Source organism: Flavobacterium odoriferum (genome assembly GCF_025499515.1).
GTDB lineage: Bacteria > Bacteroidota > Bacteroidia > Flavobacteriales > Flavobacteriaceae > Flavobacterium > Flavobacterium odoriferum.
Window position 1 is genome coordinate 57672 of record NZ_JAMKFA010000007.1, and the last position, 56321, is coordinate 113992.

Sequence of the window (56321 nt, forward strand, 5' to 3'; positions counted from 1 at the left end):
GATACATGACTAAAGCTCCCGTTGTAAACTCGGCCGCCATGGCTTGTACCGCAAAATACATGGAATTAAAAGGATTCTGATTAAACCAACGATGTTTTACGGTTACTTCACAAACTTCTGGTGAAATTGACTTAATGCGCACGCCACTCCAAAAAGCAGAAGGCAGTTTAAAAAAGGTAAAAAGATTCAGTTTTGCAGGTGTAAACTCCATAATTCATTGATTTATTTTGTAAAAATACAAAAAATACTATGCATTCCTACTATTTTTTTAAATGTTAATTTTATGTTAAATATAGGTACTATGCGTAACAAGATACCTTCTTTTAGACTTATCTTTGTATAAGAAATTAATAGGTAATCTAATTTCAATCATCAAATCAATCAATTGCGCAAGCAAAACAAATCAAAAAATGAACAGTCTAATTAAAAAAAACAAGGGGAATTATGAACATTGAAAACACTAAAGCACAAATGCGAAAAGGTGTTTTGGAATTCTGTATCTTATCGGTCTTAAAAGAAAAAGATGCATATACTTCTGAAATATTGGATACGCTAAAAAATGCTAAATTACTAGTTGTGGAAGGCACCGTTTACCCACTACTAACAAGGCTAAAAAACGATGGATTACTAAATTATCGTTGGGAAGAATCAACATCGGGACCACCAAGAAAATATTACGGTTTAACCGATGAAGGCAAAGAATTTTTACAAGAATTAAATGGCACCTGGAAAGAATTAGCAGATGCAGTAAACATAATAACAAGTCAAAACTAAAGGTCATGAACAAAACAATAAGTATAAATTTAGGAGGTTTTTTCTTTCACATCGACGAAGATGCCTATCAAAAATTATCGCGTTATTTTGATGCGGTGAAGCGTTCTCTTGCTCCTGATGGAAGAGATGAAATCATGAAAGACATTGAAAGCAGAATTGCTGAATTGTTTCAAGAGCGCATACAAAACGAAAAACAAGTTATTGGCTTAGTAGAAATTGACGCGGTAATTGGAATCATGGGGCAACCAGAAGATTACAAAATAGATGAAGATGCAACAAAAAGTTCAAACTTTAGCTCAACAAATAAAACATATACAAGAGCAAAAAGATTGTATAGAGATAAAGATAATTCACTTTTAGGTGGTGTTGCTGCTGGTTTTGGTCATTATTTAAACATTGATCCATTATGGGTAAGAATCTTGTTTATTATCTCTCCATTTATCAGTTTTGGAACATCAATTATTATTTATTTGATTTTATGGATATTAATTCCTGAAGCAATAACCACTTCTCAAAAATTAGAAATGAAAGGCGAACCTATCAATATTTCTAACATTGAGCGAAAAGTAAAAGAAGGAATTGATGAAATTTCTGATAAAATTGGAAATATTGATCATCAAAAAATTGCAGATAATGCAAAATACGGTGCTGAAAAAGTAGGGAGTACAATTTCGGATATTTTTGGAACAATTTTTAAAATATTTGCAAAATTCATTGGTGCAATAATCGTAATAACAGCTTCATTTGCTTTATTAGGATTCATAATTGCAGGAATTGTAATGATGTTTTCATCATCAATGCCAGACAACTATATTTTAAATAATATTCAAACACCGATTGGATTAGAAACTCCTCTTTGGGTTCAAGGAATATTACTCATTTTAGTATTTGGAATTCCATTCTTTTTCTTACTTTTATTAGGTTTAAAATTATTGGTAAACAATTTAAAATCAATTGGAAATGTGGCAACCTATACCTTAATTGCAACATGGGTAATTGCTTCCGGAATTGCAATTTCATTAGGAATAAACGAAGCAACTCAAATGGCATTTGAAGGAAAAGTGGTTCAAAAAGAAGAAATTATTTTAACACCAACAGACACCCTGTACATCAAATTTAAAAACAATGATTTCTATTCAAAAAATGCTCATCACGATACAGATTTTAGATTGACGCAAGATGAAAACAACAAAGACATCATCTACTCTAATAATATTTCAATAGAAATTATGGAAACTGATGAAGCGGTTCCTTTCATCCAAATTGAAAAATTAGCCAACGGAAAATCAGCTTCTGAAGCCAAGAAAAGAGCAGAAAAAATTAAATATGCTTACAAAATCGAAGGAAATACATTAATTTTAGATAATTATTTAATTTCTGCCGTTGAAAACAAATTTAGAGGGCAAGAAGTAGAATTGTACTTGTATTTACCAAAAGGAACATTATTTAAAACAGACAAAAATTTCAAACATTTTGATTATACAAATAATAACTTTTTTGATTTAAATTATGATTTTTCTGATGGCGTTTACAGAGTGGATACAGATAATATTACTTGTTTAAATTGCCCAACTTCAGTTAATAATTATGACGATAACGAAATTGTAAACGACTCTACTTCAACAATTATTTATGATGCTAACGGAGTTTTGATAAAAAAAGAAATCAAAGAAATTCAAAATGAAGTAAATCAAGAAGTACAAAACGTAAAAATTGAAATCGATACCAAAAAAGAAACCACAACTAAAACTAAATAAACATGAAAACAACCTTTAAATTAGTTGCTTTTTTACTTACAATAACATTATTATCGTGTAATGCCAATCTGAACTTAAACGATGGTGTTGAAGGAAGTGGTAATGTAATCACAGAAAAAAGAACCATCAACGAAAGCTTTGATAAAATCTCGGCAAGCACTGGTGTAACAGTAATTGTTGAACAAGGCTCACCAACCGATGTTGAAGTTGAAACAGACGACAACTTAATGCAATATGTAATTACAAAGGTTGAAAATGGAACATTAATTGTTAAAATTGATGGCAATATTAATACTATGTCATCAATTGATGTTAGAGTTCGAATGAGTTCAATTGTGGGATTAGAAAGCACAAGTGGCTCAAGAATTAGTTCAAAAAACACATTAAAAGGAAGTACTATCGCAGTAAAATCTAGTAGTGGAAGTGAAATCGATGCGGTTTTAGAATATGAAAATGTAAGTTGCGAATCGTCAAGCGGAAGTAACATTACCGTTGCCGGAAAAGCGTTAAAATTAGAAACAGCTTCGTCAAGCGGAAGCGAAATTGATGCAGACGAATTAGCAGCAAATGATGTTTTTTCACAATCGTCGAGCGGAAGTTCAACAACAGTGAAACCAATTGTAAAATTAGACGCAAAAGCTTCAAGCGGAAGTTCTATCGATTATGTACAGGCTCCTAAAACAATAACAAAAGAAGAAACTTCTGGCGGAAGCGTTGATAAAGAGTAACTGATTACAAATCAGAATATTTTAACAAATAATTAGTACATTTTTAAAATCAACTAATTACTTTTACACGAACAACTAAACAAACTAAATTCAACTCTCATGATAAAGTTAGTTATCCAAATTATCGAATTTGTATTTACTTTTATCGCAAATATGATAGAATCAATACTATAAAAACAAAATTAAAACATCAGTACTTTTGCTGGTGTTTTTTTTATTTATTCAAAAAATAAGTTTGGAATAAATTTTGTGTATGTTTGTGATAATAAAATTTTACAAAATGGCTAAAAAAATATCCTTCTTTATTACGTTGTTATTCTTAACTACTTTTTCTTTTGCTCAAAAGAAAGAAAAAATTAAAGGTTCTAAAATCGTAACTGTAGCACTTAAAGAAATCAACAGTTTTGAAAATATTGAAGTTAGTGATAACTTTGAAGTCTTATTAGTAAAAGGAAATCAGCCCTCTTTAGAAATTGAAGCTGATGATAATTTACACGATATCATCAATTTTGAAGTTGCAGGAAATACGCTTAGAATTAACGCATTAAAAGACGCAAGTAGTTTCAAAAAATTTACAATTAGAATCAATTATTCAGAAAATTTAAAACTAATTATTGCTCGTAACGAAACTACCATCAAAGCTTTAGCCGATTTAGAATTAGACAACATAACCATAAAAAATTATGATGATTCTAAATCTTTCTTAAATGTGAAATCTAATTATTTTTCACTTATTTTAGATGATAAATCGGAGGCAGAAATTAATGTCAAAGCAGAAAACACTAACCTTGAACTAAGCAAAAATAGTGAACTGAAAGCTTTAGTAGCTTCTCCTGAAGTTAAAATTGATATGTACCAAAAAAGTGAGGCTACAATTGAAGGAAATACAGCTAATGCAAAAATTCGTTTAGATAACACAAGTAACTTAGTAGCACAAAAATTTGTAATAGGAAATTTAGAAATTGATACCGAAAATTATTCAAAATGCGAAGTAAGTGTGAGTAATTCAATACAAATAACTGCTGCCGGTAAATCACAAATTGAATTATTTGGTGAACCAAAAATTACCATTGAAAAATTCACAAATAATGCAACTCTTTATAAAAAGGAAAAAAAGTAAATCATTACAAATAAAAAATCCGACCATATAGTCGGATTTTTTATTACAATATTTCAACTACTCTTTCGCTGCCAAATAACGCTCTGCATCCAAAGCCGCCATACAACCTGTTCCCGCAGCCGTAATAGCCTGACGATATACATGATCTGCAGCATCACCTGCTACAAATACACCTGCTACATTTGTTTTAGAACTTCCGGGAACATTTACGATGTAACCTGTTTCGTCTAACGTAATATAATCTGCAAAAATATCAGTATTTGGTTTGTGACCAATCGCTACGAAAAATCCAGTTGCTGGAATTTCAACAACTTCTCCTGTTGCTCTATTTTTTGCTTTAACTCCAGTAACCACTTGTCCATCACCTAAAACTTCTTCTGTTTCAGTGTGCATTAAAATTTCGATGTTTTCAGTTTTTTGAACACGTTCAGCCATAATTTTAGAAGCTCTAAATTTATCACTACGAACTAACATCGTTACTTTTTTACATAATTTAGATAAGTAATGTGCTTCTTCACACGCACTATCTCCTGCTCCTACGATTACTACTTCCTGATTTCTATAGAAAAATCCGTCACAAACCGCACAAGCTGAAACACCACCACCTAATTTTAAATAGTGTTGTTCCGATTCTAATCCTAAATATTTAGCAGAAGCTCCTGTAGAAATAATTACAGTTTCTGCATGAATTTCTATGGTATCATTAATCCAAACTTTATGAATATCTCCAGAGAAATCTACTTTTGTAGCCCATCCATCACGAATATCTGAACCAAAACGCTTTGCTTGTTCTTGCAACTGAACCATCATTTCAGGTCCGGTTACACCTTCAGGATATCCTGGAAAATTTTCAACTTCATTGGTTGTAGTTAACTGACCACCTGGTTGTTGTCCTTGATATAAAACAGGATTCATATTAGCTCTAGCCGCATAAATAGCCGCAGTATAACCCGCTGGACCAGAACCTATAATTAAACATTTTACTTTTTCAATTGTATCTGACATAACTTTATTCTTTTAAGAGTAGCAAATGTAAGTTTTTAATTAAAATTATTTCTTAAAAATAGATTAGAATTCACTATTTCATAATAAACGAAATTTATTTTTAAAAAACGTTTTGAAAATAATAATATAGTTCTATATTTGCACTCACAAATTCGGGGTGTAGCGTAGCCCGGTTATCGCGCCTGCTTTGGGAGCAGGAGGCCGCAGGTTCGAATCCTGCCACCCCGACAAAAGACCTTCAATTGAGGGTCTTTTTTCATTTACAAAAATCCGTTTTCAATCTGCGATGCAAAGCATCTGTGTTATCTGCGTTCCAAAACCTATATTTTTTTAGCATTTATTCCCAAAACTTTCTCATCAAAACAAAAAACACATAGAATATTATTTCTATTTTTGCTAAAACAATCAACCTAAGAATCTTTATGCTAATTATTGGAATCGCCGGCGGAACCGGAAGCGGAAAAACAACAGTTGTACATCAGATTATGAATGAGTTACCTGCGACAGAAGTAGGTATTATTTCTCAGGATTCTTATTACAAAGAAACGCATCATTTAAGTTATGAAGAACGTACTAAAATCAATTTCGATCATCCAAGAGCGATTGATTTTGAATTATTAGTAGCCCATCTTAAAGATTTAAAAGCTGGAAAAACTATTGAACAACCAGTTTATTCTTTCGTTACTCACGATAGAACCGACGATAAAATCATCACACATCCAAGAAAAGTAATGATTGTAGAAGGTATCTTAATTCTAACCAATCCAGAATTAAGAGATATGTTTGACATAAAAGTTTACGTTCATGCAGATTCTGACGAAAGATTAATTCGCCGTTTAAAACGTGATATTGCAGAACGTGGTCGTGACATGGAAGAAGTTTTGAATCGCTATCAAAACACTTTAAAACCAATGCACGAACAATTCATCGAACCTACAAAAGCTTTTGCTGATATCATTATTCCAAATGACAAATACAACACGGTTGCTATTGATGTAGTAAGAGCTGTTATCAATCAAAGATTAGTATAATGAAAAAAATAAAGAATTTAATTGCCAATTATCCGTTCCTAAAGTTTTTAGCGAACCGATATGTTTTGGTATTACTTTTCTTTATTGTTTGGATGTTATTTTTCGACAATTATTCCTATTTAGAACACCGTGTTTTAGATAAGGAAATCGAGGAAATTGAAGACAATATTCAATACTACAAAACCGAAATCAAAAAAGACAGCGCCAATATAAAACACCTTAAAAATGATGACCGTGTAGAAAAATACGCTCGCGAAAAATATTATATGAAACGCGAAAACGAAGACATTTACATCATAGAATTTGAAGGCGAAAAGAAAGCTGAAACTGAGAAAACAACTAGTAACAATTAAACATATAATTCGTGGCTAACAACAATTTATTTTCCGATTTTGAAGCCGTTTCTTCTAAACAATGGAAGCAACAAATTCAATACGAACTAAAAGGTGCTGATTACAACGAAACTTTAGTTTGGGAAAGTCCAGAAGGCATTAAAGTAAAACCGTTTTATCATAATGATGAAACAGCAATAAATCTTGACGCCATTGTTCCAACAAAACCTTTTGCAATCGTTCAAAATATTTTTGTTCATGATTTTCAAAAATCAAACGCTCGTGCGCTAGAAACGTTACAAAGAGGAGCTGAAAGTGTTCGTTTTACATTAGAAAATGATGCAGTTTCAATTGAAGAATTGATGCAAAATCTTCCGTTAGAAAACGTGAATTATTATTTCAATTTGCCTTTTCTTTCTGTTGAATTTACGAATAAAATCAATGATTTTGTTTCAAAAAATAAAGTCAATATTTGCATCCAAATTGATCCAATCGGACAATTATTAAAAGACGGCAATTGGTTTGACAACCTTGAAAAAGATTTTGAAAAATTAAACGCAATTGCTTCTAAGTCAACTGTTCCATTTTTAACTATTTCAAGTGGAATCTACCAAAATGCAGGAGCAAATATCGTGCAGCAATTAGCTTACACTTTAGCACAAGCAAACGAATATTTCAATAGAATTCCAGCCATCAACCAACCGATTACGATTGAAGTTACTGTTGGAACGAATTACTTTTTTGAAATAGCGAAACTAAGAGCCTTACGTCTTTTATTCAACACTTTAGCAGCAGAGTACAATCACAATTTCGATTGTCATATCATAGCAACTCCAACAAAACGTAACAAAACATTATACGATTACAACGTAAATATGCTTCGTACGACTACTGAATGTATGTCAGCAATATTAGGAGGAGCCGATGCGGTTGCGAATTTAGCTTACGATGCGATTTATCACAAAGACAACGAGTTTGGCGATAGAATTTCGAGAAACCAATTGTTAGTTTTAAAACACGAAAGTTATTTTGATAAAGTGAATAATCCTGCTGATGGCGCTTATTATATCGAAACTTTAACTGAGCAATTAGCAGAAAAAGCATTAGAATTATTCAAAGATATCGAGAAAAATGGCGGTTTGATTTCGCAATTAATCGATGGAACAATCCAAAGAAAAATCAACGAAAGCGCACAAAAAGAACAAGAGCTTTTCGATTCTGGAAAAGAAGTTTTATTGGGAACCAATAAGTATCCGAACAAAAACGACCAAATGAAAAGCGATTTGGAATTGTATCCTTTCGTAAAACAAAACGCCAGAAAAACGTTAATCACACCAATTATCGAAAAACGTTTGGCTGAAAAATTAGAACAAGAACGATTGAATAATGAGGTAATTTAGCCAATTAGTCAATGTGCCAATTCTATTAATTTGAAAAATTCTCTAAAGATGAGAAAAGATATACAACATTTAAAGTTAGAAGTTAGAAGTCAGAAGTTAGAAGTTTCTCCAAACTCTAAACTCCAAACTCCAAACTCATTTACAACTGCCGAAAACATCGAGTTAAAACCAACTTACACTAAAAAAGATATTTCCGATTTAGAACACCTTGGTTTTGGAGCTGGTTTTGCACCCAATGTACGTGGACCTTATGCAACTATGTACGTTCGCCGACCTTGGACGATTCGTCAATATGCAGGATTTTCTACTGCTGAGGAAAGTAATGCTTTTTACAGAAGAAACTTAGCGGCTGGACAAAAAGGTTTATCAGTTGCCTTTGATTTAGCAACACACAGAGGTTACGATTCTGACCACGAACGAGTGGTGGGTGACGTTGGAAAAGCGGGAGTTGCTATCGATTCAGTGGAAGATATGAAAGTGCTTTTCGACCAAATTCCGTTAGGGGAAATGTCGGTTTCGATGACAATGAATGGTGCGGTTTTACCTATTATGGCATTCTATATTGTGGCAGCGGAAGAACAAGGCGTTACTCCTAACCTACTATCAGGAACGATTCAGAATGATATTTTGAAGGAATTCATGGTGCGAAATACCTACATTTATCCACCAACGCCTTCGATGAAAATTATTGCGGATATTTTCGAATATACGAGTAAAAACATGCCGAAATTCAACTCGATTTCCATTTCGGGTTACCACATGCAAGAAGCGGGAGCTACTGCAGATATTGAATTAGCATACACTTTAGCAGATGGTTTAGAATACATTCGCACAGGTTTAGCCGCTGGGATGGATATTGATACGTTCGCTCCTCGCCTTTCGTTTTTTTGGGCGATTGGAATGAATCATTTTATGGAAATTGCAAAAATGCGTGCTGGTCGAATGCTTTGGGCAAAACTATTGAAACAATTCAACTCAAAAGACGAAAAATCATTGGCTTTAAGAACGCATTGCCAAACTTCGGGTTGGAGTTTAACGGAGCAAGATCCTTTTAATAATGTGGCTCGAACTGCGATTGAAGCAGCAGCAGCAGCCTTTGGAGGAACACAATCGTTGCATACGAATGCTTTAGACGAAGCCATTGCTTTACCAACTGATTTCTCAGCGCGAATTGCTCGTAATACCCAAATCTTTTTACAAGAAGAAACTAAAATTTGCAAAACGGTGGATCCTTGGGCAGGAAGTTATTATGTAGAAAGTTTAACGGCTGAAATTGCTGAAAAAGCTTGGGCTTTAATTGAAGAAGTAGAAGAATTAGGTGGCATGACAAAAGCCATTGAAGCTGGAATTCCAAAACTACGAATTGAAGAAGCTGCCGCGCGCAAACAAGCTCGTATCGACAGCAGTCAAGATATTATTGTTGGGGTGAACAAATACCGTTTGGAAAAAGAAGATCCGTTACATATTTTGGATGTAGATAACCAAATGGTGCGCAAACAACAAATTGAACGTTTAGAACAAATCAAAGCCACTCGCGACAACGCTAAAGTTGCCGAATGTTTAGCAAAATTAACCGAAAGCGCTAAAAATGGTGGTGAAAATTTACTATCTTTAGCAGTAGAAGCAGCACGAAATAGAGCTACATTAGGCGAAATTAGTGATGCTTTAGAAGTAGTTTTCGGAAGATATAAAGCACAAATTAGAAGTTTTAGCGGCGTGTATAGTAAAGAAATTAAAAACGACGAAAGTTTTGAAAAAGCAAAACAATTAGCCGATGCTTTCGCGAAGAAAGAAGGTCGTCGTCCTCGTATTATGATTGCGAAAATGGGACAAGACGGTCACGATCGTGGTGCCAAAGTAGTAGCAACAGGTTATGCCGACGTAGGTTTTGACGTGGACATTGGTCCTTTATTCCAAACACCACAAGAAGCTGCGAAACAAGCGGTGGAAAACGACGTACATATTTTAGGCGTTTCTTCTTTAGCAGCAGGACACAAAACCTTAGTACCACAAGTTATTGAAGAACTAAAAAAATACGGAAGAGAAGATATTATGGTAATTGTTGGTGGAGTAATCCCAGCACAAGACTACCAATTCTTATTCGACGCCGGAGCTGTAGCGGTTTTTGGTCCTGGAACTAAAATTAGCGAAGCAGCGATTACGATTTTGGAAGTTTTATTGGAGGAGTAAAGTTCTTATGGTTATAATTTAAACCTGACAGGTTTCAGAAACCTGTCAGGTTTTCTTTTGGCAAAATAATATTTTTACATACATTTGTAATTATATAAAAGCCAAACAATTATGATTCAAGCCTTACAACATGGTAACTATTACCACATTTACAATCGTGGAATAAATAGTGCAACGCTATTTAAAGAAAAAGAAAACTACGAACATTTCCTTAAACTTTTCGAATTACACTTTGAACCAATTGCAGAAACTTTTGCATAGATTGATTCAGATAAAAAATCTATCACAAGCTTTTTATAATTTTTAGTTTTTATTATATTTTTGTATGTGAAATCGCCATTAACAATAAGTTTGTGTAAACAAACACCTATGATTAAAAAAGGCGACCCGAAAACGAAGTTGAACAGGCGAAGCATACCATATGTTACCGCTAAAAAATAAAATTTAAACATATGAAAAAAAATCTCTTCCCTATTTTATGCTTACTACTAACATTAAGTAGTTTTGCCCAAATGAATGGTTTACAAAATACTTCAAAAAAACACGAACTCAATGGAAAAGTAAAAACCATGAGTTATCACATTACACCTAAAAACGAAGTTCCTTCAGAAGCTAACATGAGCTGGAAATATTTTTTTGATGAAAAAGGACGATTAACCCATACCTATTTCAAAAATCAACATTTTGGTCAAGACGTTTACAGTTATGGCAGTAACGATTCTATAGCAAAATATGAAAAATTTGACAAATCCAATAAGAAAGTTAGAGAAGTACAATTTTATTTCAATGACAAAAACCTAAGAGACAAAGAAGTGCATTTTGAAGCAGATACTTTAGAGATGACCTATAAGCTTCAATACAACAACAAAAACCAAAAAATAGAAATGATAAAATATCTTAAAGACACTATTTTTTTACTAAAATATGTTTATGAGTACAATTCAAATGGATTACTTACAAAAACTTCTTTGTTTGATAGAAAAAATAAACTTCAAACCATAACAACCTATAAATACAATTCTAAAGGAAGATGCATTGAAAGTAGAGAAAATGATTTTGAAGATATCGATACCAAATACCTATATACTTATGATGCCAATGGAATGCAAAATTCCTTTTTAGTGCTTGGTAAAGACAATAAAATGATAATGCGCAATGATTATGTTTTCGATGCAAATGGAAATGTAACCAGAGAAACCTCCAAAATATCTGAGATTAACTTTCAATCAGTTACTAACAATACCCATGTTTATGACAGTCAAAAAAACTGGATTATCAAAACCAACTCTTCTAAAACAGGAACTAAAATAGTAAAAAGGGTTATTGAATATTATTAATTTTAGCTAAAAATTTAAAAAAGACGTTGATAAATTTCTCTAAACTTCTCAAAATCTTAAATCATTTATAAAGCCTAACAGGTTTCAAAAACCTCACTGCTGGTTTTTTCATTTATTGTATCCACCGCCTTCACACCCTCCAAAAAATCAATATTTTTCACTTCTTCAAAAAAGTCGATTTCAGTTTCGTGAGGTAAAAAATCGGAGATAATGCGCACGATAAAATCTTGTGGTTTTTTCAAATATTTAAACGTGTAATCTTCCATATTTACAACCGTTTTTTCGGCTAAATCGGTTGTTCTTACAAACTTATCGGAAGTTAAGGAAGACAAACAAGGTAAATTTAGCTTTGGTTTTTCGGTGATAATGGGTTTTCCGTTTTCAAACAAGCCGCCTTCGTAACCGTATAGCGAAGCATTGGTAATTTCGATTGGTTTTCCTAAATGCAAATAATCGGGTAAATGGGCTTCTTTTCCTACTACAGCGGCAAAACCCATCAATACACAAATATCATGTGGTGGCATTTGCATCATCGCCTTAGCCGTACTTTCACGACCAATTCCAGAAACGATTACTTCGTAGGTATGATTCAAATTGGAAATTCGATCTAAAGCGTTAAGTACTTTTTCTCGTTCAATTTCCATTGGGGTTAGGATAATTATCTTCAATGTGCAATTTTTTGAAATACAAAGTAAAAGAAATCTATCTTAGTTTCCTAAATTTGTAACATGTCAAAACTACCTAACATCACTACCAGCATTTTCTCTGTAATGTCGCAATTAGCGAACGAGCACGGAGCTATTAATTTATCACAAGGATTTCCAAATTTCCCTGAAGATGAACGTTTGTTGCAAATTTCGGAACGTATTGTTCGAGAGAATATTCACCAATACACACCTATGGCGGGTTTGCCTTCGTTATTGGAAAAAATTGCGAATCAAACTTTAAAACAATACGGTAGAAAAGTCAATACCACAACTGAAATGTTGATTACCGCTGGCGCTACTCAAGGCGTTTTTACAGCCATTAACACATTTGTGAATCATGGCGATGAGGTGTTGATTTTGGATCCAAGTTATGACAGTTACGAACCTTCGGTTTTGGTAGCGGGTGGAAAACCTGTTCGTGTTTCCTTAAACGATGATTACACGCCAAATTTTAATCGAATTGAAAGCGCTATTTCGGCTAAAACTAAAATGATTGTCATCAATAATCCACACAATCCTACTGGGAGAATTTGGACAGAACAAGATTTTGAAGCTTTAGAAACGATTTTAGAAAAACATCCTCAAATTCTTATTTTGGGCGACGAAGTATACGAATATATTACGTTTTCGCAACCTCATATTTCGTTTAATACACGTCCAAAATTAGTCGAAAGAACCATTATCGCTTCATCTTTTGGAAAATCGTTGCATGTTACGGGTTGGAAAGTGGGTTATTTAATTGCACCTGAAAATCTAATGTTCGAAATGAAGAAAGTGCATCAGTTTTTGGTGTTTAGTGTGAATAGTTTTTCGCAACACGCTATTTCGGAATATTTGAATGTGGTTGATTTTAGTGAAGTTTCCAAAATGTACCAACGCAAACGCGATTTGTTTCAAAACCTAATCAAAGACAGTCGTTTTGAATTAATGCCTTGTGATGGAACGTATTTTCAAGTGGTGAATTACAACCAAATTTCGAACAAAAACGATGTGGATTTTGCTAAAGAATTGATTGTAAATCATGGTGTGGCTTCCATTCCGATTTCAGTTTTTTATAATGATGCTACGGATAGACACATGCTTCGTTTTTGTTTCGCTAAAACCGATGAAACTTTGATGGTGGCGGCTGAAAAACTGAATAAGATTTAGGATTTTAGTTTTAATGTTACTTTTTAGCTTACATTTACTAAAAACTATCTATTATGGCAAAAAGTCAAGACGCGAAGAAAACAGCAAAGAAAGAACCTTTGAAAACCGCAAAAGAGAAAAAAGAAGAAAAACGAACTAAAAAAAATACGCCAAAGCGTGATTAATAAACATCCAAACACGAATTATCTTCGTGTTTTTGTTTTTTATTCACAAACGATTGATTGTAGCCCCGATTGTAGTGAAAATCCATTTTGTAAAAGTCAAAAAACTTTTGCAAAATTATTGTAACGGAAAGCGGGAAACGACCTCTAAAAAACGCCTAAAGTGTGGCTTCAAAATATTTTTATTTCGGTATTTTTCTGTCTCTAAATCAGTTAAGTTACACTTTAACCCATTGTTAACAAAATTGACTTGAAAAAACCATAAATAATTGTATTTTTACCACTTAAAATTTTTAACTATCAAATGGGTAAAATCATTGCAATTGCCAATCAAAAAGGCGGTGTTGGTAAAACAACTACATCTGTAAACTTAGCGGCGTCTCTGGGTGTTTTAGAAAAGAAAGTACTTTTAATCGATGCAGATCCGCAGGCTAATGCCAGTTCAGGATTAGGAATCGATGTAGAAAGTGTAGAAATTGGTTCATACCAAGTTCTAGAACATAGTGCTACACCTGAAGAGGCAACCGTTTCGTGTTCGGCACCTAATGTTTCGGTGATTCCGGCTCATATTGATTTGGTGGCTATCGAAATTGAATTAGTAGACAAAGAAAATCGCGAGTACATGCTAAAAAAAGCATTGGAAAGTGTAAAAGACAAATACGATTATATCATAATTGACTGTGCTCCTTCGTTAGGATTATTAACATTGAATGCGTTAACAGCTGCGGATAGTGTTGTGATTCCAATTCAATGTGAATATTTTGCATTAGAAGGTTTAGGAAAATTATTAAATACAATTAAAAGTGTTCAAAAAATTCATAATCCAAGTTTAGATATTGAAGGATTGTTGCTAACGATGTACGATTCGCGTTTGCGCTTATCAAATCAAGTAGTAGAAGAAGTACAAAAGCACTTTAACGATATGGTTTTTGATACAATAATTCAAAGAAATATCAAATTGAGTGAAGCACCAAGTTTTGGCGAAAGCATTATTAATTATGACGCTACAAGTAAAGGAGCGACTAATTATTTAAACTTGGCTGAAGAAATTATTAAGAAAAATCAATAATATAGAAGATGACAAAAGCGGTAAAAAAACAAGCCTTAGGTAGAGGTTTATCGGCTTTATTGAAAGATCCAGACAACGACATCAAATCGGTTGAGGATAAAAATGCAGATAAAGTTGTAGGAAGTATTATTGAATTAGATATTGAATCGATTGAGATCAATCCGTTTCAACCAAGAACGAATTTCAACGAAGAAACTTTACAAGAATTAGCTAAATCGATTAAAGAATTAGGTGTAATTCAGCCGATTACTGTTCGAAAATTAGATTTCAATAACTACCAATTAATTTCGGGAGAGCGTCGTTTGCGTGCATCTAAATTAATCGGATTGAAAACAATTCCGGCATACATACGTTTAGCTAATGACAACGAATCATTGGTTATGGCTTTGGTGGAAAACATCCAACGTCATGATTTAGATCCAATTGAGGTGGCAATTTCCTATCAAAGATTAATCGAAGAAATCAATTTAACGCAAGAAGAATTGAGTGAACGCGTTGGAAAAAAACGTTCTACCATTACCAATTATTTACGCTTATTGAAATTAGATCCAATTATTCAAACGGGAATGCGAGATGGATTTATTTCAATGGGACACGGAAGAGCGTTGATTAACATTGACAATCAAGATGTTCAAAGCGATATTTATCATAAAGTGGTAACGCAAAATCTTTCGGTTAGAGAAACAGAGGCTTTGGTTAAAAATTATCAAGATAGTTTAAAACCAAAAACCGCTAAACCTGCAAAAGGCAACTCATTTGACATCAAAGAAGATGAGAAAAAAGCATTTGCTAACTATTTCGGAACAAAAGTTGACGTTAAAGTTGCAGGCAACGGAAAAGGAAAAATCACAATTCCTTTCCATTCGGAAGAAGACTTTAATCGTATCTTGAAACTAATTAATTCGTAGTGAGAAAGCTACATTACATATCCATTTTAATTTGTCTTTTTTTGAGTTTTCAAGGAAATGCACAAGAAGAAATGACATTGCGTGCTGCCGATACAATAAAAACAGTTATTGATCCTAATCGTCCAGCAAGAGCTGCCTTTTACTCGGCATTAGTGCCCGGTTTAGGGCAAGCATACAATAAAAAATACTGGAAAATTCCTATAGTATATATTGGATTAGGTTCGGGAATTTATTTTTACACCTTTAATCAAAAAAAATATCAAGGTTTCAGAAATGAATATAAAAAACGCTTAGCAGGAACTTCATTAGGCGCTGACGACCCAACTTATGGTGACTTTTCAGATGACAAATTGATAAGAGGTCAAAAATTTCACCAAAGAAATAGAGATTTATCAGCATTAATTACTGCTGGAATTTACATCCTAAATATTGTTGATGCAAATGTTGATGCACACTTAATGCAATTTAACGTAAACGACAATTTAACTGTTAAACCCGATTTAAACCAAAATGAATTTGACTACAGATACAATTATGGTTTGACACTCACTTATAATTTTTAACAAAAAATTGGGTAACAATTTCTTCAAAACGCAACTAACATTACATGAAAATAGCACTTTTAGGTTACGGAAAAATGGGAAAAGTTATTGAAAGAATAGCTTTAGAACGCGGTCATAAAATTGTATTAAAAAAAGACCACGATTCTTCATTTGAAGGACTTGAAAATGCAGATGTAGCCATTGATTTTAGTGTACCCGATAGTGCAGTTGAAAATATTTCAGCATGTTTTAATAAAGACATTCCTGTAATTTCGGGAACTACTGGTTGGTTAGCAGATTACCCTAAAATGGTTGAATTATGCAACGCAAAAAACGGAAGTTTTATTTATGGTTCAAACTTTAGTTTGGGCGTAAATGTGTTTTTTGAATTGAATGAATATTTAGCAAAAATGATGGCAAATTTGAAACAATACAAGGTTTCAATGGAAGAAATTCATCATACACAAAAATTAGATGCACCAAGCGGCACTGCAATAACATTAGCAGAAGGAGTTATCAAACATACAGATTATGCTAATTGGACATTAGAAACACCAATTAGTAACGAAATACACATTGAAGCTAAACGTATCGAAAATGTACCAGGAACACACAGTATTTTTTATGATAGTGAAGTGGATCAAATCGAAATCAAACATACAGCTCACAGCAGAGAAGGTTTTGCATTAGGAGCCGTTATTGCTGCAGAATGGCTAGTTGGTAAAAAAGGTGTTTTCACCATGAAGGATGTTTTGGGATTAAACTCAAAATAAACAATTATACAATTTAACAATTAAACGATATTAAAAATGGAAATATCAGGTTGGTTACTTTTTATCTTATTAGTTCAAGTAATTCATGGAATTGGAACTTGGAAATTATATGTAAAAGCAGGTAGAAAAGCATGGGAAGCATTTGTTCCAGTTTATAACGGAATTATATTGATGCAAATTATCAATCGTCCCAAATACTGGATTTTACTACTTTTTATCCCAGTTATCAATTTATTTTTATTTCCAATTATTTGGATTGAAACACTACGAACTTTTGGAAAAAAATCAACTTTAGACATGGTTTTAGGTGTTGTTACACTTGGTTTTTACATTGCCTATGTAAATTACACACAAGAAGTAAACTATCATGCTAATCGCGATTTAACGCCACCAAACAAAACGATGGACACTTTAGGCTCCTTGTCGTTTGCCATTGTAGTAGCAACATTAGTACATTCCTATTTAATTCAGCCTTTTGTGATTCCAACTTCTTCATTAGAGAAATCATTATTAGTGGGCGATTTTTTATTGGTAAGTAAATTTCATTATGGTGCAAGAACACCAATGACGCCAATTGCTGCACCAATGGTTCACGACACTTTACCTGTGATTAAAACTAAATCTTATTTATCCGAACCTTCTTTACCATACTTTAGATTTCCTGCATTACAATCAATCGAACGTAATGATATTGTTGTTTTTAACTGGCCAGCTGATACTTTGTTTCACATGTACAAAGCAGCAGACAAGCGTTATGATAAACCAATTGACAAGAAAACAAATTATGTAAAACGTTGTACAGCTATTCCGGGAGACAAAATTGAAATTAAGGATGGTATTATTTTTATTAATGGAAAAGAATCTATACTTCCAGAAAGAGCGAAGCCGCAATACATGCACAAAATATATTCTAAAAATGGTGTAGCAACAACAACATTACTTGAAAATGAATCTACAGAATTTTCAAGAAAATTTATAACAACAATTTATAATCAAAATCAAGTTGATGCATTATCTCCTTATGTAAGAGGTTCTTTTCAAAATAATGACGGAACAGTTACAGTTCTTACAGATCCAAAAGGAATTCCAAATAGTGTTATCTCTAACAATAACTTGTCAATAACTGAAGTAAATGATTTTGAAAGAGAAGCAAATTTTACATTAGAAAATGCAGAAAAATTAAGAAAAAAATCTATAGTTGATTCTATTGTAAGAATTATTAACAAAGATGTAGAAAAAACTATTTTCCCTGGCACAAAAGATTGGAATGTAGATAATTTAGGACCGATTTATATTCCACAAGCAGGAAAAACCGTGGAACTAAATAAAGAAACATTGCCTTTTTACAAGAAAGTCATCAGCGAATATGAAGGTAAAGATTTAAAAGTAAATGGAAATGAAATCAGAATTGATGGAAAAGTAGCCACTTCATACACTTTTGAACAAGATTATTATTGGATGATGGGAGACAATCGCCACAACTCATTAGATTCTCGCTATTGGGGATTTGTACCAGCAGACCATATTGTTGGAAAACCAATTTTCATTTGGATGAGTATTGATGGTATTAATGATGGTGTTAAAAACTGGAGCATTCGTTGGGACAGATTATTCACAACCGTTAGTGGAACAGGACAACCACAATCTTATTTTAAATATTTCTTATTCGCTTTAGCAGGTTATTTTGCTTTTGATTATTTCAGAAATAAGAAAAAGAAAAAAGAAATAAACAATTAATATTATTCTCTTTTTGTAAGTAATAAAACTATTCTGCCCAAATGAACATCATAATACATCCTACATACTTTCCGTCGATTAGTCATTACATTGCGATGCTTCAGGCTGATTTGGTTACTTTAGAAATGGAAGATAACTTTCAAAAGCAAACCAACAGAAATAGGATGTATATTTATAGTCCAAATGGCGTGCAATTGCTAAATATTCCTGTAAAACATAGTATTGACAAACATCAGAAATACAAAGATGTTCGTATAGAAAACGATTTTGGATGGCAAAAAAATCATTTTAAATCATTAGAAGCGGCTTACAGAACTTCACCTTTTTTTGAATATTTTGAAGATGATTTTCGTCCTTTATTTGAAAAAAAGCACGAATTTTTAATGGATTTGAATCTAGAAACGTTTGAATTAGTCAACGATGCATTAGGAGTACAATTTTCCATTGAAAAAACAGATGAATATTTCCATGAAGTGACTAATTTAAAAGATTTTAGATCACTGGCTAACGGAAAAAAAGATACGACTCAAATCGAAGAGTACACTCAAGTTTTCAATGAAAAACATGGTTTTATCAATAATCTAAGCATTTTAGATTTATTATTCAACGAAGGAAGATACGCAGTAGATTATTTGAAAAATCAACAATTATAAATTAAAAAGCCAGAACATAAATTCTGGCTTTTTAATTTTATAAGGTCAAACGATTTATTCTAGTACAAAACTTACTGTAACTGTACTAACAATTTCGATTTCGCCAATAGCTAAAGTTTCTCTTGGCATTGCGCCTTCGTCTGCAACTGCCATAGTTTTCATTTCGGCATACATTGGTCTTGGATAATTAGTGTATGAATTATCAGAAATCACTAAAGCCTTCCCTACTTTTTGTCCAGCTAAAACTGAAACATAATCTTCTGCTTTTTGCTTGGCATCTAACATAGCGTTTTTTCTCGCTTGACGCTCGTGTTCTTTAATTTTAGACGATTTAAATTCTACACCTTGTATGTTATTTATTCCCGAATCTACTAAATCCATCATTAATTTATCATATTTAGACAAATCTTTTAAATGAATTGAAATGGTTTGATTAGCAACATAACTATACTTTTTTGTATTGTAATCATAATTTTTATACAAATTCACACGTTGTGTTTGATAATCACTTGTAGGAATTCCTTTTTGTTTGATTAGTTTCAAAACTTTATCAATTGTTTCGTCATTTATTTTTTTGACTTCTGTTGCGTCTTTACCAGTATTTTCGACAGCAACTGTAATGATTGCTTCATCTGGTGTTACCTTGATTTTTCCTTCACCAGAAACACTAATTTGAGGAATTTGTTTCACCTCTTGAGCTTGTACCATAGTTGTAATTAAGGTTAGTACTAAAAATAATTTTTTCATGTTTATTTGATTTTTATTAAATATTTCAACTATTATGCCAAACTCTTCTCTATAATTTATTTGCTCTTTGCAAGAAAAAAAGTACGACAATGGGAATCAGCAAAGCAATAACGGTAACTGTTTCGTTTTGAATTAATTCTGGCCTTTTAAATAACGTTATCAAATAACCACCAATAGCACCGCCAAAATGAGCTACGTGTCCAATATTATCATTTTTGGCTTTCATTCCGTAAATTGAAAATAATAAGTAGGCAAAACCAAAAATATAACCCGGAATAAATCCATACATGTATAAATTAGGTTCTAGCAAAATGGCACTATAAATAATTCCGGTAACTGCGCCAGAAGCACCAACCGCTCGATAGTAATAATCGTCTTTGTGAAAATATAATGTAAGTAAATTTCCAGTGACTAAACTTCCAAAATAAATATATAAAAAGAACACATTATTTAAATTTCCTACCACATAGGGTGCAAATAAAAAAAGTGTAAACATATTGAAAAACAAATGCTGTATGTCTACATGCAAAAACCCAGAAGTAAACATTCGAATTTGTTCTCCTGATCGAATACTTCCAATATGAAATTCATATTTTCTAAAAAAATAAGAATCATTAAATGCTTTATAACTTGCTAAAACGTTGGCAACAATTATGGCTATTACTACAAAATTCATTTGGCTAATTTTTGGTAAATTTAGGAATAGTTTGGGTATTTAGTATACGATTAAAAAAGTATATTTGTAAAAAAAAAGTTTCATGCAGTTACTTATATATTTAATTTTCTATCCCATTTTATGGATAATTTCTATATTACCGTTTCCTGTTTTTTATTTACTTTCTGATTTTGTTTGTTTTTTAACCTACAATATTATTGGTTATAGAAAAAAAGTTGTTCGTGAAAATATTGCTTTGGCACTACCCCATTTATCAGAAAAAGAACGTCTTTCTGTAGAGAAAAAATTCTATAAACACATGTGTGATATGTTTTTAGAAATGATTAAAACACTTTCTATTTCACAAAAAGAAATCGAAAAACGCTTCACATTTACTAATATGGAAGTATATCATGAATTAGAAAAGAAAAATAAAAGCATTGCACTGATGTGTGCCCATTATGCAAGTTACGAATGGGTAGTTTCTATGAATTATCACATAAATTATAAAGGATTTGGAATCTATAAAAAGTTAGCCAATCCTTATTTTGACAAATTAGTAAAGCAAATGCGCTCTAAGTTTAAAGCCAATTTAATTACTACGAAAGAAACGATTCCTACAATTGCCGATAATTACAAAAATGGTACTTTGTCATTGTATGGTTTTGCAAGTGATCAATCACCAAAACCAAGTTCTGCTTACCATTGGGCACCTTTTATGGGACATATTGTTCCTGTTCATACAGGTGCCGAAATGCTTGCGAAACGTTTTGATATGAATGTGATTTTTCTAAAGACTAAAAAAATAAAACGTGGTTATTATGAGGCTAGTTTTGAAATTTTATCAGAAGATGTTAAATCAGTTCCAAATTATGAAATTACAGATCAATTTTTAAAACTCGTTGAAGAACAAATTTTAGAAACTCCAGAATATTATTTGTGGACACACAAACGTTGGAAACATAAAAAAGAAAACGCTCAGTAAATACTGAGCGTTTTTATTATTGAAACCAACTGGTTACCATTTTCTTTTCTGAGTTTAAAGCATTTTTATGTGTAAACTCATTTGTTTTTGGATTGTAAACATAATCGTTTGCCCATACTGCATGATTTTCAGCTAAAGCTTTGATGCTTTCGCAAACCAACTGAATTTCATCTGAAGTTGTGGTTGGATGAATCGACATACGAATCCAGCCTGGTTTTTGGATCAAATCGCCAGACGAAATTTGACATACTAAATTATGTGAAGTTTCTTGATCTACGTGCAACAAAAAGTGTCCGTAAGTTCCTGCACAACTGCAACCACCACGTGTTTGAATTCCGAATTTATCATTTAATAGTTTTACACCTAAATTATAATGCAAATCATCAATATAAAATGAGATTACTCCTAATCTATCTTGATGTTGATTCGCTAAAATATGTAAATTATCAATTGCATTTAATTCCGAAAAAATATAATCAACCAATTCATGTTCTCGTTCCAAAATGTTTTTAATTCCCATTTTTTCCTTTAACTGAATAGCTAACGCCGTTTTAATAACTTGAAGAAATCCTGGCGTTCCACCATCTTCTCTATCCTCAATATTATCTATATATTTGTGTTCACCCCATGGATTTGTCCAACTTACGGTTCCTCCGCCTGGGCAATCTGGCACATTATTTTTATACAAATTTTTATTAAAAATCAATACTCCTGAAGTGCCTGGTCCGCCTAAAAATTTATGAGGCGAAAAGAAAATTGCATCTAAATAACTTTCTGCATCTGGATGCATATTAATTTCAACATAAGGTCCTGAACACGCAAAATCAACAAAACAAACACCATTATTTTGGTGCATTATTTTTGCTACTTCATGATAAGGCGTTCGAATTCCTGTAACATTTGAACAAGAAGTAATTGAAGCAATTTTAAAACTTCTGTCTTTATATTTCTCAACTAACTTTTTAAATTCTTCCATACATAACAAACCATCTTCATTTGCTGGAATCACCTCAACATCTGCAATAGTTTCTAACCAAGATGTTTGATTAGAATGATGCTCCATGTGAGAAATAAAAACAATAGGCTTAATTGCATCTGGAATTGTGGTGAATTCTTTCAAATTTTCAGGAATACGAAGCCCTAAAATACGTTGAAATTTGTTGACAACACCTGTCATTCCTGTTCCGTCAGTAATTAAAATATCATCATCATTAGCATTAACATGGTGTTTAATAATATGTCTTGCTTCATGATAAGCCATTGTCATTGCTGTTCCAGAAACGGTGGTTTCGGTATGTGTATTGGCTACAAAAGGTCCAAATTGATTCATTAATTTTTCTTCAATTGGACGATATAATCTTCCGCTGGCAGTCCAATCGGTATAAATAATTTTTCGTTCACCAAAAGGCGATTCAAAACTTTGATTAATTCCGATTATATCTTTTCTGAATTGGTCAAAATAACACTCTAATTCAGTTTTTGTAGTTGTAGTTGACATGCTTTAACCTAATTTATTTATTCTTTTGTTGGTCTTTCGTATAAAACTGTTTCTACTGTTTCAAAATCAGTAGGTTTTCCTTCAGCAACAAAATATTTTACTAAAATTTGTCCCCATAAATCACCATTTGAAAATTCTGCAATAATCCAACGGTGGTTTAATATTTTTGATGTGTTTACTATAAATGCTTTTCCGTCAATTGGTTCGTACGGAATTAATTTATTTCCATTTTTATTTTCGTTTAAAACCAATAAATCTTCTTTTACTTTTTCGGAAACTTTTTTGTAATCTAAATTATTAGTGTAAAAATATTCTTGAGCATCTTCATCACTTTCTAATGCGAAATAATTTGCTGTTGCTAATGCTGAAACTGAATCGCGAGATGTTCTTAAGCGTTCTTGTATTTTAGTAACTTCTTTGTCCTTAGCATCTAAAATCTTAGTCGAGTTTACATATTGAAAAATATTAAACAATACTGAAAAAATTAGTCCGTATAAAATTACGTTTTTCATAAATTAACTATTTATTATTAAGTTATCATAAGCTACAAACACATTTTTAGGCAATTTTTGCTGAATTTCTTCATGAAATCCAAAAACATGACTGATGTGTGTTAAGTAGGTTTCTTTTGGTTGCACCAAAGATATAAAATGTAATGCTTCTTCTAAATTAAAATGCGTAGCATGCTGTTCTTCTCTCAAACAATTAATTACCAGTATTTTGCAGTTTTTTATTTTATCTATTTCGGTTTGATTAATCGTTTTTACATCTGTTAAATAAACAAAATCTTGTATTCTATATCCAAAAATCTGTAAATTCCCGTGCAATGCATCTATCGGAATTACTTCGGTATTCTTAACAAAAAAAGATTGACTATTAACAACTTCATTGCTACTTACACTTGGTGCACCTGGATATTTATTTTCGTTTTCAAAAATGTAATCAAAACGTTTGGATAAATTTTTTAAAACTCGTTGATGTGCATATACTTCAATATCACCTTGTTGAAAATAAAATGGTCGAATATCATCTAAACCAGCTGTGTGATCGGCATGTTCGTGCGTAAACAACAAAGCATCAATGCGCTCACATTTTGAAGTTAGCATTTGTTGTCTAAAATCGGGACCACAATCAATTACAATTGAAGCTTCTTCAGTTTCAATCCAAACCGAAACGCGTAATCTTTTATCTTTACTATCTGAACTCAAACAAACAGAATGTTTGCTTCCAATAACAGGAATTCCTTGAGAAGTTCCGGTACCCAAAAAATAAATTTTCAAAGCCTTTTTCTTTTTACAAAAATAACAATAAATATGGTATTTTTTCTCAAAATGATTAACTTTGCAACATACAGGTGATGTCAAAGAATCACTAAACAAAAAAATAATGAAAAGTATTACAACTGATATAAAAGTTCGTGGTGATAAAGTCATAGAACAAATTCCTTCTATTAAAGACAAAGCGCTACGTATTAATCTTAATGAAAATATCTACGGAACTTTTGCCGAAATTGGAGCTGGACAAGAAACCGTTCGTAACTTTTTTAGAGCTGGAGCTTCTTCTGGAACCATTGCAAAAGCCATGTCTGCTTATGACAAAGACTTTAGTGATGCTATTTATGGAGAAGAAGTTGACGGACGCTATGTTACTGAAAGTCGATTAAAAAAAATGTTGTCGCACGAAATTAATCTAGTAGAACAACGTTTAAACAGAGACAAACATCCAAACAAATTATTTTTTAGTTATGCCAATACTGTTGCCACTATTGATTTTGCAAAGCAATTCAAAGGTCACGGTTGGGTAGGAATTGTATATCAAGTTGAGCCAGACGAAGATTATAACGAAATTACTTTACATATTCGTTTTAAAGAAAATGATGCCAAATTACAACAAGAAACTCTAGGGATTTTAGGTGTAAACTTAATTTATGGCGCATTTTACAAATACAATGATCCAAAAAAACTTTTGCGTTATTTATATGACCATTTAGATAAAGACCAATTAGAAATCGATACAATTAACTTTTCAGGACCACGTTTTGCAAATGTTGATAACCGATTAATGAGTTTACAATTGGTTAAAAATGGCATGACAGATGCCGTTATGTTTGGTCCAGATGGAAAAAATATTCTTCCAGCTGCTGTGCTATATAAGAAAAACATTCTTGCATTAAGAGGAAGTTTTAGACCAGTTACTAAAGTAAATATGGACATGTATGAAGAATCATACAACATGTTTATTCAAGAAAATAAAGTAGATAAAGACAATACATTTGTAGTTTTTGAAATTACGCTTTCCAACTTAAAAGCTGAAGGTGAAATTGACGAAAGAGACTTCCTAGACCGAGCAGAATTGCTTTGTAAATTAGGTCAAACTGTAATGATTTCAAACTTTCAAGAGTACTTTAAAGTAGTAGAATATTTTTCAAATTACTCAAAAGCACGTATGGGATTAGCAATGGGTGTTAGTAATTTAGTCGAAATTTTTGACGAAAAGTACTACCGTCATTTATCAGGTGGAATTTTAGAAGCTTTTGGAAAATTATTCTATCGCGATTTAAAAGTGTACTTGTACCCAATGAAAGATGAAAACGGAAACGTAGTAACTTCTGAAAATCTAAAAGTACATCCAAGAATGAAAGAATTGTACAAATTCTTTAAATTCAATGGAAAAGTAATCGATATTAAGGATTATGATGAAAAAAACTTAGATATTTTCTCCAGAAAAGTATTAAAAATGATTTGTAAAGGAGAAACTGGTTGGGAAGAATTATTACCAGAAGGAACTGCCGAAGTAATCAAAAAAGAAAAATTATTCTCCTATGCTTGCGAACTAGATTTGAAAGAACCAGAAGGAATAAAATAACAAAAAAGGCTACAAATTGTAGCCTTTTTTTATTTTAAAATCTGAGCAGCGTGTGCTTTTGTTTTTACATCCGAAATTACTTCTTCGATAGTTCCGCTTTCATCAATTACGAAAGTGGTTCTATGAATACCATCGTATTCTCTTCCCATGAATTTCTTTGGTCCCCAAACACCAAACGCTTGAATAACCGATTTATCTTCATCGGCTAACAACGGAAATGGCAAATCAAATTTTTCAATGAACTTGGCTTGCGCTTTCGCACTATCTGCACTTACACCCAACAAAGCAAAATTATTGGCTTGAAAACGATTATAATTGTCTCTCAAATCACAAGCTTCTGCGGTACAACCTGGCGTGCTTGCCTTTGGATAAAAGAAAACCACTAATTTTTTTCCTTTATAATCGGCTAATGTGTGAGTGGCTCCATTTTGGTCTAAACCCGAAAAATTAGGTGCTTTATCTCCTGTTTTTAATGTTGTCATATTTTTATACTTTTACAAATGATTCAAATAAAAACTAAAGATAGTTAAAAATGACCAAAAGCGAAAAGGTAACATTTGTTATAAATACGTTAAATGAATTATACCCAGAAATTCCCATACCATTAGACCATAAAGATCCGTACACATTATTGATTGCTGTTTTACTTTCGGCACAATGCACAGATGTTCGTGTGAATCAAATTACTCCTCTCCTATTTGCCAAAGCTGACAATCCGTATGATATGGTCAAAATGTCTGTAGAAGAAATCAAAGAAATCATTCGTCCGTGTGGTTTATCGCCAATGAAATCAAAAGGAATTCATGGTTTATCAGAAATTTTAATTGATAAATATAATGGAGAAGTGCCGCAAAGTTTTGAAGCTTTAGAATCCTTACCTGCTGTGGGACACAAAACCGCAAGTGTTGTGATGAGTCAAGCATTTGGAGTTCCGGCTTTTCCTGTAGATACGCACATTCATAGATTGATGTATCGATGGGGATTAACCAATGGCAAAAACGTACAACAAACCGAGAAAGATGCCAAACGCATTTTCCCAGAATCCTGCTGGAACGATTTACACTTACAAATCATTTGGTACGGACGCGAATATTCACCTGCGCGTGGCTGGAATTTAGAAAAAGATATTATTACCAAGACAATTGGAAGGAAGAGTGTTATTAATGAACTTAAAAAATAAATGGCATCAAGAAGTATAAATCAAATGATCTTTGCTGGTGTTTACCCACATTATATAACCAAAGCAGAGAAAAAGAATCGAACAAAAGCAGAAGTCGACGAAATTATTTGTTGGTTAACAGGTTACACGCTTGAAAATTTACAAATGCAAATTGATACTAAAGTTGATTTCGAAACTTTTTTTGAGCAAGCGCCTCAATTAAACGAAAACGTTTCAAAAATTACTGGTGTTATTTGTGGGTATCGCATCGAAGAAATTGAAGACCCGCTGATGAAAAAGGTACGCTATTTAGATAAGTTAATTGACGAATTAGCTAAAGGAAAAACAATGGAAAAAATCTTAAGAAAATAAAAAAATGCCTCAAATTATCATTGAGGCATTTTCCTTAATTAGCTATGATTTCAATTGAAACATTACCCACTTTATATGTACTCAATGCTTTTGAATAATTGAGTAAAAACGAAATCGTTTCTTTTTTAGGTAATATCATTTGAGGAGCTAATTTTTTCTTAGAGTAAAGTTTTGCCATGTAAGGGATTTATTTGTTTAAATCAATAACGGCAAAATTTCACTTTTAGTATTAGTTCGTCAAAATAATTTGATTTTTTTCAATAATTTTTCTCAAATTTAACAATGCATAACGCATTCTACCTAAAGCGGTGTTAATACTAACCCCAGTTAATTCAGCAATTTCCTTAAAACTCAAGTCTTGATACATTCTCATTACCAAAACTTCTTTTTGATCATCTGGAAGTTCGTCCAGTAAGCGTGTTAAATCAACCTCAACTTGCTCGGTTATCATTTGACTTTCAATAGTTGGGGCATTATCGGTCATATAATTAAAAATAGAATACTCTTCCGTTTCGCGCTGAAAAGGCATTTTTTTTGCTTTTCTGAAATGGTCAACTACTAAATTATGAGCAATTCGCATCACCCAAGGCAAAAATTTACCCTCTTCGTTATACGATTTTGTTTTTAGTGTTTTAATGACTTTAATAAAGGTATCTTGAAAAATATCATCTGATAAATCTCTGTCATTAACTTTTGAATAAATAAATCCGTAGATTTTAGATTGATGTCTTTCAATCAATGAAGCTAAAGCAGATTCATCTCCGCTTATGTAATTCTTCACCAATACTGCATCTGGAAGTACAAGATTAGCCATAACAATACCTTTTAGTTAATTAAAGATTCGGGTTCTAAAAAGTATTTTTATTATATAGGCAATTCTGTTTTTAAGATTATTTGGTCAAATTTAACATAAAATTTATTTAATATCCAAATAATTATTCAAAAAAAGTAATCTTTTATTGAAAATAAAGCTAAACTTGGAATCAATTGATTACAAAATCGCAAGTATCTTCAACTAATGTTAAACTTTTCTAATCTTAATTCAATGTTTTCATTATTAAAGATTAACTAATACGATTAAATAAATTTACAATTGTTATCTTTGCAAATCTATTAAAATCAACAATGATACAACCCGATTTTTCAACGTTAGAACCTAAAAAAAACATCTTAATAAAAGGAGCTCAATTGCACAACCTTAAAAATTTAGATGTTGCCATTCCACGAAACAAATTAGTAGTAATTACTGGTCTTTCAGGTTCTGGAAAATCGAGTTTAGCTTTTGATACTTTGTATGCCGAAGGTCAACGCAGATATGTTGAAAGTTTATCTTCATACGCACGACAATTCCTTGGAAGATTAGACAAACCTAAAGTAGAATACATCAAAGGAATTGCTCCTGCGATTGCCATTGAACAAAAGGTAAACACAAGCAATGCGCGTTCTACCGTAGGAACTTCTACCGAAATTTATGATTATTTAAAATTGCTATTTGCCCGAATTGGAAAAACCTACTCGCCTATTTCTAACAAAGAAGTAAAAAAAGATACGGTTTCAGATGTAATTAATGATATCAAAACATTTCCAATTGATAGCAAATGGCTACTGCTTTCTCCTATTCATTTAGAAGAAGGAAGAGCTTTAGAAGACAAACTAAAAATATTATTACAACAAGGTTTTGCTCGTATTTTAGTCGATAACGAAATGGTGCGTTTGGATACGTTAGACCAGCACCAATTGGACAACAAAGATATTCTGCTAATCGTTGACCGAATCGTAGTTAAAACCGAAGAAGAATTCTATAATCGATTAGCTGATGCGGTACAAACCGCTTTTTACGAAGGAAAAGGTGTTTGCTATTTACAAGAAGTGGATACCAAAAAACGTTTGGAATATAGTGCTAATTTTGAATTGGATGGTATCACGTTCTTAGAACCAAATATTCACTTATTCAGCTTTAATAATCCTTACGGAGCTTGTCCAACATGTGAAGGCTATGGAAGTGTTATTGGAATTGATACCGATTTAGTGATTCCAAATACGGCTTTATCTGTTTATGAAAATGCTGTATTTCCTTGGCGTGGTGAAAGTATGAGTTGGTACCGAGATCAATTGGTAAACAATGCATATAAATTTGATTTTCCAATTCACAAACCATTTTTCGAACTTTCAGATGAACAAAAACAACTGATTTGGGACGGAAATAAATATTTTACAGGATTAAACGATTTCTTTTCGGAATTAGAAGAGAAAAATTATAAAATTCAAAACCGCGTTTTACTTTCGAGATATAGAGGTAAAACAAAATGTCATACCTGTAAAGGAAAACGATTACGTCCAGAAGCTAATTATATTACTGTTGGGGGTAAAACAGTTTCTGATTTGGTTGATTTACCAATCGTAAATTTGATTGATTTCTTCAAAAAATTAGAATTAAACGAATACGATGCCAAAGTAGCCAAGCGTTTATTAATCGAAATCAACAATCGTTTAGACTTTTTATTCAATGTGGGATTGAGTTATTTGACGTTAAATCGTAATTCTAACTCACTTTCTGGAGGCGAATCACAACGAATTAACTTAGCGACTTCGTTAGGAAGTAGTTTAGTAGGTTCGATGTACATTTTAGACGAACCAAGTATTGGTTTACACCCAAAAGATACTGAAAGATTAATCGAGGTGTTGAAAGAACTTCGCGATTTAGGCAACACTGTTATCGTTGTTGAACATGACGAAGATATCATGAAAGCTGCAGATATGATTATCGATATTGGCCCAGAAGCAGGAACTCATGGAGGCGAATTAGTTGCACAAGGAACGTATGATGAAATCCTGAAATTTGATTCTTTAACCGCGAAATATTTGAATGGTCAAGAAGAAATTTCGGTACCAAAAACAAGAAGAAAATTCAAAAATCACATCGAAGTTATTGGTGCAAGAGAAAATAACTTAAAAAACGAAAACTTCACCTTTCCGTTAGAATGTTTAACCGTGATTACAGGTGTTTCGGGAAGTGGAAAAAGTACATTGGTAAAGAAAATTTTATTTCCTGCGATTCAAAAAAAATTAGAAGGTGTTGGTGAAAAAGCAGGACAATTTACCGAACTAGCAGGAAGTTTTTCGCACATCAAGCATATCGAATACGTAGATCAAAATCCAATTGGAAGAAGTTCGCGTTCGAATCCAGTAACTTACATTAAAGCGTATGATGATATTCGTGAATTATTTGCCAAACAAAACGTTTCAAAACTAAGAAATTATCAAGCGAAACATTTCTCATTCAACGTAGATGGCGGAAGATGTGAAGTTTGTAAAGGCGATGGCGAAGTAACCATCGAAATGCAATTTATGGCAGACGTTCATTTAGAATGCGAAGCTTGTAACGGAAAACGTTTCAAAAAAGAAGTGTTAGAAGTTACTTTCGAAGGAAAAAACATTGATGACATTTTAAAAATGACCATTGATGAAGCATTGAATTTCTTTACCGAACAAAAACAGACAAAAATCACGCAAAAATTACAATCTTTGCAAGATGTTGGTTTAGGTTATGTGCAATTAGGACAATCGTCTTCTACCCTTTCTGGTGGCGAGGCACAGCGTATTAAATTGGCTTCGTTCTTAGTAAAAGGAACCATAAAAGACAAAGCGTTATTTGTATTCGACGAACCCACAACAGGTTTGCATTTTCACGATATTAAAAAATTATTAGCTTCGTTTGATGCTTTATTGGATAAAGGACATTCAATTATTGTAATTGAACACAATTTAGATTTAATCAAATGTGCTGATTATATTTTAGATATTGGTCCAGAAGGTGGTGAAAATGGCGGAAAATTAATGGCTTTTGGCACACCAGAAGAAGTGGCTAAAAACAAGAATTCAATTACAGGAAAATATTTAAAAGAGAAACTAAAATAATGATAAACCCTTCTGCAAACGGTTGGATTGACAAGTTTTTTGCTGAAAATCGTGAAAATTTCATTGATTTTCAAGGCGATTATTTGTCATTTTATGAGAGTTGTAGAAAAACAGGTTTTATTTATGGTTATGTGGTTAATTTTCAATTAAAAGAAAATCTAAACACTACAAAATGGTCGTATGATGAAATTACAAAAGTTGGGTTTTTAAACACCTTATTTTCGGTTTATTCACTTGAAAATAAAGACGTTAATTCAAAAGATTTTATTAGTTCGGTTTACCGATTTTACAACATCATTCAACCAGAAAATCTGAATTTTATTAAGAAAATGTTGCCTGAAGGCTCTCACAGTTCACGATTGGAAAAAGTGATTGACGACAGAATTCAAACCAATCAGAATACCATTAGTAAAAACTTTTCTCACATCATAACCAATGCATTATTGTTTATTGATGTTTTAGCATTTCATTACTATCTAAAAAACAACGAATTAGATTCAGATTATCTAAAAAACATAGAATCGGATTGTATTAAAATTGTTTCATTGGCATTAAAAACGAAAAAAAACAAGTCTAAATACGATGAGTTATTGGTAAAATTATTTGAAAACTCTATTCGTTATACCAAATTTTCAACCATTGATTCAATTGAATTTTCGGATATTAAATTGCTAAAATATACCGAAATATTAGAGAAATTATACTTGTTGGATATGGCGCAAATGGCGTTGTGGAGCGATGAAAAATTAGAGGAAAACGAAATTGATTTTCTAAAAAACATCAATACTGATTTAGGTTTAGAAGCTACAATTCTTGACAAAAGCATTAACGATATTAACTTTTTCATCAATCAGTATAAAGCTGAAATTCCTTTTTTTAATTTTTCAAATCCAATTAAACATTTTTACGATCAGGCCAATAAAAATGTAACCAAACTGATCATTCGCAACAAAGACCGATTAACTAAGGAAATCAAAGAAAGTGGTGAATTAATGCAACTTTTAGCCAAATCAACCCGAAAAGATTTGAGTAAAGAAGAAAAAAAGAAAGTAAAAAAACAGTTACTCGATATCTGTAAAACAGTGCCATCGTTAACTATCTTTTTACTTCCAGGTGGCGGCTTATTATTGCCTATTTTAATAAAATTTATTCCTCAGTTATTGCCTTCTGCTTTTAATGAGAATTTGGATGATTAAAACTTCAATTGATACACATCATCTAAATCCTTATCACAACTAAAATTTACACCTAAATCGGTAACGTAACCATCGTTTAGTCCGTAAACCCAACCGTGTAAGGATAATTCTTGTCCGTTTTTCCAAGCATTTTGAACAATGGAAGTTTTCGCTAAATCCATGACTTGTTCTTTTACATTGATTTCAACAAATTTATTAAAACGTTCCTTCTCATTTTCAATGGCATCTAACTCTTTTTGATGAAAACGATATACGTCTTTAATATGTCTAATCCAATTGTCGATAATTCCGATAGAACTGTTTCCCATTGCGGCTTTAACACCACCGCAACCATAATGTCCGCAAACAATTACGTGTTTTACTTTTAAGGCGTTTACTGCATAATCTAACACACTTAGCATATTCATATCAGAATGTACCACCATATTGGCAATGTTTCTGTGTACAAAAACTTCTCCAGGTTCAGCACCAATGATTTCATTTGCTGGAACTCTACTATCTGAACAGCCAATCCATAAAAGTGGTGGATTTTGTCCGTCGGCTAAATTTTTGAAATAATTTGGGCTTATGGCTAACTTGTTTTCCACCCATTTTTTGTTATTATCTAATATCTTTTTATAAAAATCGCTCATTATCATTGTGTATGTGGTATCAAATATAAAATAAAAAAGCTATCAATTCAGTATTAAATTTTGGTGAAGTGATAGCTTTTTAAAATTATTGGTAAAAATTTATTTTAGTGTCTTAATGCTGCAACTGTGAATTCAGGATTCAAATCGTCTTTAATGTACATGACATCATCGTAGAAAATTACTTTTCCCGATTCGATATCGTGCATTGCACCAACGATTCCGATTTGACCTTCTTCTAGCATTTGCTCTAAAACAAAACTTCTTTCAATGATGTTTTTTACATTTCGTTTCACATTGATTTCTGCGACGTTTTCAACGAATTCGCTGTTTTTTGAAGTTCTGTTATCAGTTGTATCCTTTTCTTGATAAACTGCAGGTTGAATTTTAGATAGTAACTCTGTTAAATTACCCATTTCAACATGGTCACAAGCTCCTTTTACAGCGCCACATTTAGAATGTCCTAAAACAACGATTAGTTTAGAACCCGCTACTTTACAAGCAAATTCCATACTTCCTAAAATATCGGTATTTACAATATTTCCAGCAATTCTTACCGAGAAAATATCACCTAATCCTTGGTCAAAAATTAATTCAGCAGAAGTTCTACTATCAATACAACTTAAAATTGTAGCAAAAGGCCATTGTCCATCGCGAGTTTCGTTTGCTTGTTCTAATAAATTTCTATTGGCTTTTAAATTATTTATAAAACGATCATTTCCCTCTTGTAAAAATTGTAATGCTTTACGAGGTGTCATTTGTGCTTGTGTTTCTTTGTTATGTGCTTTCATAGTAAGTTATATTATTTTGTATCTTCTTTCGAATCTTTAATTTTTACATGTTTAAATTCTGTATTATCTAAGTTATATTGGTCTTTGAAACCTTTTAATGTTAAATCAATTTCTTTATCTTCTGCCTTAACATTTCTGAAATCTTTAATTAATTCCACAACATCAAAATCAATGTATTTGGTGTTTGAAGCATCAATAATCAATTTTGAACCATTTGGAATACTTGCCAATGTACTTTTAATAGCTGCTTTATTTAAAAAGGAAACTTCCTGTGCTAATTTGATTGTAATTACATCGCCATCATTAAACGATTCTTTCTTAAATGAATAGGCGATTTTTAAATTTTGGTATAAAATAAAAATGACGCTTACTGCTAAACCAATTCCAACACCTTTTAACAAATCAATACGAACTACTGCAATTACTGTAACTACAAAAGGAATAAATTGCGAATATCCGTTATTCCATAAATGAACAAACACACTTGGTTTTGCTAATTTATATCCAACCATTAATAAAACCGCTGCTAAAGCCGCTAAAGGAATTTTATTTAAAATAAACGGAATGGAAAGAGCAAAAGTAAATAAAAGAAATCCATGAAAAATAGTTGAAAATTTAGTTCTACCTCCAGAATTTATATTGGCTGAGGAACGAACAACAACTGATGTCATAGGCAAACCACCTAATAAACCGCTTAGCATGTTACCAATTCCTTGTGCTTTTAATTCTCTATTCGTATCGGTAAATCTTTTATATGGATCTAATTTATCGGTTGCTTCGATACATAATAATGTTTCAATAGATGCAACAACAGCAATAGTTACGGCTACAATCCAAACTTTTTCATTTGTTAATGATGTGAAATTTGGCAATGCAAATCCGTTACTGATTTCGGTAAACGAAGGCAAACTTACTAGATGATTTTGGGTAACAATCGCTAAACTTGAACCTGATTGAATAAAAAACTCATTCAATAAGATACTTACTACAACAACAACTAAAGCGCCAGGAACTACTTTTATATTTTTTAAAGCGGGAACTTTTTCCCAAGTAATTAAAATAGCTAACGATAAAAGTGCAATAATTAATGCTCCTGTATGAATATAATTTATCGATTCTATCAAAGTATCAAATGTAGTATGACCTGATTTTTCAATATAAAAGAAATCGCCTTCATTGTCAACATCGTGACCGAAAGCATGCGGAATTTGTTTTAGAATAATAATGATTCCAATAGCTGCCAACATTCCTTCAATTACACTGGTAGGAAAATAATTAGAAAAACTTCCAGCTCTTAAAAAACCTAAGGCAATTTGGATTAATCCCGCTAAAATTACTGCTACTAAGAAGATATCGAATCCACCTAAATCGGTAATTGCAGTTAAAACAATAGCTGTTAATCCAGCAGCTGGCCCCGTAACGCTCAATGAGGAATTACTAAGAAACCCAACAACTACACCACCGATTACACCCGAAACAATACCTGAAAACAATGGTGCACCAGATGCTAATGCAATTCCTAAACACAATGGCAAAGCCACTAAAAATACAACAAGTCCAGCTGCAAGATCTCCTCTTACATTGGAAAAAATAGAATGATTATTCATAAAATAATATAAATACATTAATACTACACTTCAAAGATTGAAGCGCTAAAAAATTTAAAATGTATTATATTAAATTGGGAGGTGGTGAAAAAATCTGATGCGCTAAGTTAAAAAATGCTACATCATGTTTTGTAGAAATATCAAATGCTTTACTTTCTTCTAAATCTATATTTAAAAGAGAATAATGATTTGACGGAATCGATTTTATTTCATTAAATGGCGCATGATTTTCTTCTTCTTCACACATACTATAAAAATAGGATGTATCTACTTTATCATCTATCATACCAACTAGTGTTGGCGTAGACAAAAAAGTAATAAAAATGAATAAAACTATGTTTACCAAAAATTTCATGTGGCGAAAATACTATTTCTGAAGGGTAAATATCTTAATTTTTTTATAAAAAAACCACTCTAAAGTGGTTTTTACTATTAAATTTCTTCTTCCATCCAAGCTTTGAGCATCCAATTGGTCTTTTCTTGCTCTGCAATAAAATCACTCATCATCGAATTTGTTCCTTCGTCGTTGATATCGGCTGCTTTGGCTAAAATGACTCTTTCCACCTGTAACAAAACACTCAATGACTCTAAAATCAATTGAATAGCTTCTACATCTTTAGAAATGTTTTTTCCAATTTGCAACTTACTGTTTTCAATATAATCGGCGAAAGTATGCAATGGTGTTCCTCCTAATGTTAAAACACGTTCAGCAATTAAGTCAATTTTAATCTGACTATCGTTATATAATTCTTCAAATTTTAAATGCAAATCAAAAAAACGTTTTCCGCGAATATTCCAATGCAAACCTCTTAAATTTTGATAATAAATCTGAAAATTAGATAATAAACCATTCAATTCATTTACTAATTCTTCCGATTCTTTAATTGGCAATCCTAAACTATTTGTTTTCATTTTGTTTGTTTTTCTATCTCAAATTTACAAAATACCTTAACCAATTCCTATAAATTTAATTGATTGTTTTTATATTTGCATCAAAATTATCAATACAATGACTATTACTCAATTATACTATGTTTTGGCAGTGGCCGAATACAAAAATTTCACTTTAGCAGCAGAAAAATGTTTTGTTACACAACCTACTTTAAGTATGCAAATCCAAAAATTAGAAGACGAACTGTCTATTTTAATTTTTGACCGTAGTAAAAAACCAATTTTATTAACTGAAGTAGGTGAAAAAATCGTAAACCAAGCCAAAAACATAGTCAATGAAGCAGGAAGAATCAAAGATATTGTAGACCAACAAAAAGGATATATTGGTGGAGAATTTAAAGTTGGGATTATTCCAACGGTGATGCCAACATTATTACCTATGTTTTTGAATAATTTTATTAAGAAATATCCAAAAGTTAATTTAATTATTGAAGAACAAACCACAGAAGAAATCATCAAACGATTAAAAAACGGACATTTAGATTGTGCCATTGCTGCAACGCCATTGGAAGAAGAAAATCTAAAAGAAATTGTTTTATACTACGAACCTTTTGTTGCTTACATTCCTGAAAATCACAACAGTTTTGACAAAAAAGAAATTACTATCGAAGACATTGATTTAGACACAATTTTACTTTTACAAGACGGACATTGCTTTAGAAACGGAATTTTAAACTTGTGCAAAAACAACAAATACATTGTAGATAGTCATTTTCAATTGGAAAGTGGTAGTTTTGAAACTTTAATCAAATTAGCTGATGAAGGTTTGGGAACCACTTTGTTACCATATTTGCATACATTAGATTTGAACGAAAAAAACAAATTAAAACTTAGACCTTTCAAAGATCCAAAACCAGCAAGAGAAGTAAGTTTAATTTACCCAAAAAATGAATTAAAAATCCATATTATTAATGCTTTACGCGATGTGATATCGGGAGTTGTTAGAGGTGCAATTGCATTTAGTGATGTAGAAATTATAAGTCCAAAAAACAAAAAATAATAAAACAAAAAAAGTCCCGCATTTAACGGGACTTTTATTTTAGTTGATATAGATTAAACATTGTCTTAATTCGGGCTTTTCTTCAGTGAACTGTAAAAGCCACTCTCTTAATTGCTCAATTTCGTATGGAAGTAAATTTTTAATTGCTTTTTCTAATTCTTTACAGAATAATTTTGCATCAAAACTCACTCTTTCCAAAATAGATTTGGTGTAAGAAAACATTGCTCGGGGCATATTAATACTATTTTATTGGTTTGAATAGTGATAAGAACTTATTGTAAAGTTAAACAAAAAATGTTTCGAAAACGATATAGTTGATAAAAAAAATGCTAAATTTTTGCTAAATTTTTATTTAACACGAAAAATTACAGTCTTTTTGTTGCTCGAAGCATTTCACGTTTTCCTGGAGCACCAGGTAGTTTTTCAACTGAAAATCCAGCATTTAGCATCGCTTTTCTTATTGGCGTTCTGCATGCATAAGTAACTAAAACACCATTTGGTAATAATGCTTCATACATCTTTTTAAAAATAACTTCACTCCACAATTCGGGTTGTAATGGAAATCCGAAAGCATCAAAATAAATTAAATTGAATTGATTTTTATCTTCAATATCCTGAAAAAACTGCTTTCTTTTTGTTAAACTAAAGTTAGCTGTTATTAGATTATCAATTTCCCAACTGCAATTATGCATTGTTTCAAAAATTGATTTAAAATCTGCCGCTTGTAATTCAGAAACATAATTCATTTGAAGTACTTCTTCAGCAGAAATTGGATAGGCTTCTACTCCAACGTAATTTACTTTTTCTTTATTTAAAGTTTCTAAAAAAGTGATAAAGGCATTTAAACCTGTACCAAATCCAATTTCTAAAATCGAAATAGAATCCTTATTTTGAAACAAATCCAATCCGTTTTTTATAAAAACATGTTTCGCCTCCTGAATTGCACCATGTGTAGAATGGTAATTTTCATCCCATTCTGGAATTCGGATTGTGGTTGAACCATCGTCAGTAATTATAATTTCTCTTTTCATTGGATTTGGTAGCATAAAAAAAGGTTTAAGAAAACTCAAACCTTAATTTTTATTGTTTAAGATAAACTACTTATTAAGTAGATCTTTTTTCATTTGTTCAACTGATGGACCAAATCTTTTATCCTTATCAATTTGTGTTTTGTTTATCCAATCTATAAACGCATCTAATTTTTTTTGACGATAATATTCTCCTAAAATATTAAAAGCATTCTCAGTATTATAGCTGTTATCAGATACTTCTTTCAAAATTCTATCATAAGTATCAATAGCTTGATTGAGTTGATTATTATGTATTTGAGAATATAACAACTCTTTACTTGTATAAGCATCATTAGGATCTAATTCTACAGCTACTTTCAAAACTTCAATAGCTTTTTCATACTGACCTAAACAGTTGTATGAATATCCTAATTCAACACGAAGACCTTTAAAATTAGGATTTATCATTTTAGCTTTTTCTAAAAAATCTAATGCTTTGGCACACTCTCCCCAACCATTATACATATAACCCCATTTATATAGCCTTTCAATTGTATTTTCGTCTTCTTTATAAAATTTTAACCATTCTGGAAATTTTGAAATTTCTAATTCAATATAATGTGATTCAGGTATAATAGCAACAAGCACATTATTTGGTTGAAGTCTGTATTTCATTGCGCCATCTAATTCTTTCTTTTTAAGAATATATTTACCCTCTTTATTGATTTTGAAAGAACCAGCATAGTCAAATGTTAATCCAGCTTGTGAGTCTATATAAATAAACCCAAAATTATACGAACCTGTTGAATCTGCATCAAAAGCAATCCATTTATCCTCACTTTGTGTGAATTTTGAATTAAAATCTAACTTATTTTGAGCAATACAAAAACAAGAAATAAAAGACATTATGATTAAATAAAAAATCTTCATAGCTTAATCTTATTTATAATTATTTATTCAAAATATATTATTTTATATATAACTTTTTAATCTTTGGAATTGGTCCTCCACATTTTACTTCGTGGCATTTGATACAAGCATCGATTCCGTTATTAAAATGTTCTTTAGCGTTTTTTGGATCTTCATAAATCAATTCTTGCGCTTTGATAAATTTAGCCGCTTGTTCATTAAAAAAAGCATCCTTATCGGTTTCATCAGTCATTACTGCTTTATGAATTTTGATAAAATGTTGCGGAAATTTACCAATTGTATCACCTTTAACAATTCGTTCTTTTAAACGTTCATTATCAACATACATTTGTTCCATAAGCGCAGCCATTTCTGACATTTCATACATTTCAAATCCATCTTTATTCAAAGTTGAATCTGTTGCACAAGCTTCTTTATCTGTTGCTTTTTCTGATGTATCGCCAACTTTCTTCTCACAAGAAAAAAGCAATAATCCGAAAACTATTAATAGTACTTTTTTCATTATTTAGCAATTAAAACACCGTCAGCCATGAATGAATACGTTACTTTTGGTTCAGTAATACTATCTATTGCAGCTTGCGATTTTCCAGCATCTTTGGCATAATGTTTTAAATCATCAACGGTTTCAACGCTTACAAACGCTTTACCATTTACAACAACTTCTTTATCTTGCGCATTTTTAGGAACAAAAAAGCCATAATCTTTAAACTTTACAAAAGCTTCTTTATCATCAGCTAAGTCTAATGTCATCCAACAACCTTTTTTCTGACATACTTCGTTAATTTCCGATTTGAATTTAACTTCAAGCGTATCACCTTCTTTTAAATCGGCAAATTTCTTCATCATTTCGTCTGTAGACAAAGCGTCATCAACCGAAATTGAATCACCAAATTTTGCATATTCAACTTTTGCTACTTCTGGAGCAACTTCTTTTTTTTGTTCGCAATTCACAAATAATGACGCCATTACGCCAAGAACAAGTATTTTTTTCATTTTTTTAAGAGTGTTTATTCAACAAAATTAACTATATTTTTTTACTTTTACATCGAGTAAAGAAAAGAATTATAAGTCATTCAATTAATTATTTAATTCCATTATTAATTCAAATCGTCAATTACAAGAATATTGAGCTATTGATTTCTCAGTTGTTGATAATTATTTTTAATTATGTAAAAATAAAACTTCTTTTTTTTATTAGATTTGCAATTAATATATAAAATTTAGCCATTTTATTGCTGAATATCTAATTTATAACAGATTATCCCTGATGGAATTAAAAACTTTAAGCGAAATTGAAATTATTTCGGCTGCTTCGTCAAAAATTAATGAAGTAGATTTTGAAAATCTAACTTTTGGAAATGTATTCACTGACCATATGTTAGTTTGTGACTATAAAGACGGAGCTTGGCAAAAACCTGTTATAGAACCTTACGCTCCTTTTATGATTGATCCATCATCAAAAGTATTTCATTATGGGCAAGCTATTTTTGAAGGAATGAAAGCATATAAAGACGAGCAAGATGATGTATGGTTGTTTAGACCTGATGAAAATTTTCACCGTTTTAATAAAAGTGCTTCAAGAATGGCAATGCCAGAAGTTCCTGAAGATGTTTTCATGGGCGGCTTACACAAACTTTTAGAAATTGAAAAGGATTGGGTAAAAAAAGGAAAAGGAAACACCTTATATATTAGACCTTTTATGATTGCAACTGGACATGGTGTTATTGCTGCACCTTCGTCTGAATATCGATTTATGATTATTTTATCGCCAGCTCGTGCTTATTATTCGGGTGAAGTTAAAGTAATTATAGCCGAACATTTTAGTAGAGCTGCAAATGGTGGAATTGGCGCTGCAAAAGCTGCTGGAAATTATTCAGCACAGTTTTATCCAACAAAATTAGCAAACGAAAAAGGATTCCAACAAATTATTTGGACTGACGATGCAACGCATACTAAGTTAGAAGAAGCTGGAACAATGAATGTTTTCTTTAGAATTAATGATACTTTATTTACAGCACCAACAAGTGAGCGTATTTTAGATGGTGTAACACGAAAAAGTGTAATTGAATTAGCTAAAAGAGAAAATATTAATGTTGAAGTTCGTTCAGTTTTAGTGGATGAATTAATTGCTGCCGCAAAAGATGGTTCGTTAAAAGAAATTTTTGGTGCCGGAACAGCTGCTGTTATTAATCCAATTGTAGGTTTTTCATATAAAGATACTTATTATGAATTACCAAAAATTGAAAACTCAATGGCTTTGGAAATTAAAGAAAAACTAACTAATATTCAATACAAATTAGCTGAAGATACTTTTGGATGGACAGTTAAAATCTAAGAATTTAGACTTAAATAAAAAAATGCGATTTCAAATTGAAATCGCATTTTTTTATTTTAAAATGGCAGAAAAATTTGGTTTAAAATAATTTGGCCCTTTCATTACTTTTCCATCTTCACGATAAATAGGTTTTCCATCTTCACCAAGTTTACTCATATTTGAGCGTTGTATTTCGTCAAAAACTTCTTCAATTTTATGTTGCAAACCATGTTCTAAAATAGTTCCGCATAAAATATATAACATATCGCCAAGTGCATCCGCTATTTCTACAATATCATTATTTTCTACTGCTTCCAAATACTCCTCGTTTTCTTCTTTCATTAAATTAAAACGAAGTTCATTTTTAAGTTTACCTAAATCGGCTTTCATTTCAGTACTTACACCTAATCCATAGGTTTCGTGAAATAATTTTACAGCGTTTAATTGTTTTTGCATAACTTTACTTTAATTAATTACTTACTAAAAGTATATTTTACTATCCAAACAAAACTTTAAAATGAAAAAAGTTATTTTATTATTATTAACAACAATTAATTTTTATGGTCAAGTTCTTGAAAGAATTACTCCAATAAATGAATTTAGTATTTTTAGTTTTGGAAATTCGCTTGCTCATCATAATAATGATTTTATCGTTGGAGGGTTTGATGCAGTTCCGCCTACAGGCAATTTTAGATTGTATGCCTTTGAAAAAACTTCTACTGGTTTTGTCCAAAATCAAATAATATTACCACCAGAAATTGGTGAAAATTATACCAATGCAATAGAAATCGACAATGATTTTCTATTCATTGGGAGCCAAAATAATTCAACTAACATACCAAATGGAGGTGCAGTCTATGTTTTCAAAAAAACTGGTTCTACTTGGTCATATATATCAAAAATTCAACCCTCAAGCTTAAGCTCGGGAGAAAATTTTGGAACATATATTTCTTTTTATGACAATCAAGTATTTATTGGCTCAAAAAATTATAATACAAATGGGGCAATTTATGTTTTTGATAAAATTGGAGACACTTTTACATTCAATCAGATTTTAACTATAAACTACAATCAAAACTTTGGTGATTTTATTGATATTGAAAATAATTTTTTAATTACAACAAACCTAAATACTGCAACGAATGAATCGTCTGTTATTAGTTATGAAAAAGTTAGTGGATCTTGGTATTTATCAAATGAGTTTAATGTTGGAAATTTAGGAAACAATAAAAATTTAAAAGTCAACTATTCTAACAATCAACTTTTTATATCAAGAGATGGTGATCCAACTCCAATTCCTACAGAAAGAAAAATCGATATTTATAATTTTATATCTAACAACTGGATATATGATAGTTTTTTAGAACATGCCATTGGTGATTATTTTGAAGCTTCAGTTAATGTATACAATAATAAAATGATTGTTTCTGCATTAGGATATTACATTTTGTCGATGGAACGAAAAAACATTACTTTATTCTATAAAAAAATAAGTGGCAATTGGGTATTACAAAACTCATTTACAGGTCAAAGTAGCTTTAATGAAGATAATTTTGGGAATTTGAATAAAATTAAAGATGAAACTGTCGTTTTTGGAAACGATTATGAAAAATGGCAGCCAACTCCTCCATTTTCAAGTCCAAACGGTGGTGCGTATACAATTGACACAACACTTTCAGCAAACTTATATTCTAAAAACGAAGCTGAAATTTATCCAAATCCAGTTGAATCAATTTTGAATATAGATAATAAAAGTGATTTTGAAATTAATCAGATCACAATAACTGATGTAAACGGGAGAATATTGTCAACTACATCATCGCTTACAATTGATTTTTCAAATTACTCAAAAGGAATTTATTTTCTAAAAATAACACATAATAACGGAAATATATACACTAAAAAAATACTAAAAAACTAATGATATAGCTATATTTGCATCTCTTAATATATAAATATGTTCACAACAGGCCAAATCTATTTTGCGATTTTTTTCATTATTGCTTTTGTAATTACAATGATATTGGTTTATCGCAAAGATTTAAAAATTTTAAAACCTTTTTATAAAGGAACTTATTCTATTTTTATAGGTTTTATCATTTTTATTTGTCTGCTTTTTCTTATTAAGTTTTTGATGAAAGATTAATTTGCTATATTTGAACAACATAAGCTGTCCGAAATGAGAATTCTAAAATATGTCTTACTTTTATTGCTGCTTTTTAGTGTAGCGTTTATTGTTTTTGTAGCTACCCAGCCTAGTGACTACAAAATAAAACGTACAAAAGAAATTAAAGTAGCCAAAGACATAGTTTTTAATTTTGTTTCTGATAGTACCACTATAGCCGATTGGAATCCGTGGGACAAAAATGAAGCTGTTTTTAAAAACAACACATCAACTTCTACTGATTCATTATTGCAAAATATAATTGTAAATAATGAAGAAAATAAATCGCTATTACAATTTCAAAAAACAAAAAGCGGAACTTTAATCACATGGGAACTTAACGGGAAATTAGATTTTAATCTAAAAATGTTAAGTGTTTTACAAGGTGGCGTTGATAATGTTTTAGGCGATAAATTAGATGAAGGTTTAAACAATATTGATAATTATTTAGTAAAAGAACTAACTACTTACACTATTAAAGTACATGGTTTAGTTACCAAACATACTACAAACTACATTCAGCAAATAGATACTTGTGCGCTTGCAGATTTTCAGAAAAAATCAAAAACAATGTTACAAAACATGTTGTCATTTGTAGAAAAAAATGATATTAAAATTACAGGTTTGCCATTCATTGTGTACGAAAATAAAAACACAGTAGACAATCAAACTATTTTTGCAATGTGTGTTCCAGTTGAAGAAGAAATTTTAACTACAGAAGGTAGTGAAATTTCTGGAGGACATTTTGATGAATTCTTAGCAGTTAAAACAACATTAGTTGGAGATTATTCTCACAATAAAGAAGCTTGGAAAAAAACAGCTACATACATAAAAGAGAAGAAATTGGTTGAAGACGGAACTGGTAAACACATTGAAATTTATAAAGTTAGTTTACCAAAAGAACGTAAACCTTCTAAGTGGGTAACTGAAATTTATGTACCAATAAAAAAACGAGTTTACATTCCAAAACCAAAACCAGTTGAAACTGAACAAGAAATTACAACACCTGTAGAAGGTACAACAACTAATACAAATCAATAATTATTTTAAATTTTACACTAATGAATAAACTTTTTTTATCAATTGCCTTTATACTAATTGGATCTTTTATAAATGCGCAAGAAGTTGAAATTAAAGATGATAAAGTTCTTTTAGATGGAACACCAATTTTAAAATATGAGAAAATAAACATTTTACAACATTCGTTTTATTCAATAGAAAGCGATGATGAAATTTTACTTTTCAAATGGCATGACAATGAAACGAGTCAATATAATGAAGATGATTATATTATTTTAAATTTTTTAACTGCTAAAGTAAAAGTAGAAACTACAAGTGTGGAGCATGTTATTTCAGGATTAGGAATGAATTCTAAAAAGAACATGCAAAAACTAATAAAATGGTTGATTAAAGAAAAAGTATTAGATTCAAAAGGAAATTTAAATACTGAAAAATTACAAACTTTTTACGATAAATATAACGAAGACATCACACAAAGAACTTCTAGATAAAATAAAAAAAGGACATTTTAAAATGTCCTTTTTTTATCACTTATTTTTTCCTATCATATACTTTACAACCGTTTCTGCAGCATGTAAACCAAACAAAGCGGGCATCCAACTGTTCGTTCCATAAAATGACTTCTTAAAGTTAGAACCATCTGTCATTTTTACACTATCATAATCAGGTCGCTCAAAAGAATATACTACTTTAACACCGCTTGAAATTCCTTCTAATTTTAATCGCTTTCTTACCTGTTTCGCTAAAGGACAATAGTCGGTTTTACTGATGTCTTTTACACGAACTTTTTCGGCTTCAAACTTTCCTCCAGCTCCCATGTTGCTGATTACTTTCACTTTCTTACGTTTACAAGCCACAATCAAATTGATTTTTGGTGTTAAGCTGTCAATACAATCTAAAACGTAATCAAATTCTGGTGTTACTAATTCAAATGCGCGTTCTGGAGATAAAAATTCTTCAATGCGTGTTAATTTTAATTCCGGATTAATATCCATCAAACGATCTCCAACAATTTTTACTTTTGGTTCACCAACCGTGCTATGCAAAGCTGGTAATTGACGATTAATATTGGTAATATCCACCACATCTCCATCAACAATAGTCATAGAACCAACACCAGCACGAGCTAAAAATTCGGCAGCAAAACTTCCTACACCACCTAATCCAACAACCAAAACATTTGCATTTTCAAGTTTTTGAATGCCTTCTTCTTTAAATAATAAAACTGCGCGTTCTTTCCACTTTGCCATAACAGTGTTGAATCGTTAAATTGATTAATTGTTTAACTGAAAATCCTTGAAAAATTAGTAAAAACGATAGTTTTCATTTCCTCTACCGAAATTCCTTTTATCGAAGCCGCTTTTTCATACACTTCATAAATGGATTCTTCAATCGTATCGGTTTCTAATAAAATTTGATTTTCGGGTGCAAAGGTAAATACTTTTTCTAAATCTTGATTACGAAGTAAGTATTTTCCAAACGAAAGATAAAATCCGTTATCTAAAAGCGTTTTCGCCACTTGCTCATTTTTTGAGAATCCATGAATAATCATTGAATTTTCTATTTTCATTTCTTTCTTGATGGCAATTACTTCATCATAAGCCGCGACACAATGTAAAACTATAGGTTTATTGGTGAGCCTTACAATTTCTAATTGCTTCTTGAAAACGGATATTTGTAAGTCTAATGGAATTTCTATTCGTTTATCTAAACCACATTCGCCAAGTGCTAAACATTCAGATAATTGCAGTTTTTCTTTGATGATTTCTAAATCTGATTCTAAACGATTCTCATCGATATACCAAGGATGAATTCCAATAGAGTAATTAGGAATCGAAGCGTCAAATTCCCACGGATATTGATTTACGACTTCAATCACATCCGAAAGATTCGAAAATTTGTGCGTATGTAAGTTTATAAATTTAGTCATGAAATTTCTTTACTCCAGCTAAAATTTCGATATCCAAATCGTTCTCTAAAGGCACAATCGGACAAGAATATTCATAATTATAGGCACAATACGGATTGTAAGCTTTATTGAAATCAATAGTCCAAGTTCTACCTTTTTGGATTCTCATGTCAACATATCTTCCACCTATGTAGCTTTCTTTTCCGCAAGTTGAATCAGAAAATGGTAGGAATAAATAATCTTCATAACCTGGTTTTTTATTCAAATCTACATTCTGATACACATTTAGTTTTAATGCTTTACCATCAATTTCAAAGTGTAATTCTCCATATTTTTTGTACAATGGAGTTCTCGAAGTTGTTGTTTTCATGCCAAAAGGCTTTTCCTTTTTGGTTCTAATAAAAGTCGCTTCTACAATAAACTTTTCGTTTAAAGAAAAGAAATCTAAACCTTGAAAATGTTTTAAATCGTCTTTCATCAAAGGACTTTTCAATGAATCCGCATAACTTTTATTCAGTTCGGTTTGAAATTTTTCAGCCGAAGACAAGTCTTTTTGAGCAAAAGCTAAAGGCGTACAAAAAAGTAAAACTAGTATTTTTTTCATCAGATTCAATTTTTACAAAAATATATAATTTCTATAACATTTTATTACGTATGCCTTTCGTAAATTTACAGCAGAAATAAAGCCATGTTAAAACGCGCCTTCCACAAATATATCGACAATTTCAGAGGTTTTTCTCGCGAAATTTGGATACTTACACTAATTACTTTTATCAACCGAGCTGGTACAATGGTACTTCCTTTCTTATCAAAATATTTGAAGGAAGATTTGAACTTTTCATACAGCCAAGTGGGTTGGATAATGGTGAGTTTTGGTTGTGGATCGATTTTAGGTTCTTGGTTGGGAGGAAAACTATCTGATAAAATTGGCTTTTATAAAATAATGATATTCAGCTTACTAACTAGCGGATTTGCATTTTTTGGATTACAATTTATTACAAGTTTTGAAGGTTTATTAGTAGCTATGTTTCTAATTATGGTAGTAGCCGATATGTTTCGCCCTGCCATGTTTGTGTCTTTAGGTGCTTATGCAAAACCCGAAAACAGAACCCGAGCGTTAACACTAGTAAGGTTAGCCATTAATTTAGGTTTTGCTGCTGGACCCGCTCTTGGTGGGTTATTAATTATGAGCGTGGGATACAAAGGTTTGTTTTGGGTAGATGGTGCTAGTTGTATTATTGCTATTTTAATATTTTGGATTAAAGTAAAAGAGAAGAAAAAATCTAAATTTATTGATACAAAACAACCAGGAGAAGTGTTAACACACTCTGTTTTTAAAGACAAACCTTTCTGGATATTTTTAACAGGAACACTAATTACAGGAATCTTATTTTTCCAATTGTTCACCACTATCCCGTTGTATCATAAAGAACAATTTAACTTGAGTGAATTTCAAACTGGTTTACTATTAACTTTAAATGGTATTTTAGTTTTCTTTTTAGAAATGCCAATTGTAAGCTATATTGAGCGACATAAAATAAATAAACTAAAAGTCATAACTTATGGCTGTTTAGCAATGGCAATTAGTATCTACTTACTTTTAATAAACAATTGGGCTGGTATTTTAATTATCATGATGATATTTATGACGTTTGCCGAAATGTTTGCATTTCCTTTTTCTAATTCGTTTGCCATGAGTCGTGCGCCTAAAGGTCATGAAGGCCGTTACATGGCGATTTTTACCATGAGTTATAGTTTAGCTCACATTTTAAGTGCTAAAACTGGAATGGAAATGATTGATATTTTTAGCTACCAAGCCAATTGGTTTTTCATGGGAACACTAGGTATTATAGGTGTTTCACTCTTCTTTTGGACTATAAAATTAGTTGATAAAGAAGCTCCCCATAATTTATAAAACTAAAAATTTAGTTAAATAACTATAAAAATAGTTGTATAACTAAAAAAATAGTTTTAGGTTTGTTCTTCGACAAGCTCAGAATGACAAATTTATGACTATGCAAAAACTAACGAATAAAGAAGAAGAAATCATGCACATTTTATGGAAGCTTAAAAAAGCTTTTGTAAAAGACATCATGGAAGAAATTACCGAAGATAAACCCCATTACAATACCCTTTCTACTATTGTTCGTAATTTAGAAGAAAAAGGATACGTGGGATACAATGCTTACGGAAAAACGCATCAGTACTTCCCTATCGTTAAGATTGAAGATTACCGAAAAACCTTTATGAATACTGCTATTGATAACTATTTCAATAGTTCATACAAAAATTTAGTTTCCTTTTTTGCTGAAGAAGAAAAGATTTCGGCAGACGAACTTCGCGAGATTTTAGCCTTAATCGAAGAAAAAAAATAGTATGGAAAATCTACTAATTTATTTCGTAAAAGTAAACGGACTTATCATTCTGTTTTATTTGATGTACGTTGTTTTCCTACGAAAAGAAACCTTTTTCACTCCAAATCGTTGGTATTTTTTGTCGGGATTAGTATTGTCATTGATTTTACCTTTAGTAACGTTTACCAAAACCATTTGGATAGAACCAACTCCATTACCTGAAGTTTATGAAGAATCAATTCCTTTAACTTATAGTCAAGTAGAAATTCCCGTTCAAGAAACCATTGATTGGTCATTGATTTTAATGTCGGCTTACATCGTAATTTCTATTTTAATTATTTTGAAGATTGGGATGGAATTAGTTTCATTTTTCAAAAGAATTCAAAAACAAAACAAGCAAAAAGAAAGCGATTATACGTTAGTAGATTCAAATTCAGCCGAAAATCCTTTTTCATTTTTTAGTTACATCGTCATTAATAAAGAAATGTTTACCGAAGAAGAATTACAACATATTTTAACGCACGAAAGCATTCATGTGAAACAAAAACATTCGTTTGATGTGTTAATCGGAAAAGTGTTTTGTGCTATATTTTGGGTAAACCCAATCATTTGGTTCTACCGAAAAGCGATGTTGCAAAACCTCGAATTTATTGCCGATAACGAAACTTTTCAACAAATAGAAAATAAATATTTATATCAAAAAACCTTATTAAAAGTAGTGACTCATCAACACGACTTAAGTATTACTAATCAATTTTATCAATCATTAATCAAAAAACGAATCGTTATGTTACACACAAATCAATCCCACAAAAAAAATGCTTGGAAGTATGCTACCATTCTTCCGCTATTAGTAGGTTTTATGTTATTATTTCAAATTGAAACGGTAGCCCAAGTGAAGGAAAGCAAAATTGAAGAAACTAATTATGCGGTTTCCTCTAATTATTCTTCAATTTTAACCAAAAATACCACTGACAAAGAGTTGCGTGAATTAGAAAAGACTTTTTCAGATGAAAAACACAAACTTAAAATTTCAAAAGTAAAGCGAAATAAAAAAGGCGAAATAATAGAAATAAAACTCTTATTTGACTCAGGAAAAAGCTACGTTGAAATTCTTGAAAGAAAATCAACTGAACCTATTGAAGCTATTAAAATTTTTATTAATTCTGATAAAGATGATAATGTTACTTGCGGTTTTGAAGAAATTTCAAACAACGTTGCTGATGAAGTAAATTATCCTGAACCACCAACTCCACCTACACCACCAAGTCATCCTTTTGAAGATTTGATGGACGCACCAACTCCGCCAGATTTTCCAGAAGTTCCAGATTTTCCTTCAAATATGGATGATAAAAAGGCTATGGAAAAGTATGAGAAAGCAATGGTTTCTTTTGAGAAAAAGATGAAATCAATAGAGCCTAAAATGAAAGAATTTGAGAAAAAAATGGAAGTTTATGAAAAGGAAATAAAACGAAAAGAACCTGACATGAAAAAATTTGAAGAAGAAATGAAAATTTTTGAACAAAAAATGAAGGTCTTTGAAAAAGAAATGGAGGTTTATGAGAAAGAAATTGAAAAATCATCAGCCGAATATTACATCAACGGAGAAAAAGTTTCAAAAGAAGAAGTTGAAAAAACACAAACTAATGAAATTGAATCTGTTAATATTAGAAAAAATAGTTCTCCAAACAGAATTGAGATTAAGAAAAAAGAAATCAAAAAAACCAAATAATAATAAAAAATCCCGATTCACTCGGGATTTTTATTTTACTATATTTGCCAAAAATAAATCGATGTTTAAAATATTAGCCAAACTTAATAAAGCACTTTTACCTAGTTTTACCAAACAAGGTTTAGATCCTATTTATGCAAAAAAATGGCAGAAAGCAGTTATTGCTTATCGTTATTGGATAACGGTAAAATCGTTAGACTAATAAGTAATTGCTGCAAAAATATCTTTATTACCTAATTTTTCTCTTCCGTTTAAAAACGATAATTCCATTAAGAAATTCATTTGCACAATTTCGCCACCTAACTGCTCTACTAACTCACAAACCGCTTTTGCAGTACCTCCAGTAGCTAAAACATCATCGTGAATTAAAACCTTATCCCCTTTTTGAATAGCGTCAATATGCATTTCTAAAGTATCGGTACCATATTCTAATTCGTATGAAGCACTAATTGTTTCAAAAGGTAACTTTTTAGGTTTACGAACAGGAACAAACCCTGCATTCAATTTTTGAGCCAATAAAATGCCAAAAAAGAAGCCACGACTCTCAACTCCTATTACCTTATTAATATTTTTATCAGCTAAAGTAGTGGCTAACAATTCTAAGCAGACAGAAGTTGCTTCAGGATTACTTAATAAAGGAGTAATATCTTTAAATCCAATTCCTTGCTTCGGAAAATCCTGAATATCACGTATATAGTTTTCTAAGTTCATTTTTTATATATTTTTTCTTTAATTGGTTTGCAATTTACACATTTATCTCTATATTTGCACCCGCATTAAGGCCTCGTGGCGCAACTGAATAGCGCATCTGATTACGGCTCAGAAGGTTACTGGTTTGAATCCAGTCGAGGTCACAAAATACTAAAGCGTTCAATCTTTTTGAACGCTTTTTTTTATATCTTAACTCAGTGTAAATCTACAAAAAACATGGATAATTCTATAGAAAATCGCGTAAGATTAGTTGAAACCTTGTTTCAAAATCTTGATGTGGAAATTATAGATTTCCAAAAAGAAACGAAATTGGGTTGTATTGCAGGTTGCGGAAAATGTTGCTCAACACCCGAAATTGATGCTTCGCCACTTGAGTTTTTACCTTGGGCTTTTCATATTTTTTTAAATGGTCAAGCTGAAGAAACGCTAATAGAATTAGAACAAAGCAGAACAGCTACTTGCTTTTTATATCGCCCAAAATCGTTAGCAGAATTTACATCCGGAAATTGCAGTACATACCAATATCGAGGATTAATCTGCAGACTTTTTGGTTTTGGTGCCACAACTGATAAATACGGAAAATTACGCATTGCAACGTGTAATATCATCAAAGAAGGACAAGCAACAAATTTTGAAAACGCCACTATTGCTATAAATACTGATTTATCTGTGCCAATTTTTACAGAATATTATATGCAACTTTCGCAAATAGATTTTAAACTTGGAAATGTTTTTCTGCCAGTAAACAAAGCTATGAAAGCCGCTTTAGAAGAAGTTTTGCAATATTATGCGTACAGACCATTTCCTGATAATTACAAAAAAACCATATAAACCATTTGTTTTCAATTAGTTGAATTAAAACTGGCAAATCAAACAAACTACCAAATTATAGTCTACCTTCGGTAAAAAATTATGACCATCGAGCAACGTGTTGTTTTGGTAGAAGAATTATTCCAAAATTTGGATGTTGAAATAAAAGAATTTCAATCACACACTAAATTAAGTTGCGTTACTGGCTGTGGCAAATGCTGTAATCATCCCGAAATTGATGCGTCGCCATTAGAGTTTTTACCTTGGGCTTTTCACTTATTTTTAAATGGTGAAGCCGAAAAAGTATTAAACACCCTAAACAAATCGTCAGTAAACCGATGCTTTATATATAATCCGCTTTCATTGTTGGATAAAAACAAAGGAAATTGTAGCAGTTACCAATATCGAGGTTTAATTTGTCGCCTTTTTGGATTTGGAGCCAATACCGATAAATATGGTCAATTGCGATTGGCAACTTGCAAAATTATCAAAGAAGGACAAGCCGAAAATTATAATAAATCAACCGAATTAATCAACAAAGGCTTACCAGTTCCCATTTTCACCGATTACTACATGAATCTATCGCAAATCGATTTTCAATTGGGAAATGTAATTGTTCCGATAAATAAAGCACTCAAATTAGCTATCGAAGAAGTATTGCAATATTACGCCTATCGTCCAATGCCAAACGGACATTTTAATTGTGCTTAATCTAAATATTTTTCATCAATAACTTTTCGAATCGAGATAAAACCAATTTGATTCAAATCAATTTCCGAACGTTTTACCCATATCAATTCCTGAATTTCGTCTGCTGCTGCTATTTTAATAACATCTGAAGTTAATTCACATTCATAAAAAATATCCATTGTTCGATATGGAACATTCTTGTACAAATAATTATTTGGTGAAGTGGTTATATATTTTAAATCGCTATTTGAAATTTCTATTCCTAATTCTTCTTTGATTTCTCTACAAGCGGTTTCTTCTGCCGTTTCATTTGGGTCGATAAATCCTCCAGGTAAATCCCATTTTCCTTTGTCTGGATCAACATTTCGCACTGTAAACAACACTTTGTCTTCAAACGTAAAAACAATCGCTACAGCGGCCGCTATGTTATGATAATACGTAAAACCACAATCATCACATAAAAACCTACGGTTATCTGGAAACGTAAAATGAGTTGAAGCACAACTTGGACAAAATTTGAAAAAAGTCATTTTTATAGTGATTAGTGATTGTACAAATTTACTTTTAAATTTTCAATTTGAACTTGGAACCTGAAACTTGAAACCTAAAACTATATAACTATATTTGTCACATGAAGCATTTAGTTATCATAGGAACCGTTTGGCCCGAACCAAATTCAACAGCAGCTGGAAGCAGAATGTTGCAACTCATTTCGTTGTTTCAAAAGCAAGGTTATGAAATAACATTTTTGTGTTCGGCTTCTAAATCCGATTTTTCGTTTGATTTGAGTCAGATTTCGGTTAAAACCAAAGCCATTCAACTGAATGATAGTAGTTTTGATATAGAAATTGCAGCATTAAATCCAAATGTTGTCCTTTTTGATCGATTCATGATTGAAGAACAATACGGTTGGCGTGTGATGGAAAATTGCCCGAATGCTTTACGGATTTTAGACACAGAAGATTTACATTTCTTGAGAAAAGCTAGAGAGGTTGCTTTCAAACAAAATCGTGAGTTAATTTTTGAAGATTATATTTCAGATGTTTTTAAACGCGAAATGGCTTCGATTTATAGATGCGATTTAACATTACTGATTTCTGAATACGAAATGCAATTGGCAACTGAAACGTTCAAAATTGATACTTCTCTTTTGTTTTATCTACCTTTTTTATCAGAAGAAGTTAATCCAAATGTTCCAAAATTTGAAGAACGAAATCATTTTGTAAGCATTGGTAACTTTTTGCACGAACCCAATTGGCAAACCGTTTTAGCCTTAAAAAAATGTTGGAAATCGATTAAAAAACAACTTCCTGAAGCAGAACTTCATGTTTACGGCGCTTATGTTTCGGAAAAAGCTAAACAATTGCACAACGAAAAAGAAGCTTTTCTAATTAAAGGAAGAGCCGAAAGTGTCGCTGATGTGTATTCTAAAGCAAAAATTTTGTTAGCACCAATTCCCTACGGAGCTGGTTTGAAAGGCAAATTATTTGAAGCCATGCAATTGGGATTACCTTCAATAACCACAAAAATGGGAGCCGAAGCAATGAACGGAAATTTAGATTGGAATGGATTCATCACTTCCGATGAAGATGATTTTGTAAAAAAAGCAGTCGAATTGTATACCAATAAATCGCTTTGGGAAACCGCTCAAAAAAATGGTTATGAAATCATTGAAAAACGTTTCAAAAAAGAATTATTTGCCACTGATTTTATGAATAGAATTGAAGAACTTCAACAAGATTTAAAAACGCATAGAAATCTAAACTTCTTGGGACAAGTTTTGCAACACCAAAGTTTACAAAGTACCAAGTATATGAGTAAATGGATTGAAGCAAAGAACAAGTAGCAAGTTCAAGAGCAAAAATTAAAATTTAAAATTGAGACAAAAATTTAAAACATATAAGTAAAAAGAAGTAAACTTAACGCTGAATCAAGTTCATATAAATTTTAAAGATTATTTCAAATTTATTAAATCTGTGTTCCAAAAACTTGAAACCTGAAACTTGAAACCAAATAACTACCCATGTATCGTCTCCGATTTTCCGTAGCTTTCAATCACTTTTGCTTCAAATTCTAACCATTCTTCCCAACGTTTTTTAACGTCGTAACCTTCTTCTGCTAATTCGTGAGCAAATTGTAAAAAAGAAGTATAATGATTGGCTTCTGAAATCATTAATTCTCTATAAAAAACAGCTAATTCTTTGTCTTGAATATTGTCGGAAAGTACTTTAAAACGTTCGCAACTTCTGGCTTCAATCATAGCAGCAAACAACATGCGTTCTACTATTAAATGCTTGCGATTTCCGGGTTTCATAAACTTGAATAAATCGTTTACATAACTGTCTTTTCGTTCGCGTCCTAAAACCCAACCACGTGCTTTGATGATTTCATGAACTTGCTCAAAATGATCTAGTTCTTCTTTAGAAATTTTGGTTAATTCCGTTGTAATCTCTGTAAATTCAGGCAATAAATTGATTAACATAATCGCATTGGAAGCCGCTTTAAGTTCGCACCAAGCGTGATCAGTTAGAATTTCTTCTAAATTTCCTTCAGCAATGTTAGCCCATCTTGGGTCGGTTGGTAATTTTAAACGAAACATTCAGTAAAATTAAGTATAGATTGAAGCACAAAATTACTTCTTTATTCCTAAAAATAAAAGGTTTTGAAATTTTGAAATGAAATATAAATGCCTAAAAATGAAATCCCTCACTTAAATTGACTACCTTGTAAGAAATAAATAAAACCCTATACTATGAAAAAATTAAGTTTAGCAGTAAGCGCGTTGTCAATCATGTTTTTTGTTTCTTGTAAAGAAGAACCAAAAGAGCCAGTAGTAAATGAAATTACAATCGAACAAACGACAATAGATTCAACTACAACTGCTCCTACAGAGGTAAAAGAAGATGAAGGAACAAAAATAAAAGTAAGTTC

Annotated in this window: 64 protein-coding genes and 2 tRNA genes (2 of these 66 cut by a window edge); 38 read left to right on the forward strand and 28 right to left on the reverse strand. The window is 31.5% G+C overall.

Annotated features, from left to right (window positions below; all coding sequences use genetic code 11):
- Nucleotides 1-211 carry the start of a DUF4442 domain-containing protein gene (locus M9Q43_RS06135; RefSeq protein ID WP_262318080.1) on the reverse strand. It extends 245 nt beyond the left edge of the window, so only the first 211 of its 456 coding nucleotides appear in the window; its start codon is at nt 209-211; its stop codon lies off the left edge, out of view.
- Between the two features lie 233 nt (nt 212-444).
- Between M9Q43_RS06135 and M9Q43_RS06140 the strand changes: the two genes are divergently transcribed.
- From M9Q43_RS06140 to M9Q43_RS06155, 4 genes are all read left to right on the forward strand, one after another.
- Nucleotides 445-774, forward strand: a complete 330-nt coding sequence (locus M9Q43_RS06140; RefSeq protein WP_133607913.1) for a PadR family transcriptional regulator — start codon at nt 445-447, stop codon at nt 772-774.
- A 5-nt stretch (nt 775-779) separates the two neighbouring features.
- Complete coding sequence (locus M9Q43_RS06145; RefSeq protein WP_262318081.1) at nt 780-2531, forward strand: PspC domain-containing protein; 1752 nt, start codon at nt 780-782, stop codon at nt 2529-2531.
- A 2-nt stretch (nt 2532-2533) separates the two neighbouring features.
- Complete coding sequence (locus M9Q43_RS06150; protein WP_262318082.1) at nt 2534-3259, forward strand: head GIN domain-containing protein; 726 nt, start codon at nt 2534-2536, stop codon at nt 3257-3259.
- Nucleotides 3260-3539: 280 nt separating this feature from the next.
- Nucleotides 3540-4379 carry a DUF2807 domain-containing protein gene (locus M9Q43_RS06155; RefSeq protein ID WP_262318083.1) on the forward strand — a complete coding sequence of 280 codons (840 nt, stop codon included), beginning with the start codon at nt 3540-3542 and terminating at the stop codon, nt 4377-4379.
- A 57-nt stretch (nt 4380-4436) separates the two neighbouring features.
- On the opposite strand, the gene trxB is transcribed toward M9Q43_RS06155, so the two are convergent.
- A complete protein-coding gene (gene trxB / locus M9Q43_RS06160) occupies nt 4437-5384 on the reverse strand; it encodes a thioredoxin-disulfide reductase (RefSeq protein WP_262318084.1) in 948 nt (315 codons plus the stop codon).
- Nucleotides 5385-5537: 153 nt separating this feature from the next.
- Here trxB and M9Q43_RS06165 point away from each other — a divergent pair.
- The 7 genes from M9Q43_RS06165 to M9Q43_RS06195 all read left to right on the forward strand — a co-directional run bounded on the left by M9Q43_RS06165 (nt 5538) and on the right by M9Q43_RS06195 (nt 11674).
- Nucleotides 5538-5612, forward strand: a tRNA-Pro gene (locus M9Q43_RS06165).
- A 194-nt stretch (nt 5613-5806) separates the two neighbouring features.
- Complete coding sequence (udk, locus tag M9Q43_RS06170) at nt 5807-6415, forward strand: uridine kinase (RefSeq protein ID WP_133610547.1); 609 nt, start codon at nt 5807-5809, stop codon at nt 6413-6415.
- Nucleotides 6415-6768, forward strand: coding sequence for an FtsB family cell division protein (locus M9Q43_RS06175; protein ID WP_262318085.1), 354 nt, complete (start codon nt 6415-6417; stop codon nt 6766-6768). Before udk ends, M9Q43_RS06175 begins: the two co-directional genes overlap by 1 nt.
- Nucleotides 6769-6779: 11 nt before the next feature.
- Nucleotides 6780-8147: a methylmalonyl-CoA mutase subunit beta gene (locus M9Q43_RS06180; RefSeq protein WP_262318086.1), complete on the forward strand. Its 1368-nt coding sequence runs from the start codon at nt 6780-6782 to the stop codon at nt 8145-8147.
- A 48-nt stretch (nt 8148-8195) separates the two neighbouring features.
- The gene (gene scpA / locus M9Q43_RS06185) at nt 8196-10337 is read left to right on the forward strand and encodes a methylmalonyl-CoA mutase (protein WP_262318087.1); all 2142 of its coding nucleotides are present in this window, start codon (nt 8196-8198) and stop codon (nt 10335-10337) included.
- A 111-nt stretch (nt 10338-10448) separates the two neighbouring features.
- Entirely contained in the window at nt 10449-10598 is a 150-nt protein-coding gene (locus tag M9Q43_RS06190; protein ID WP_262318088.1) for a hypothetical protein, read from the forward strand.
- A 191-nt stretch (nt 10599-10789) separates the two neighbouring features.
- Nucleotides 10790-11674, forward strand: a complete 885-nt coding sequence (locus tag M9Q43_RS06195) for a hypothetical protein (protein WP_262318089.1) — start codon at nt 10790-10792, stop codon at nt 11672-11674.
- Nucleotides 11675-11748: 74 nt separating this feature from the next.
- Here M9Q43_RS06195 and M9Q43_RS06200 read toward each other — a convergent pair whose 3' ends face one another.
- A complete protein-coding gene (locus M9Q43_RS06200; protein ID WP_262318090.1) occupies nt 11749-12342 on the reverse strand; it encodes a hypothetical protein in 594 nt (197 codons plus the stop codon).
- A 60-nt stretch (nt 12343-12402) separates the two neighbouring features.
- Here M9Q43_RS06200 and M9Q43_RS06205 point away from each other — a divergent pair, with 60 nt between their 5' ends.
- From M9Q43_RS06205 to M9Q43_RS06235, 7 genes are all read left to right on the forward strand, one after another.
- Nucleotides 12403-13530, forward strand: a complete 1128-nt coding sequence (locus M9Q43_RS06205; protein WP_262318091.1) for a methionine aminotransferase — start codon at nt 12403-12405, stop codon at nt 13528-13530.
- Between the two features lie 465 nt (nt 13531-13995).
- Nucleotides 13996-14760, forward strand: a complete 765-nt coding sequence (locus M9Q43_RS06210) for a ParA family protein (protein WP_262318092.1) — start codon at nt 13996-13998, stop codon at nt 14758-14760.
- An 8-nt stretch (nt 14761-14768) separates the two neighbouring features.
- A complete protein-coding gene (locus tag M9Q43_RS06215) occupies nt 14769-15668 on the forward strand; it encodes a ParB/RepB/Spo0J family partition protein (protein WP_262318093.1) in 900 nt (299 codons plus the stop codon).
- On the forward strand, nt 15668-16231 hold the full coding sequence (locus M9Q43_RS06220) for a DUF5683 domain-containing protein (RefSeq protein WP_262318094.1): 564 nt from the start codon (nt 15668-15670) through the stop codon (nt 16229-16231). The genes M9Q43_RS06215 and M9Q43_RS06220 overlap by 1 nt, the downstream gene beginning before the upstream one ends.
- A gap of 44 nt (nt 16232-16275) precedes the next feature.
- Nucleotides 16276-16983 carry a 4-hydroxy-tetrahydrodipicolinate reductase gene (dapB, locus tag M9Q43_RS06225; RefSeq protein WP_262318095.1) on the forward strand — a complete coding sequence of 236 codons (708 nt, stop codon included), beginning with the start codon at nt 16276-16278 and terminating at the stop codon, nt 16981-16983.
- Nucleotides 16984-17019: 36 nt separating this feature from the next.
- Complete coding sequence (lepB, locus tag M9Q43_RS06230) at nt 17020-18720, forward strand: signal peptidase I (protein ID WP_262318096.1); 1701 nt, start codon at nt 17020-17022, stop codon at nt 18718-18720.
- 41 nt (nt 18721-18761) lie between these two features.
- Nucleotides 18762-19373 (forward strand): WbqC family protein, encoded by a 612-nt coding sequence (locus M9Q43_RS06235; protein ID WP_262318097.1) that lies wholly within the window; start codon nt 18762-18764, stop codon nt 19371-19373.
- Between the two features lie 54 nt (nt 19374-19427).
- On the opposite strand, the gene M9Q43_RS06240 is transcribed toward M9Q43_RS06235, so the two are convergent.
- Both M9Q43_RS06240 and M9Q43_RS06245 read right to left on the reverse strand, forming a co-directional pair.
- A complete protein-coding gene (locus tag M9Q43_RS06240; RefSeq protein ID WP_262318098.1) occupies nt 19428-20120 on the reverse strand; it encodes an SIMPL domain-containing protein in 693 nt (230 codons plus the stop codon).
- Nucleotides 20121-20169: 49 nt separating this feature from the next.
- Nucleotides 20170-20796, reverse strand: coding sequence for a rhomboid family intramembrane serine protease (locus M9Q43_RS06245; RefSeq protein WP_262318099.1), 627 nt, complete (start codon nt 20794-20796; stop codon nt 20170-20172).
- A gap of 82 nt (nt 20797-20878) precedes the next feature.
- Here M9Q43_RS06245 and M9Q43_RS06250 point away from each other — a divergent pair, with 82 nt between their 5' ends.
- The gene (locus tag M9Q43_RS06250; protein ID WP_262318100.1) at nt 20879-21760 is read left to right on the forward strand and encodes a lysophospholipid acyltransferase family protein; all 882 of its coding nucleotides are present in this window, start codon (nt 20879-20881) and stop codon (nt 21758-21760) included.
- Nucleotides 21761-21776: 16 nt separating this feature from the next.
- Here M9Q43_RS06250 and M9Q43_RS06255 read toward each other — a convergent pair whose 3' ends face one another.
- The 3 genes from M9Q43_RS06255 to M9Q43_RS06265 are packed head-to-tail and all read right to left on the reverse strand — an operon-like array spanning nt 21777 to nt 24538.
- Entirely contained in the window at nt 21777-23258 is a 1482-nt protein-coding gene (locus M9Q43_RS06255) for an aminotransferase class V-fold PLP-dependent enzyme (RefSeq protein WP_262318101.1), read from the reverse strand.
- Nucleotides 23259-23275: 17 nt separating this feature from the next.
- Nucleotides 23276-23770, reverse strand: a complete 495-nt coding sequence (locus M9Q43_RS06260; RefSeq protein WP_262318102.1) for a hydrolase — start codon at nt 23768-23770, stop codon at nt 23276-23278.
- Nucleotides 23771-23773: 3 nt separating this feature from the next.
- On the reverse strand, nt 23774-24538 hold the full coding sequence (locus tag M9Q43_RS06265) for an MBL fold metallo-hydrolase (protein ID WP_262318103.1): 765 nt from the start codon (nt 24536-24538) through the stop codon (nt 23774-23776).
- A gap of 106 nt (nt 24539-24644) precedes the next feature.
- Here M9Q43_RS06265 and M9Q43_RS06270 point away from each other — a divergent pair, with 106 nt between their 5' ends.
- Entirely contained in the window at nt 24645-26123 is a 1479-nt protein-coding gene (locus tag M9Q43_RS06270; protein ID WP_408611246.1) for a TonB-dependent receptor, read from the forward strand.
- Between the two features lie 29 nt (nt 26124-26152).
- Here the strand turns inward: M9Q43_RS06270 and bcp are convergent, their stop codons facing one another.
- Entirely contained in the window at nt 26153-26605 is a 453-nt protein-coding gene (bcp, locus tag M9Q43_RS06275; RefSeq protein ID WP_262318104.1) for a thioredoxin-dependent thiol peroxidase, read from the reverse strand.
- A gap of 50 nt (nt 26606-26655) precedes the next feature.
- On the opposite strand from bcp, the gene M9Q43_RS06280 reads away from it, so the two are divergent.
- On the forward strand, nt 26656-27303 hold the full coding sequence (locus M9Q43_RS06280; RefSeq protein WP_262318105.1) for an endonuclease III domain-containing protein: 648 nt from the start codon (nt 26656-26658) through the stop codon (nt 27301-27303).
- Nucleotides 27304-27654 carry a DUF2200 domain-containing protein gene (locus M9Q43_RS06285; RefSeq protein WP_262318106.1) on the forward strand — a complete coding sequence of 117 codons (351 nt, stop codon included), beginning with the start codon at nt 27304-27306 and terminating at the stop codon, nt 27652-27654.
- Nucleotides 27655-27688: 34 nt separating this feature from the next.
- Here M9Q43_RS06285 and M9Q43_RS06290 read toward each other — a convergent pair whose 3' ends face one another.
- Both M9Q43_RS06290 and M9Q43_RS06295 read right to left on the reverse strand, forming a co-directional pair.
- Entirely contained in the window at nt 27689-27832 is a 144-nt protein-coding gene (locus M9Q43_RS06290) for a hypothetical protein (RefSeq protein WP_262318107.1), read from the reverse strand.
- Between the two features lie 51 nt (nt 27833-27883).
- Complete coding sequence (locus tag M9Q43_RS06295; protein ID WP_262318108.1) at nt 27884-28468, reverse strand: RNA polymerase sigma factor; 585 nt, start codon at nt 28466-28468, stop codon at nt 27884-27886.
- 311 nt (nt 28469-28779) lie between these two features.
- Between M9Q43_RS06295 and uvrA the strand changes: the two genes are divergently transcribed.
- On the forward strand, nt 28780-31572 hold the full coding sequence (gene uvrA / locus M9Q43_RS06300) for an excinuclease ABC subunit UvrA (protein ID WP_262318109.1): 2793 nt from the start codon (nt 28780-28782) through the stop codon (nt 31570-31572).
- Nucleotides 31572-32768: an LETM1-related biofilm-associated protein gene (locus M9Q43_RS06305; protein ID WP_262318110.1), complete on the forward strand. Its 1197-nt coding sequence runs from the start codon at nt 31572-31574 to the stop codon at nt 32766-32768. Before uvrA ends, M9Q43_RS06305 begins: the two co-directional genes overlap by 1 nt.
- Here M9Q43_RS06305 and can read toward each other — a convergent pair.
- The 5 genes from can to M9Q43_RS06330 all read right to left on the reverse strand — a co-directional run bounded on the left by can (nt 32765) and on the right by M9Q43_RS06330 (nt 36707).
- Nucleotides 32765-33400, reverse strand: coding sequence for a carbonate dehydratase (gene can / locus M9Q43_RS06310; protein ID WP_262318111.1), 636 nt, complete (start codon nt 33398-33400; stop codon nt 32765-32767). The genes M9Q43_RS06305 and can overlap by 4 nt on opposite strands.
- Before the next feature lie 104 nt (nt 33401-33504).
- Nucleotides 33505-34188 (reverse strand): carbonic anhydrase family protein, encoded by a 684-nt coding sequence (locus M9Q43_RS06315; protein ID WP_262318112.1) that lies wholly within the window; start codon nt 34186-34188, stop codon nt 33505-33507.
- Between the two features lie 11 nt (nt 34189-34199).
- On the reverse strand, nt 34200-35795 hold the full coding sequence (locus M9Q43_RS06320; protein WP_262318278.1) for a SulP family inorganic anion transporter: 1596 nt from the start codon (nt 35793-35795) through the stop codon (nt 34200-34202).
- Between the two features lie 64 nt (nt 35796-35859).
- The gene (locus tag M9Q43_RS06325; protein ID WP_262318113.1) at nt 35860-36150 is read right to left on the reverse strand and encodes a hypothetical protein; all 291 of its coding nucleotides are present in this window, start codon (nt 36148-36150) and stop codon (nt 35860-35862) included.
- A 77-nt stretch (nt 36151-36227) separates the two neighbouring features.
- Nucleotides 36228-36707: a Dps family protein gene (locus M9Q43_RS06330; RefSeq protein WP_262318114.1), complete on the reverse strand. Its 480-nt coding sequence runs from the start codon at nt 36705-36707 to the stop codon at nt 36228-36230.
- A 97-nt stretch (nt 36708-36804) separates the two neighbouring features.
- Here M9Q43_RS06330 and M9Q43_RS06335 point away from each other — a divergent pair, with 97 nt between their 5' ends.
- A complete protein-coding gene (locus tag M9Q43_RS06335; protein ID WP_262318115.1) occupies nt 36805-37746 on the forward strand; it encodes a LysR substrate-binding domain-containing protein in 942 nt (313 codons plus the stop codon).
- Nucleotides 37747-37785: 39 nt separating this feature from the next.
- On the opposite strand, the gene M9Q43_RS06340 is transcribed toward M9Q43_RS06335, so the two are convergent.
- The 5 genes from M9Q43_RS06340 to M9Q43_RS06360 form a co-directional block, all read right to left on the reverse strand.
- Nucleotides 37786-37980 (reverse strand): hypothetical protein, encoded by a 195-nt coding sequence (locus tag M9Q43_RS06340; protein ID WP_262318116.1) that lies wholly within the window; start codon nt 37978-37980, stop codon nt 37786-37788.
- 131 nt (nt 37981-38111) lie between these two features.
- A complete protein-coding gene (mnmD, locus tag M9Q43_RS06345; RefSeq protein WP_262318279.1) occupies nt 38112-38777 on the reverse strand; it encodes a tRNA (5-methylaminomethyl-2-thiouridine)(34)-methyltransferase MnmD in 666 nt (221 codons plus the stop codon).
- A 66-nt stretch (nt 38778-38843) separates the two neighbouring features.
- Nucleotides 38844-39686 (reverse strand): tetratricopeptide repeat protein, encoded by an 843-nt coding sequence (locus M9Q43_RS06350; protein ID WP_262318117.1) that lies wholly within the window; start codon nt 39684-39686, stop codon nt 38844-38846.
- A gap of 37 nt (nt 39687-39723) precedes the next feature.
- Nucleotides 39724-40188, reverse strand: a complete 465-nt coding sequence (locus M9Q43_RS06355) for a hypothetical protein (RefSeq protein ID WP_262318118.1) — start codon at nt 40186-40188, stop codon at nt 39724-39726.
- On the reverse strand, nt 40188-40679 hold the full coding sequence (locus M9Q43_RS06360; protein ID WP_262318119.1) for a DUF4920 domain-containing protein: 492 nt from the start codon (nt 40677-40679) through the stop codon (nt 40188-40190). Before M9Q43_RS06360 ends, M9Q43_RS06355 begins: the two co-directional genes overlap by 1 nt.
- A 274-nt stretch (nt 40680-40953) precedes the next feature.
- Between M9Q43_RS06360 and M9Q43_RS06365 the strand changes: the two genes are divergently transcribed.
- On the forward strand, nt 40954-42021 hold the full coding sequence (locus M9Q43_RS06365; RefSeq protein WP_262318120.1) for a branched-chain amino acid aminotransferase: 1068 nt from the start codon (nt 40954-40956) through the stop codon (nt 42019-42021).
- A gap of 51 nt (nt 42022-42072) precedes the next feature.
- Here the strand turns inward: M9Q43_RS06365 and M9Q43_RS06370 are convergent, their stop codons facing one another.
- Entirely contained in the window at nt 42073-42456 is a 384-nt protein-coding gene (locus M9Q43_RS06370) for a nucleoside triphosphate pyrophosphohydrolase family protein (protein ID WP_262318121.1), read from the reverse strand.
- Nucleotides 42457-42517: 61 nt separating this feature from the next.
- On the opposite strand from M9Q43_RS06370, the gene M9Q43_RS06375 reads away from it, so the two are divergent.
- The 3 genes from M9Q43_RS06375 (at nt 42518) to M9Q43_RS06390 (ending at nt 45675) form a co-directional block, all read left to right on the forward strand.
- Nucleotides 42518-43921: a T9SS type A sorting domain-containing protein gene (locus M9Q43_RS06375; RefSeq protein WP_262318122.1), complete on the forward strand. Its 1404-nt coding sequence runs from the start codon at nt 42518-42520 to the stop codon at nt 43919-43921.
- A 258-nt stretch (nt 43922-44179) separates the two neighbouring features.
- Entirely contained in the window at nt 44180-45205 is a 1026-nt protein-coding gene (locus M9Q43_RS06385; protein WP_262318124.1) for a GyrI-like domain-containing protein, read from the forward strand.
- 20 nt (nt 45206-45225) lie between these two features.
- Nucleotides 45226-45675, forward strand: coding sequence for a hypothetical protein (locus M9Q43_RS06390; RefSeq protein ID WP_262318125.1), 450 nt, complete (start codon nt 45226-45228; stop codon nt 45673-45675).
- Nucleotides 45676-45711: 36 nt separating this feature from the next.
- Here M9Q43_RS06390 and M9Q43_RS06395 read toward each other — a convergent pair whose 3' ends face one another.
- Genes M9Q43_RS06395 through M9Q43_RS06405 form a run of 3 tightly spaced genes read right to left on the reverse strand, consistent with a single transcriptional unit; the run spans nt 45712 to nt 47697 of the window.
- Nucleotides 45712-46434: a tRNA threonylcarbamoyladenosine dehydratase gene (locus tag M9Q43_RS06395; protein WP_262318126.1), complete on the reverse strand. Its 723-nt coding sequence runs from the start codon at nt 46432-46434 to the stop codon at nt 45712-45714.
- A gap of 32 nt (nt 46435-46466) precedes the next feature.
- A complete protein-coding gene (locus M9Q43_RS06400; RefSeq protein WP_262318127.1) occupies nt 46467-47114 on the reverse strand; it encodes a TatD family hydrolase in 648 nt (215 codons plus the stop codon).
- The gene (locus tag M9Q43_RS06405; RefSeq protein ID WP_262318128.1) at nt 47107-47697 is read right to left on the reverse strand and encodes a DUF1684 domain-containing protein; all 591 of its coding nucleotides are present in this window, start codon (nt 47695-47697) and stop codon (nt 47107-47109) included. Before M9Q43_RS06405 ends, M9Q43_RS06400 begins: the two co-directional genes overlap by 8 nt.
- An 84-nt stretch (nt 47698-47781) precedes the next feature.
- Here M9Q43_RS06405 and M9Q43_RS06410 point away from each other — a divergent pair, with 84 nt between their 5' ends.
- The 4 genes from M9Q43_RS06410 to M9Q43_RS06425 all read left to right on the forward strand — a co-directional run bounded on the left by M9Q43_RS06410 (nt 47782) and on the right by M9Q43_RS06425 (nt 51381).
- Nucleotides 47782-49008, forward strand: a complete 1227-nt coding sequence (locus M9Q43_RS06410; protein WP_262318129.1) for an MDR family MFS transporter — start codon at nt 47782-47784, stop codon at nt 49006-49008.
- Between the two features lie 100 nt (nt 49009-49108).
- Nucleotides 49109-49468: a BlaI/MecI/CopY family transcriptional regulator gene (locus M9Q43_RS06415; protein ID WP_262318130.1), complete on the forward strand. Its 360-nt coding sequence runs from the start codon at nt 49109-49111 to the stop codon at nt 49466-49468.
- Nucleotide 49469: 1 nt separating this feature from the next.
- Nucleotides 49470-51179, forward strand: coding sequence for a M56 family metallopeptidase (locus M9Q43_RS06420; protein ID WP_262318131.1), 1710 nt, complete (start codon nt 49470-49472; stop codon nt 51177-51179).
- 61 nt (nt 51180-51240) lie between these two features.
- The gene (locus M9Q43_RS06425) at nt 51241-51381 is read left to right on the forward strand and encodes an SsrA-binding protein (RefSeq protein ID WP_262318132.1); all 141 of its coding nucleotides are present in this window, start codon (nt 51241-51243) and stop codon (nt 51379-51381) included.
- On the opposite strand, the gene M9Q43_RS06430 is transcribed toward M9Q43_RS06425, so the two are convergent.
- Entirely contained in the window at nt 51378-51890 is a 513-nt protein-coding gene (locus M9Q43_RS06430; RefSeq protein WP_262318133.1) for an adenine phosphoribosyltransferase, read from the reverse strand. The two genes, M9Q43_RS06425 and M9Q43_RS06430, sit on opposite strands and share 4 nt — an antisense overlap.
- Before the next feature lie 69 nt (nt 51891-51959).
- On the opposite strand from M9Q43_RS06430, the gene M9Q43_RS06435 reads away from it, so the two are divergent.
- From M9Q43_RS06435 to M9Q43_RS06445, 3 genes are all read left to right on the forward strand, one after another.
- Nucleotides 51960-52033 (forward strand) — tRNA-Arg (locus tag M9Q43_RS06435).
- A gap of 73 nt (nt 52034-52106) precedes the next feature.
- Nucleotides 52107-52721: a YkgJ family cysteine cluster protein gene (locus tag M9Q43_RS06440; protein WP_262318134.1), complete on the forward strand. Its 615-nt coding sequence runs from the start codon at nt 52107-52109 to the stop codon at nt 52719-52721.
- Between the two features lie 81 nt (nt 52722-52802).
- Nucleotides 52803-53411 carry a YkgJ family cysteine cluster protein gene (locus M9Q43_RS06445; RefSeq protein ID WP_262318135.1) on the forward strand — a complete coding sequence of 203 codons (609 nt, stop codon included), beginning with the start codon at nt 52803-52805 and terminating at the stop codon, nt 53409-53411.
- Here M9Q43_RS06445 and M9Q43_RS06450 read toward each other — a convergent pair.
- The gene (locus M9Q43_RS06450; protein WP_262318136.1) at nt 53408-53920 is read right to left on the reverse strand and encodes an NUDIX hydrolase; all 513 of its coding nucleotides are present in this window, start codon (nt 53918-53920) and stop codon (nt 53408-53410) included. The two genes, M9Q43_RS06445 and M9Q43_RS06450, sit on opposite strands and share 4 nt — an antisense overlap.
- 101 nt (nt 53921-54021) lie before the next feature.
- Between M9Q43_RS06450 and M9Q43_RS06455 the strand changes: the two genes are divergently transcribed.
- The gene (locus tag M9Q43_RS06455; RefSeq protein WP_262318137.1) at nt 54022-55236 is read left to right on the forward strand and encodes a glycosyltransferase family 4 protein; all 1215 of its coding nucleotides are present in this window, start codon (nt 54022-54024) and stop codon (nt 55234-55236) included.
- 171 nt (nt 55237-55407) lie between these two features.
- On the opposite strand, the gene miaE is transcribed toward M9Q43_RS06455, so the two are convergent.
- A complete protein-coding gene (gene miaE / locus M9Q43_RS06460; protein WP_262318138.1) occupies nt 55408-55989 on the reverse strand; it encodes a tRNA-(ms[2]io[6]A)-hydroxylase in 582 nt (193 codons plus the stop codon).
- Between the two features lie 153 nt (nt 55990-56142).
- Here miaE and M9Q43_RS06465 point away from each other — a divergent pair, with 153 nt between their 5' ends.
- Nucleotides 56143-56321, forward strand: the 5' portion of a protein-coding gene (locus M9Q43_RS06465) for a hypothetical protein (RefSeq protein WP_262318139.1). The gene runs 76 nt beyond the window's last position; only the first 179 of its 255 coding nucleotides appear in the window; its start codon is at nt 56143-56145; the stop codon falls past the right edge of the window.

Excerpts from the sequence above, each read along its gene's own strand:
- M9Q43_RS06325 (WP_262318113.1), bottom strand. The coding sequence starts at position 36,150 with ATGAAATTTTTGGTAAACATAGTTTTATTCATTTTTATTACTTTTTTG.
- M9Q43_RS06305 (WP_262318110.1), top strand. The coding sequence starts at position 31,572 with ATGATAAACCCTTCTGCAAACGGTTGGATTGACAAGTTTTTTGCTGAA.
- M9Q43_RS06195 (WP_262318089.1), top strand. The coding sequence starts at position 10,790 with ATGAAAAAAAATCTCTTCCCTATTTTATGCTTACTACTAACATTAAGT.
- M9Q43_RS06320 (WP_262318278.1), bottom strand. The coding sequence starts at position 35,795 with ATGAATAATCATTCTATTTTTTCCAATGTAAGAGGAGATCTTGCAGCT.
- M9Q43_RS06280 (WP_262318105.1), top strand. The coding sequence starts at position 26,656 with ATGACCAAAAGCGAAAAGGTAACATTTGTTATAAATACGTTAAATGAA.
- M9Q43_RS06400 (WP_262318127.1), bottom strand. The coding sequence starts at position 47,114 with ATGACTAAATTTATAAACTTACATACGCACAAATTTTCGAATCTTTCG.
- M9Q43_RS06415 (WP_262318130.1), top strand. The coding sequence starts at position 49,109 with ATGCAAAAACTAACGAATAAAGAAGAAGAAATCATGCACATTTTATGG.
- M9Q43_RS06245 (WP_262318099.1), bottom strand. The coding sequence starts at position 20,796 with ATGAATTTTGTAGTAATAGCCATAATTGTTGCCAACGTTTTAGCAAGT.
- M9Q43_RS06175 (WP_262318085.1), top strand. The coding sequence starts at position 6,415 with ATGAAAAAAATAAAGAATTTAATTGCCAATTATCCGTTCCTAAAGTTT.
- M9Q43_RS06210 (WP_262318092.1), top strand. The coding sequence starts at position 13,996 with ATGGGTAAAATCATTGCAATTGCCAATCAAAAAGGCGGTGTTGGTAAA.
- M9Q43_RS06450 (WP_262318136.1), bottom strand. The coding sequence starts at position 53,920 with ATGACTTTTTTCAAATTTTGTCCAAGTTGTGCTTCAACTCATTTTACG.
- M9Q43_RS06355 (WP_262318118.1), bottom strand. The coding sequence starts at position 40,188 with ATGAAAAAAGTACTATTAATAGTTTTCGGATTATTGCTTTTTTCTTGT.
- M9Q43_RS06405 (WP_262318128.1), bottom strand. The coding sequence starts at position 47,697 with ATGAAAAAAATACTAGTTTTACTTTTTTGTACGCCTTTAGCTTTTGCT.
- M9Q43_RS06150 (WP_262318082.1), top strand. The coding sequence starts at position 2,534 with ATGAAAACAACCTTTAAATTAGTTGCTTTTTTACTTACAATAACATTA.
- M9Q43_RS06390 (WP_262318125.1), top strand. The coding sequence starts at position 45,226 with ATGAATAAACTTTTTTTATCAATTGCCTTTATACTAATTGGATCTTTT.
- uvrA (WP_262318109.1), top strand. The coding sequence starts at position 28,780 with ATGATACAACCCGATTTTTCAACGTTAGAACCTAAAAAAAACATCTTA.
- M9Q43_RS06295 (WP_262318108.1), bottom strand. The coding sequence starts at position 28,468 with ATGGCTAATCTTGTACTTCCAGATGCAGTATTGGTGAAGAATTACATA.
- M9Q43_RS06155 (WP_262318083.1), top strand. The coding sequence starts at position 3,540 with ATGGCTAAAAAAATATCCTTCTTTATTACGTTGTTATTCTTAACTACT.
- M9Q43_RS06370 (WP_262318121.1), bottom strand. The coding sequence starts at position 42,456 with ATGCAAAAACAATTAAACGCTGTAAAATTATTTCACGAAACCTATGGA.
- M9Q43_RS06430 (WP_262318133.1), bottom strand. The coding sequence starts at position 51,890 with ATGAACTTAGAAAACTATATACGTGATATTCAGGATTTTCCGAAGCAA.
- M9Q43_RS06375 (WP_262318122.1), top strand. The coding sequence starts at position 42,518 with ATGAAAAAAGTTATTTTATTATTATTAACAACAATTAATTTTTATGGT.
- M9Q43_RS06260 (WP_262318102.1), bottom strand. The coding sequence starts at position 23,770 with ATGAAAAACGTAATTTTATACGGACTAATTTTTTCAGTATTGTTTAAT.
- M9Q43_RS06360 (WP_262318119.1), bottom strand. The coding sequence starts at position 40,679 with ATGAAAAAAATACTTGTTCTTGGCGTAATGGCGTCATTATTTGTGAAT.
- M9Q43_RS06425 (WP_262318132.1), top strand. The coding sequence starts at position 51,241 with ATGTTTAAAATATTAGCCAAACTTAATAAAGCACTTTTACCTAGTTTT.
- M9Q43_RS06440 (WP_262318134.1), top strand. The coding sequence starts at position 52,107 with ATGGATAATTCTATAGAAAATCGCGTAAGATTAGTTGAAACCTTGTTT.
- lepB (WP_262318096.1), top strand. The coding sequence starts at position 17,020 with ATGGAAATATCAGGTTGGTTACTTTTTATCTTATTAGTTCAAGTAATT.
- M9Q43_RS06330 (WP_262318114.1), bottom strand. The coding sequence starts at position 36,707 with ATGAAAACAAATAGTTTAGGATTGCCAATTAAAGAATCGGAAGAATTA.
- M9Q43_RS06455 (WP_262318137.1), top strand. The coding sequence starts at position 54,022 with ATGAAGCATTTAGTTATCATAGGAACCGTTTGGCCCGAACCAAATTCA.
- bcp (WP_262318104.1), bottom strand. The coding sequence starts at position 26,605 with ATGACAACATTAAAAACAGGAGATAAAGCACCTAATTTTTCGGGTTTA.
- mnmD (WP_262318279.1), bottom strand. The coding sequence starts at position 38,777 with ATGAAAAGAGAAATTATAATTACTGACGATGGTTCAACCACAATCCGA.
- M9Q43_RS06410 (WP_262318129.1), top strand. The coding sequence starts at position 47,782 with ATGTTAAAACGCGCCTTCCACAAATATATCGACAATTTCAGAGGTTTT.
- M9Q43_RS06250 (WP_262318100.1), top strand. The coding sequence starts at position 20,879 with ATGCAGTTACTTATATATTTAATTTTCTATCCCATTTTATGGATAATT.
- M9Q43_RS06270 (WP_408611246.1), top strand. The coding sequence starts at position 24,645 with ATGAAAAGTATTACAACTGATATAAAAGTTCGTGGTGATAAAGTCATA.
- M9Q43_RS06240 (WP_262318098.1), bottom strand. The coding sequence starts at position 20,120 with ATGAAAAAATTATTTTTAGTACTAACCTTAATTACAACTATGGTACAA.
- M9Q43_RS06335 (WP_262318115.1), top strand. The coding sequence starts at position 36,805 with ATGACTATTACTCAATTATACTATGTTTTGGCAGTGGCCGAATACAAA.
- M9Q43_RS06215 (WP_262318093.1), top strand. The coding sequence starts at position 14,769 with ATGACAAAAGCGGTAAAAAAACAAGCCTTAGGTAGAGGTTTATCGGCT.
- M9Q43_RS06420 (WP_262318131.1), top strand. The coding sequence starts at position 49,470 with ATGGAAAATCTACTAATTTATTTCGTAAAAGTAAACGGACTTATCATT.
- M9Q43_RS06205 (WP_262318091.1), top strand. The coding sequence starts at position 12,403 with ATGTCAAAACTACCTAACATCACTACCAGCATTTTCTCTGTAATGTCG.
- dapB (WP_262318095.1), top strand. The coding sequence starts at position 16,276 with ATGAAAATAGCACTTTTAGGTTACGGAAAAATGGGAAAAGTTATTGAA.
- M9Q43_RS06445 (WP_262318135.1), top strand. The coding sequence starts at position 52,803 with ATGACCATCGAGCAACGTGTTGTTTTGGTAGAAGAATTATTCCAAAAT.
- M9Q43_RS06190 (WP_262318088.1), top strand. The coding sequence starts at position 10,449 with ATGATTCAAGCCTTACAACATGGTAACTATTACCACATTTACAATCGT.
- miaE (WP_262318138.1), bottom strand. The coding sequence starts at position 55,989 with ATGTTTCGTTTAAAATTACCAACCGACCCAAGATGGGCTAACATTGCT.
- M9Q43_RS06350 (WP_262318117.1), bottom strand. The coding sequence starts at position 39,686 with ATGAAGATTTTTTATTTAATCATAATGTCTTTTATTTCTTGTTTTTGT.
- M9Q43_RS06315 (WP_262318112.1), bottom strand. The coding sequence starts at position 34,188 with ATGAAAGCACATAACAAAGAAACACAAGCACAAATGACACCTCGTAAA.
- M9Q43_RS06365 (WP_262318120.1), top strand. The coding sequence starts at position 40,954 with ATGGAATTAAAAACTTTAAGCGAAATTGAAATTATTTCGGCTGCTTCG.
- scpA (WP_262318087.1), top strand. The coding sequence starts at position 8,196 with ATGAGAAAAGATATACAACATTTAAAGTTAGAAGTTAGAAGTCAGAAG.
- M9Q43_RS06290 (WP_262318107.1), bottom strand. The coding sequence starts at position 27,832 with ATGGCAAAACTTTACTCTAAGAAAAAATTAGCTCCTCAAATGATATTA.
- M9Q43_RS06385 (WP_262318124.1), top strand. The coding sequence starts at position 44,180 with ATGAGAATTCTAAAATATGTCTTACTTTTATTGCTGCTTTTTAGTGTA.
- M9Q43_RS06340 (WP_262318116.1), bottom strand. The coding sequence starts at position 37,980 with ATGCCCCGAGCAATGTTTTCTTACACCAAATCTATTTTGGAAAGAGTG.
- M9Q43_RS06255 (WP_262318101.1), bottom strand. The coding sequence starts at position 23,258 with ATGTCAACTACAACTACAAAAACTGAATTAGAGTGTTATTTTGACCAA.
- M9Q43_RS06235 (WP_262318097.1), top strand. The coding sequence starts at position 18,762 with ATGAACATCATAATACATCCTACATACTTTCCGTCGATTAGTCATTAC.
- can (WP_262318111.1), bottom strand. The coding sequence starts at position 33,400 with ATGAGCGATTTTTATAAAAAGATATTAGATAATAACAAAAAATGGGTG.
- udk (WP_133610547.1), top strand. The coding sequence starts at position 5,807 with ATGCTAATTATTGGAATCGCCGGCGGAACCGGAAGCGGAAAAACAACA.
- M9Q43_RS06395 (WP_262318126.1), bottom strand. The coding sequence starts at position 46,434 with ATGGCAAAGTGGAAAGAACGCGCAGTTTTATTATTTAAAGAAGAAGGC.
- M9Q43_RS06285 (WP_262318106.1), top strand. The coding sequence starts at position 27,304 with ATGGCATCAAGAAGTATAAATCAAATGATCTTTGCTGGTGTTTACCCA.
- M9Q43_RS06140 (WP_133607913.1), top strand. The coding sequence starts at position 445 with ATGAACATTGAAAACACTAAAGCACAAATGCGAAAAGGTGTTTTGGAA.
- trxB (WP_262318084.1), bottom strand. The coding sequence starts at position 5,384 with ATGTCAGATACAATTGAAAAAGTAAAATGTTTAATTATAGGTTCTGGT.
- M9Q43_RS06145 (WP_262318081.1), top strand. The coding sequence starts at position 780 with ATGAACAAAACAATAAGTATAAATTTAGGAGGTTTTTTCTTTCACATC.